This window comes from Nitrospira sp. M1, assembly GCF_965152605.1.
Genome location: NZ_OZ224217.1, coordinates 824,557 through 882,227, shown reverse-complemented (window position 1 = coordinate 882,227; position 57,671 = coordinate 824,557). Strand labels below are relative to the sequence as shown.

The window sequence follows — 57,671 nt, the reverse complement described above, 5'->3', positions numbered from 1 at the left end:
AAATTTTCCAAGACATTGGTACCGACCGCAGTCTGGACAGCGCACATGCTGCTCTTCTAATACCACTTTTTCTTTCCCCCCGCACTGGGAATTGAAAAATAGATTTATAGAGGATGCCAACTACTTCGATTACTTTACCAGTTGACCTATTATTCTTTCGTTTTTTTATGAAAATTAGGATATATACTTTATTTTATTTGTCAATATAATATTTCTTTTCCCAAAGTGATTAATCATATCCCAGCCTGATCAAATTACAATAATCGACACCTTGTACTTCATACCGGTAACCATTGACTAGCTGCGCGATCGTTGTTTTCGCGGGAACAATTCGGTGTGAATTTTTTTGAGACGGGCTTCTTCGACATGCGTGTAGATTTGCGTGGTCGCGATGCTGGCGTGACCTAACATCATTTGCACTGATCGAAGATCGGCGCCATGATCTAACAGATGCGTCGCGAATGAGTGGCGGAGCATATGCGGAGAAATGGACTTCGTAATACCTGCTCGCTTGGCACGAGCTTGCAGCATTTTCCAAAACCCTTGCCTGGTGAACGGCTGTCCCCTTCGCGTTGGGAAGAGGGCTTGCGATGTGCGTTTTTTCAATAGCTGTGGCCGGGCCTGATTCAGATATTCGGTGAGCCTGTGATTCGCTTTTTCGCCAAGCGGCACCACACGTTGCTTATCCCGCTTCCCTGTGGCTAAGACATAGCCGACGTCTCGGTTGACATGGGATAGCTCTAAATGAATCAATTCTGACACTCGCAGCCCCGTGGCATACAACAATTCCACCATCGCCGCATCGCGTAGATCTTCTGAACTTCGTTGCAACGGTAAATCCAGAAGTTGCGTCACCTCTACCTCATTCAACACCTTAGGCAATCGCGACCATTGTTTTGGCGATCGTACCAATGGAGCCAATAACGCAGGCTTGGTCCCTTCGACTCCGAGGAACCGATAGAAACCACGAACGGCAGCTAAACAACGGGCAATAGACGATGCCGCCAGTTGCTGCCCTCTCAGGTCTCGACGAAATTCCTGAAAGACGTCTTTTGAGACATCGACAAATTGCGTGATCTTTTTCGACGTCAGAAAATTCTTTAACTTTTGTAAATCGCGTCGGTAGGCCGCTAACGTATTGGAGGCCAACCCACCCTCGATACGCAACGAGGTGAGATACTCCTCAATCACAATATCCATCGAATGATCTAGCTCAGTTTCGCTGTTCACGGTTTGCATGCTACTCATATATTAGCGCTTACCTTGTTCTTTTGGTACACTGATCGTAAAGAGAGTTGCAACACGCGTAACGACATCGATATCGTGTTTCGCTGGCTGATAACTCATACCTAGCCATTCACTCTGTAGACTACACAGAACAAACCACACAAATTCTCTCCTTATTCATGCGCGTCACCGTTCTTCTCCTTTCGAACCTTATTCTTTTCAGTGCAATCTGGCATCCATGCTTGGTGAGTGCCAAATCATATGATACGCCTGCGCCTATTTTGGTGGCTCAACAACAGGGCTACTCCGACCAAACGCTTCTTGATAAAGCCAAAACCAACTTTGAAATCCAAGAGTTCGATGAGGCCCTGTCCACGCTGGAATCATTGATTGACCGACAACCTCCTCCTTCTATCCTACAAGAAGCTTATTTCCTGCAAGCTGCAATTTTACGAACGACCAATCAAGAGCAAAGCGCCGCGTCGATCATGGAGCAATTGCTCGATGAATTTCCGATGTCACCGTTGGCCAATGAAACCCGCCTTCTACTTGGACAACTCTATCTGACCCTCGAACAGCCCGAACGCGCGCTGACCGTTCTGCAGCAAGTCTTCAATTTTGCAGCGAGTCCGGCCATTCGACAAGAAGCCCTGAGTCAATTGCGAGAAGCGCATATCTCCCAAGACCAGCATGTCGAGGCTATTAAGGCGACATTAGAAGAGATCGCCTTGGTTGATTTCGAGCAACGCGCAGCACTCAAGACGATCGTTCAAGACCTGATCCTCCAATCCATGGATGAAGCGTCTCTCCAAAATCTTATCGAGGCCTATTCTGATCGCTACCCAGGCGATCTCGCCACCATCCGACTCATCGAATTACACACATCCCATGGCGATGAAGTCTTGGCTGAACGTGACATTCGAACGTTTCTCCAACATTTCCCGGATCACCCGTACGCCCAAACCGCCATGGCGCTCCTGCAGTCCTTCATGCATAAAATCAAAATCAATACGCATGTCATCGCGGCGTTTCTTCCATCTTCTGGACCGCTCAAAACCTTTGGCACAGACTCATTGAATGGCATTCGGCTGGCCCTAGAAGACGGCAAACAACAATTAGGGTTATCGTCCGTCGGCCTTGTCGTGAAAGACACCGCGGCAACCATCAATCCCTTGCGCTCCGAACTTGAACAGGTACTGAATGACTTCAGACCAATAGCCGCCATCGGCCCATTACTCTCTCGAGAAATCCAGAGCATCGCCTATTTGGCTGATGACTATGAAGTCCCGATGGTCACACCATCAGCAACCCTGCTCGATGTCCGCCGATTTGGATCCTATTGGTTTAGCACCGCCTTGACCGCAACCTTGCAAGTTCGCCAACTGGTGGACTATGCCATGAACCAACTTGGGCATACACGATTCTGCATTATCGCGCCAGAAACGGCCTATGGACGTGAGATGAGTCAGCTCTTCACTCAAGCCGTCGAGTACTTCGGGGGTGAATTGATTGCCGTGGAACAGTATTCCGAACAACAGACCGATGTCGCGGAACAGATCATTCGGTTAAAAGACACGGATCTCGCGCTATATGGAACTCTAGAAGAAGAGGAAAAAATATCTAAGAAGAAGAAGAGATCTAAGAAAAAAAAGACGATGATCTATACGCCGGGATTCGATGCCATTTTTGTCCCAGGCAAGCCGGTTAACCTTGCGCTCATCTCGTCCCAATTGGCCTTTTACGACATCAATACTCCGCTCTTAGGCGCAAACAGTTGGCATAATCCGGAAATCTTTCGTTGGGCCAGACATGGGATTGATCATGGCATTTTCACTGACGGGTTTTTTCTCAATAGTCCCGATCCATCGGTCCATGCCTTTATCGAACGATACCGCACTCGTTTCGGGTCTGACCCTTCATTGTTTGCAGTGCAAGCCTACGATGCGACCTGGCTAGTCCTTGACGCCATTCGTAATGGCGCAACAACGGGCACCGATGTTCGAAAGCAATTCCTTCTCCGCCATGATCTCCCAACGCTCAACAGTTTTGCCTCATTTGGTTCCACTGGTGTCCTCAATCGAAAGATCTATATACTTCAAGTTGACAAAGGTCGATTCGTTCAAATTAATTAGATAGATGGATGATCTTGCACCCATTATTCATGCCATTTCGTACCGGGCATTACCACTCATCTTTGCGATTGTTCTGCATGAGTTCGCCCATGGCTGGGTCGCCCATTTTTTTGGCGACCCCACAGCACAATTAGCGGGAAGACTGACCCTCAATCCTCTGGCTCATATTGATACATGGGGATCCATCATCGTCCCACTGATGTGCTTTTTAATGCCGGGTGGATTTTTAATTGGATGGGCCAAGCCCGTGCCTATTGATGCCCGGCGATTGCACAACCCCCGTCGCGACATGGCATTCGTCGCCGCCGCAGGGCCAGCCATGAATCTTGTGTTGGCCATTGGGAGCGCACTCCTGTTGAGCTTGATTTTTGTGATTGACCCTACCATTGCAGAAAATTGGCCACCTCAGCCGGGCTTGGAATCGCGAAGCGATCTGCTAGGCATGGTGTTGCTGCCCTTGGCAGCCATGAGTCTCTTTTCAATCTTGATTAATGTGGTGCTGATGGTGTTTAACTTACTTCCCGTGCCACCACTCGATGGGGGAAGAATTATGACGAGTCTTCTTCCGCCAGCATCGGCCATGACCCTCAGCCGTATTGAACCCTATGGTATGTTTGTGATTCTTGGCATTATTATGGTCGAACCGCAAGTCCATATTATCAGTACGATCATCGGATCCGTCTTTCAGGTGCTCGCGGCTACCGTGCTTCCAAGCCAAATTCTGTAATTACAAAGGAGTCTTTTTGTGTCGAACCGAGTCTTAAGTGGAATGCAGCCAAGCGGACATCTTCATCTCGGAAACCTTCTCGGAGCACTCGACAATTGGAAAGCGCTTCAAGACCAATATCAATGCTTCTTCTTTGTGGCTGATTGGCACGCCCTTTCAACCAACTATGCCGATACCAGCCGGATCAAAGAGTATACCCAAAGTCTGCTGATTGATTGGCTGGCTGCCGGGATTGATCCAACCCGTTCAACCGTCTTTATCCAATCCTCGGTCCCTGATCATGCGATCCTTCATCTTCTACTATCCATGATCGTACCCGTGCCATGGCTCGAACGGAATCCAACCTATAAAGAGAAACAAGAAGAAATCACAGAAAAAGATCTGACAACCTATGGGTTTCTGGGATATCCCGTACTCCAGGCAGCAGATATCCTCTTGTATAAACCTGACTTCGTTCCCGTTGGGAAAGACCAACTACCACATTTAGAACTTACGCGAGAATTGGCCAGACGCTTTAATAATTTATACCAATCAGTATTTCCAGAGCCAAAAGAACATCTCACGAAATTTCCCAAGGTAACCGGTACCGATGGCCGCAAGATGAGTAAAAGTTATCACAACACCATTAACTTGTCGGACTCAGAACCTGAGATTCGCAAAAAACTGAAAACCATGGTGACGGATCCAGCCAGAGTTCGACGAACAGACAAAGGCAATCCTGATGTCTGCCCTGTGTATGATTTCCACAAAATTCTTTCCTCCCAGGCAGTACAGGAACAAGTCAATCAGGACTGTAGAACGGCTGCCATAGGCTGTATAGATTGTAAAAAACTCGTCGCGGATGTCATGGTCGAACGATTGGCTCCATCCTGGGAAACCCGTGCCGGGTTGCTAGCAAAACCCGATTACCTTGAAAACATTATTCAGGAAGGGCAGCAAAAGGCCTCAATCGTGGCTCACGAAACCATGAAGGATGTGAAAGAAGCGATGAAAATTTAAAGGAACGGTATAATTCATGCGCCCAATACGTTCCATTTGAATATGCAGCAAGATTTTTCAAATTCATTCCTTGCACTTCTTGACTTAAGTCACAGGGGTCAGTACCATCCAGACACATTAATTATTCACTCAAAATTAGAAGAAAAACCTAAACTTATCAATCAATTATGGCTATTCGAGTTGCAATCAACGGCTTTGGCCGTATCGGTCGGAATTTTTTTCGTGCTAGCATCGGTCATCCAGATATTCAAGTAGTCGCCATCAACGACCTTACCGACGCCTCCACTCTCGCTCACCTCCTCACCTACGATTCCGTGCATGGCCGGTTTCACGGACAGGTTGAAGCGCAGCCTGGGCGTCTTGTTGTCAATGAGCACTCCATAGAAATTTTCGATAAGCGCGATCCCAAAGAACTGCCGTGGAAGCAGCTCGACATTGATGTCGTCATTGAATCAACTGGCCGCTTTACGGATCGTCAAGGTGCGAGTCAACACCTTTCAGCCGGGGCCAAACGTGTCATTATTTCAGCACCGGCCAAAGATGCTGACTTGACCATCGTTCTCGGCGTCAACGACTCCACGTACAATCCCAAAGAACATACCATTCTTTCCAATGCCTCATGTACCACCAATTGCCTTGCCCCCGTCTCAAAAGTTCTGCTTGAGCAATTCGGAATTCGTCATGGGTTTATGACAACGATCCATTCATATACTAACGACCAACAACTTCTCGATCTGCCTCATAAAGATTTACGGCGAGCACGAGCTGCTGGCCTTTCCATGATTCCGACATCTACCGGCGCCGCAAAAGCACTCCATCTTGTACTACCTGAATTACAAGGGAAAATGGATGGCATTGCCATTCGGGTTCCGACACCCAACGTTTCCATGATTGACCTCTCGGTCGAAGTAGAAACGGACTGCGATGCCACCGCCGTGAATGCAGCCTTTCAACAAGGAGCCCAGGGCTCGCTCCGGAACATTCTGGATTATTCAGATGCACCCATTGTGTCATCAGATTTGAATGGAAGTCCATTTTCCGCCACACTCGACTCACCCATGACTACCGTGATGGACAAACGATTCGTGAAAGTCTTTGCCTGGTATGACAACGAGTGGGGCTACTCATGTCGCCTACGCGACCTTGTAAAGTTCTTAGCCCAACAGTCTTGATTGGGAACCTTCCGTCCCTGGTTCCTTACCCCGTTTGCGATAATATGTTTCGCATGAAAAAGGGGGAACGTCATGAACCTGACCAAACAAACCATCGACCACATCGATCTTCGGAATAAGCGCGTCATCATACGCGTTGACTTCAACGTTCCCCTCGACGATGCCGGACAAATTACCGATGACTCACGCATCCGCGCTGCCCTACCGACAATCAACCATGCGGTTGACGAAGGCGCAAGCGTGATCCTCTGCTCGCATCTAGGGCGACCCGATGGCAAACCTGATCCAAACTTAAGTTTAGCGCCTGTCGCCAAACGATTGCAGCGTCTTCTCGATAAGCCCGTCGTCTTTGCCCATGACTGCTTAGGAAACGAAGTGAAGGCGTTGGTTGACCAAATGAAGCCTGGAGACGTGCTACTTCTAGAAAACTTACGATTTCATGCTGAAGAAGAACAAAATGATGAAACGTTTGCGTCACAATTAGCTTCTCTCGGTGACGTGTATGTCAACGAAGCCTTTGGTACGGCGCATCGATCTCATGCGTCGACTGTTGGCATCACGAAGTTCATGAAGGTGTCTGCCGCTGGATATCTCATGAAGCGTGAAGTCGAAGCGCTGGAAGGCGTCGTTGAAAATCCAGTACGCCCTTTTGTGGCCATTCTTGGTGGCGCAAAGGTATCCGGAAAAATCGGCGTCATTGAAAACCTTGGGAAACGCGTAGACAAGGTCATTATCGGCGGCGGAATGGCCTTTACCTTCATTAAAGCTATGGGGCATGAAATTGGTCGATCTCTCGTTGAAAAAGATATGTTGGAATTTGCCAAGGGAATTCAGGAGCATGCCCTGAGCCGTGGAGTGAAGTTTTATTTGCCGGTGGACTGTGTGGTAGCGGCAAGCCTAGAACCGAGTGCTGAGACAAAAATTGTCCCAATTCAAGAAATTCCCGAGGGTTGGTATGGAATGGATATCGGCCCAGCATCGGTCAAACTTTTTAGCGAAGCCGTCGAAAACGCGAAAACAATTTTGTGGAACGGTCCCATGGGGGTCTTTGAGCGAGATGCATTTTCCCGCGGCACCCTTTCGATGGCGCATGCCGTCGCCAATGCGTATGCCAAGACTGTCGTGGGAGGTGGAGATACAGCTCTTGCGGTACATAGGGCTGGCGAATCCGACAGCATGGCCTTTATTTCAACCGGTGGAGGGGCGGCACTTCAACTCCTTGAAGGAAAACACATGCCCGGCTTAGCAGCGCTCCCCAATCGACCCTAGTTTCACTCCTTCTATTTTTTGTTCAAAATATTCTAGCTTTCTCATTGTCACCCCACAAATTATATGCAACGACCTCTTATTGCCGGTAATTGGAAAATGTACAAGACGGCCTCGGAAGCGCGAGGCTTTCTCCAGGATTTTCTTCAACTCTATCATGAGGAATACGCCGTAGATATCGTGATGGCGCCACCATTTACGGCACTTCAGTCTCTTCGTGATGGACTGCACACAACCGCTATTGCACTTGCAGCACAGAATGCATCATCTGAAGACGAAGGGGCATTAACCGGTGAAATTTCCCCGGCAATGATTAAAGACCTTGGATGCACCTATGTCATTCTTGGGCATTCTGAACGACGCCAACATTTTGGTGAAGAGAACGGCCTGATTAACAAGAAAGTTCACTTGGCGCTTACCCACCAATTGCAACCAATTCTCTGCGTTGGGGAATTGTTGGAAGAACGTGAATCAGGACAGACCAATACAGTCATTGAACAACAGCTTCTTGCAGGACTCCATGATGTAACGACTGAACACATGAAATATATAACAATTGCCTATGAACCAGTGTGGGCAATCGGAACGGGAAAAGCCGCGACCGTTGACCAGGCGACAGATGTCCATGCACATATTGGGTCGATAATCAAAAATACCTGGGGCGTGACACGTGACACCATTCGTATTCTGTATGGCGGCAGCGTCAATCCTGAAAATGCCGATAGCCTGTTTGAGTCTCCACAGATTAATGGAGCTCTAGTAGGAAAAGCTTGTCTCAATCCAGCCTCATTTGCTAAGATTATAGGCTCTGCGCAGCGCTCATCCATTTAACCACGAAATATCGGGATAGAATATGTATACCTTGACCGTTGTGATCCACCTCATTGTGTGCTTTCTGATGATTGCCGCTATTTTGTTGCAAGCTGGGAAAGGTGCAGAAATCGGAGCAGCATTCGGAGGATCAAGTCAAACGGTCTTTGGAAGTCGAGGCCCAGGAACATTCCTCAGCAAGGTGACCGTTGGAGCGGCAATTATCTTTATGCTCAGTTCATTAAGTCTTGCGCTTCTCTCAAAACAGGAAAACACCGCATCATCCGTGATTGACTTATCGACGCCTGCCAAAAATGACACGTCAGAAAAAGAAGTCGAGTCGACCCCTGCAGCATCAACTGAGGTTGATACAGAGCCAGCTCCCGCTTCGTCTGAGTCAACAACAGAACCCTCACCAGAAGCTGCAACAACACCAGCCACAACAGAATAAAAAAGCAAAACGGGCCCTGTGCGCTGCACAACGCAGGGACTACTCCCTACTTGTCTATACGAGGGGTGACGGAAACTCTATAGCCGTTTCAGTATACTCCGTCTGTACGACGTGTATTTTTGCGCTGTGTACATGATGTAAATTCGGCTGGAATTTATTTGGAATGACTATAGCGTTGTCCCGCACGGAGTTCGTCGTATTTTCCTGTTTGGAACGTACTTGGATTCGCTATAGCTGTTGGAGATTACACAACAGGGGTGAGCCAATTTGCATAGGCAGGATCTTTCCCTTCAACAATGCTGAAAAATCCTTTTTGTAGGGTACTCGTGATGGGGCCTGGCTTCCCTGAGCCAATGACCCGGTCATCCAGTTCACGAACCGGCGTGACTTCAGCAGCTGTACCCGTTAAAAATATTTCTTCAGCGACATACATGGCATCCCGCGTAAATCGCTCCTCAATAACCTGAATTTTTTTGTCCTTGGCCAATTGAATCATCGAGTTTCGCGTAATACCCTCTAAAATCGAAGTCAAGGGAGTCGTTCTCAGGATCCCTTTGCTGACAATAAACACATTTTCACCAGTTCCTTCGGCGACATACCCATCAGGGTCTAGAAGAATGGACTCTTCGTAGCCAGATTTTTTGGCTTCCCACTTCGCAAGAATGGAATTCACATAGTAGCCAGAGATCTTGGCACGCGTCATAGCGACATTGACATGATGACGTGTGAACGATGATATTTTTGCCCGAATGCCATTCGCGAGAGCATCCTCTCCAAGGTACGCTCCCCAAGGCCACGCGGCAATGGCCAATCGAACGGGGTTTTCGCCTGGATACACACCCATAGGGCCATAGCCCAAATACACAATCGGCCGGATATAACAGGACTTCAGGTCATTCACACGAACCGTCTCAATAATGGCATCAGTCACGTCTTTTCTTGAATAGGGAATGGTCATCATGGTGATATGCGCTGATTCAAAGAGACGGTCCACATGCTCTGGCAAGCGAAAAATTGCTGACTCCGTCAGACCTTGATAGCAACGAATTCCTTCAAATGCAGCCAAGCCATAGTGGAGAGAGTGCGTTAAGACATGAACAGATGCTTCGTTCCAATCTACAAACGTCCCATCCATCCAGATTTTTTGACTTGGAGTGTCCATACAGCTAAACCCTACAATTAAAACTCGCCACCGCTGTCCGTCTGGTATATAGCAGTGAGTTGATTGACTGTCAACGAACAGATCAGACGGTGTCGGGGCATTCTAAAATCTTGACACCTTTTTCAACTCCATGATAAAAACCAGTACAATAAGGGAGAATATGTATGTACGCTATTATTGAAACGGGTGGAAAACAATATCGGGCTGAGCCCGGTGTCGTGCTTCAAGTAGAAACTTTAGTAGGAGAAGTTGGAACTGTTGTTGAGCTTCCTGATGTTCGATGTATTCATAATGACAGTGGCGCAATATTCGGTTATCCAAAAATCGAGAATGCGGCTGTAAAAGCTGAGATTCTTCGTCATGGAAGAACTCGAACCATTCGCGTGTTCAAGAAAAAACGTCGAAAAAATTATCGACGAACCAAAGGGCACCGCCAAGGATTCACGCAAATTCGCATTGCTGAAATCGTAAATCCGTCTTAACGCATTTACCCCTAACGGAGAATTGACACATGGCACATAAAAAAGGAGGAGGCTCCTCTCGAAACGGTCGCGACAGTAACCCTCAATACCTGGGAGTCAAAGCATATGGGGGCGAGGCCGTGTGCGCTGGGAGCATCATTGTTCGACAACGTGGCACGAAATTTTACCCGGGGTTGAACGTTGGACTGGGAAAAGACTACACCCTCTTCGCAAAAGTTACTGGCACCGTGAAGTTTGAAGGTGGTAAAGACCGACGAAAAGTGAGCATTTACCCTCCTGCGTGATCAACACAGAGACTCTTCGCTTCGATTTCTCTGTCCATCACCCTGTTCATCCCTTCCATTCATTTCATTGCTGCGAAATACGTTTCTGAGCAATAAGGACAGCCATGTTTATTGATCAAGCCCGCATCGCCGTGAAGGCTGGTTCTGGAGGTGACGGAGCCTGCAGTTTTCGACGAGAGAAATTTGTGCCTCGAGGAGGCCCGGATGGGGGTGATGGTGGCCATGGTGGCAACATTATCTTTACGGCCTCAACACGCGTCTCAACATTGCTCGACTTTCGATATCTCCGTCATTACGAAGCACCTTCAGGGCAATATGGACAGGGGGCCAACAGGTCAGGAAGCGCGGGAGCAGACGTCATTATCCCTGTCCCGGTAGGTACGATTATTAAAGAAGAAGAAACGAAAACCATCCTTGCGGACCTCATCAGCGATCAACAGAGCGTCATTATCGCCCACGGAGGGAAAGGCGGTCGCGGGAACTCAAACTTTGCGACCCCAACCAATCGGGCCCCTCGGGAATTTGAAACTGGCATTCCAGGGGAAGAACGTTCATTAATTTTAGAATTAAAGCTGCTTGCAGATGTGGGACTCGTTGGATTTCCCAATGCCGGCAAGTCCACCCTAATTTCCTCAATTTCTTCTGCTCACCCGGAAATTGCCAGCTACCCATTCACCACTCTGCGTCCGCATCTTGGCGTCGTCAGCGTCACGGAAGACCAAAGTTTTGTGGTGGCAGACATTCCAGGACTAATTGAAGGCGCCCATGAGGGCAAAGGCTTAGGATTTCAATTTCTTCGGCACATTCAACGCACAGCATTCCTACTCTTTCTTATTGATATTTCGGAGTGGTCGGTCGATGATCCTGTGGCAAGCTTTCTCACACTGAAAAATGAACTCGAATCCTATGATACCGATTTAGCTCAACGTCCCTTTGCTGTCGTTGCCACAAAGATAGATAGTCAGGGCACTGGAGAGTTACGACACACCTTGCAGGCGTACTGTGAGGCACACGACTTTTCATTCTTCGCAATTTCTGCAGTCACTCGTGAAGGGCTTTCACCACTGCTCTCCTTCTTGGCACAACACGTCGCCAACGTGAGAAACACATGCGAGACCAGCTCCTAACACAAACCAAACGCCTCGTCGTCAAAATTGGAAGCAGCTTAGTGGCCTCTCGTGATGGAGGCCTTCGCGTCGCACAGATCGCATCCATCGTCAATGACCTCGCATACATTCACGCGAACAATCGACAAGTCGTCGTCGTCTCATCTGGCGCTATCGTCGCAGGCATTCAGCCTTTAGGCCTCAAAGCCTACCCCAAGTCGATTCCGCTGAAGCAAGCCGCGGCTGCCGTGGGACAGAGTCGACTCATTCGCGCCTATGAAAAGTCTTTTGAAAAAACAGGCGACAAGGTCGCGCAAATTCTGCTTACGCACCAAGATCTCGCAGATCGAAAACGCTTTCTCAATGCCCGCCATACGCTCACGTCTCTCTTAAAGTATGGCGTCATTCCGATTATCAATGAAAATGACTCCGTGTCTGTGGATGAAATCCGCTTTGGCGATAACGATAGTTTGGCCGGTCAAGTTGCACACCTGGTCGATGCCGACCTGTTAGTCATCCTCTCAGATGTCGACGGCCTCTACACCGCCGACCCTCGGCAACAACCTTCAGCAACTCTGATTCCCTTAGTGGAAAAATTTACCAAATCCATAGAACAAACCGCTGGTCTGTCGAGAAGCCAAGAAAGCCGAGGAGGCATGGTGACCAAGATTCAAGCGGCCAAACATGTTGCCCGATTTGGCGTCTCAACCTTGCTTCTGAATGGAGAAATGCAGGGATTGCTGCCCAAGGTGTTACAAGGAAAACCAGGAGGCACATTTTTCCTCCCTCACCTCAGCCCCCTCAACAGCCGAAAACAGTGGATTGCCTTTACCCTTCGTTCCAAAGGACAACTCCAATTAGACGAAGGAGCTGTTGAGGCCTTGCAACAACGTGGGAAAAGCCTCTTACCCTCAGGAATTCTTGAAGTCCAAGGCCAGTTTAATGCAGGGGACCCCGTCACCTGCACCGACAAGAAGCAAAAGGAATTTGCCAAAGGCTTAGTCAATTACTCATCCCAATTTCTTCGAGAAATCAAGGGACGCAATACGCGTGACATTCAAAAGCTGTTTGGAAAACGTGAATACGAAGAAGTCATCCACCGCGACAACATGGTTTTACTCTAGCAAGAGACGCGCAATGTTGAACGTTTCACACTTCATGGCACACATGTTCCCTGCCACCCCTTGCGCTTCACACTTCGCGTTTCACGGCTTCCCGAATTTCACATTTTGCCTTTTGCCTTTTGCCTTTTGCATTCTCTACTAATTTAGCCTATGCACATCGGACTCTTAGGGGGCTCCTTCAATCCTATTCATTCCTGTCATTTGCACATTGCGGAACATGCGCAAGCGGCATGCAAGATTGACCGTATCGTCTTTATTCCAACAGGAGATCCACCCCATAAAAAATCTACCTCATTGGCACCAGCACACCATCGACTCACCATGACTCAGATGGCGCTTGAATCCCATCCAACCTATTCGGTGTCGGATATTGAGATTCAATCCACCAAAGTATCCTATACCATTGACACACTGACAACACTTCAACACACACACCAAGACGTCACCCACTGGTCGTTCATTATCGGGCTTGATGCCTTTTTGGACCTGCATACGTGGAAAGAAGCCTCCCGCCTTTTACATCTATGTGATTTTATTGTCTGCTCAAGGCCAAATGCCGACTTCGCCAAAGTTTCATCAGTGACATGCTTACCACCAATCTCGCCTCATAACCTTCAGAGTCTTAAGAATGGGCAAATCCAAAGGCTTGAGGTCCCGCTCCCGACTTCAAGACAGCTCACATTTCTCTCATTGCCCCCTTGCGAAGCTTCGGCTTCGTTGATTCGGACTTACGTACAAGAAGGTCGTAGCGTTTCGCATTGGTTGCCGCCTTCTATAGAATCTTATATACTTGAGCATCATTTATTTCAGGTCTAATTTTTGTGAATTCTGATATTCCGCATTCCCAACAAAAAGCTCTTTGCATTGCTGAAGCAGCCTTAAGCAAAAAGGCCTCGGATGTATTGATCCTGGATGTGCAAGCGCTCACCTCTCTCGCCGACTATTTCATCCTGGCATCAGGGGAGTCCGAGCGTCAGGTCAAAGCCATTGCCAATTATATTACGCAAGAAATAGCCACAACCTATCACACAACGCCACTCATCGAAGGGGCCGGGACCTCGATGTGGATCTTGCTGGATTATGAAGATATCGTGGTGCATATCTTTAAAACGGACATTCGACAATACTATGCGCTGGAAAAAATGTGGTCGGATGCTCCTCGCATACCTATTCCCGATCTAGTGCGCGAAGAACAACCATCCCGTGCTTACCAAACTGCTGGAAAAACACCAACAGCCGCTGCCAGGTACGGCAGTTAACACTTTTTAATGAGAACGGGCCTGACAGTTTTTATAGCTGACATCAAGGGGACTCTCACATGACTGACTTCATAGATCTCACAGACCGCGCACTCGCAGACACCTGCTTGACCAAAACAGAGTCTCTTGCCTTGCTCCAAACCCCAGATGATCAACTCCTTGACCTGATTAACGCCGCCTACCGCATTCGACGCACTCACTTTGGCAACACAGTGCGATTACAAATGTTACTGAATGCAAAAAGTGGAGCCTGTCAAGAAGATTGTCATTATTGCTCTCAATCATCGGTTTCAACCGCAGAGATTGACCGCTACGCACTGGTCTCTCCCAAAGACATGCTTCAAGGTGCACGACGGGCTGCTGAAGCCAAAGCGCAACGCTTTTGTGTGGTCATCAGCGGTCGTTCCCCGTTAGATCGGGAAATTGCTCAAATTTCAACTGCGGTGAAACAAATTAAAGAAGAATTACCTATTCAAGTCTGTTGTTCGTTAGGATTGTTGAATGAAGGCCAAGCGAAAGAGCTAAAAGCGGCGGGAGTTGATCGCATTAACCATAATCTCAACACCAGCGAAGCGTATCATGCCTCGATTTGCACAACGCACACATTTGCCGATCGACTGAACACGCTTAAACACGCACGAGCCGCTGGACTGGAACTCTGCTCAGGCGGAATTATTGGCATGGGCGAATCCGATGAAGACCTCGTCGACTTAGCCTTTTCGCTTCGAGACCTTGATCCAGACTCGATCCCGCTCAACATGCTGCACCCGGTTCCCGGAACACCATTTGAAGGAAAACACCAGCTAACACCACGCCGGTGCCTCAAAATTCTCTGCATGTTTCGCTTCCTGCATCCCCGACGAGAGATTCGTGCCGCCGGAGGTCGGGAATGGAACCTTCGATCATTACAACCCTTGGCTCTCTATGTAGCCGACTCACTCTTTGTCGATGGGTACCTCACGACACCAGGTCAACCCGCGGCCGAAGTCCAAAACATGATTGAAGACCTTGGCTTTACCGTCGAAGTCACCTATCAGCCTCAAGTTGCGACAGCCTCCTAGTTCTGGCAGGAAAACTGAAATCTCACAAGGCCTCTCACACACTCCCTTATAGAGACGTCTGCACCACGATTTTTGCAAGCCGAGCTAAGGTGATAATTGTGACTCCTTCAATTCTCTGATCATAGAGATGTCCGAAGTCTTTTCTATCTCCTGTTACTAAGTATTGGCATCCGCAACGAATGGCGGTACAGAGAATAGGTTGGTCTTTACCGGATAGCTTGACGGGAAGATCGAACTGAACTGATGGAACCACCCGAACCTGATGTATTAACGCATTCAGGCTCTGCTCCCATGACTGACGTTTGACTTGGACGTTTCGTCTGGCTTCTTCAACAGCAAAGTCACTCGTCATAGCCTCCTCTCGTGCAATGAGGAGGTGTATCAAACGAGCAATGTTACTACCACCATTGCTAGCGGAGAACAACACATTGGCATCCAGAAAGACACGAATCATAATGATTCCCTGAACTATTTTTCAGGGGATAGTAGCTTGCCAATAGCCTTTTCATCACTGGCAAACTCATTGATTCGTTCTTCGGTATAGATTTCAACGGGTACGCTGAAAGCCGGACGTAGCAATAAGCCTTGCTCCGTATCCTCAATGATAAGTTCGTCATGAGCTTTGATGCCAAAGGCCGCTCGCATCTTGGCTGGAACGGTAAGTGCGCCACGCTCATTGATAGTAATCTTTGCCTGCATAAATTCAGTATAACGGTAATTCTGAAATACTGCCACTCATTATTGATTCACGAATAATGAAAACGAAAAAAGTTATTGAAAATCAATAGTTATCTATTCGTACCTCAATCCTTCTGCAATTGGCTGCCTTGCCGCCCAGCGGGCGGGAATGTATCCGGCTAGAAGGCCGGCTACAGCTGCGACACAGACCGCTTCAACAATGGTGAGTGACGGGACCATCAGTTGAATTGTCCAGCCAAATGATTGCTTATTAATCACTTTCACTAAGAGTACCGACAGGGCTAATCCACCCATGATTCCAAGAATAGCTCCTAAGACCGAAAGGTACCCTGACTCCCAAAATACTAGTCTTTGAATTTGCGTTGCACTGGCTCCCAGTGCACGTAACATTGCTATTTCTCGTTGTCGTTCAAGAATTGCCGTGATCAATGTGTTCACAATACCTAACACCGCCACACACAGCGCAATCAACTCCAAGACATAGGTCACCCGGAAGGTACGGTCAAAAATCTCCAATATTTCCGCTCTCAGCTCTCCATTGCTGATGGTGGTAACTGGTTGCCTCATTCCCAGGAGTTCTTCGATTCTATCGCGTGCCTGCGTTAATTCCGTTCCAGGCTCGAGGTAAACGGCAAAGACACTGGCCTCACGATCTAACCAGAGCTCCTGATACACACTCTGATCCATCACCACTTTCCCGCCATCTGTCGCATAGTCATAAAATCTTCCCAAGACGGCAAACTCTTTTAGACCTTGAGGCGTCGCAATCGTCATCACATCTCCACGTTGCACGCCCAGGCGTTCTCCCAATACCTCCGAGACAATGACGCCATGTTGATCGATCATGTGCTGTAAAATCGTGTCAGAATCACCCGATTCGAATAAATACTTGCTGCGTTCTGCATGCAGACCAATATCTCGAGAAACTAAGACAACTTGAACGCCCTCAGCTAATGCTGACACTTCACGATAGGGGTCAATAGCCGTGACGCCTGGAATAGCCCGCGCTTCTTGCAGCAGTTCGGACGAAAGACGTGCCGCTTCTTTATCTTGATCATTACCTTCCCACCACAGAGTCGGAGCCACAATCACGTCAGCCATCATGGTTTGGTCAATCCACAACTCTACGGTATACCGAAAACTCTGAATCATGGCTCCGACTCCAACCATAATCGCAAGCCCAATGACGAGCGCCGACAGCGTGACGCTACTTCTCCCCGGATTTCGAACGAGCTGCTCGGCAGCCAAGACACGAGGCACACTCCAATCACGAGAAGCACGAGTCATCTTGAGCAATGGCAAACTTCGAATGAGAAGCGGGCCCAATAATGTACACCCCAGTAACATGAGAAACACCGCCGCATATCCAAATACTGGAACGCCTCGAACCGGGTGCAAGACACTCAATAATCCAGCTAACACAAAAAATCCCAAAGCCATCCATGTCCAGAAACTTCCATGTCGCGTCGTCACTTCTTCATAATCTCCAGGAGCCAAGGCCCGAGTTGGCATCGTCCCGCTTGCTTCCCAACAAGGACGAAGCGCTCCGATTAGTGCCACCACAAGCCCAAGAGCTGCGCCTTCAAGAATCATGATTGAAGACAACGTCACGACATCAGCCGTCACCACACCATATAAGTCGGTCACACTTTGACGCACAAGAGAAGAGAGTACCTGTGCCATGATGAAACCAAGGCCGCAGCCGACAAGACCGCCGAACAAGCCAACGGCCATGGCTTCGAACCCAAAGACCAGACTAATCTGGATACGTGACATCCCGATGGCCCGCAAAATCCCAATTTCTCGACGGTGTTGCACCACTGAAAAAGACATCGCGTTGTAGACCAGAAACAGCCCAACCAGAAGACCAACCGTGCTCAACATCGTCAAATTGAACTGAAAAACCTTCACCATCGCATCGACCTGTTGCGTTCGCTGGCTGGTGCGAGCCAGCGTCGCAGTAGACGGAAGAACCCCCTTCAGCTCTTCCAACACGGTTGAAACATTAGCCCCCTTCGACAGGACAAGATTGACTTGAGTCAATCTGCCTTCATAACCGAATAACGCTTGCGCGGCTGCGATATCGAGCACAGCCATATCATCCAATCGTCGACGAGTGGGACTGGAAGGAGTGATGAAGCCGCGTACTTGCAAGTGAACATTCCGTTCTCCCGTAGAGACTTCCAGGCTATCACCGACTTTCCATCCCGTTTTTTGGCCTAATGCATGACCTATGAATATGGAATCCATAGATACGAGAAATTCCAGACTGGATTCTTCCTGCTCTACGTCCTCGACTTCAGAGAAACTCGCCCCATCCATCGAAATCAGCTCAAGCATGTCCAAGCCGAGAATCTGGATATCTTGAATCTGAGCCTTTTCCTTCTGCGCTGAAACGAAAACCTTGAGCACAGGGTGGACTGACTCTATAGCCGGATGCTTCCGAATCAGACGCAACAGACGTTCATCAAACTCACCGTCTCGCCCAGAAATCTGAATCGAGGCTTCGCCAACAACCGTCTCCACCGAGGCCTCGAACGATTGAAACACTTCGCCATTCACTAAGCGGATCGCCAGCCAGGCGGAGACACCGATGGCTACCCCGACAATGGTCAAACTCGTGCGGATGGGACGTTGCCTAAGATGTGCGTAAACAAGTAAGAATATGGCTTTAAACACTGCATGCATGGAGTGTTGTCTCAGGATATAAGCTTATGGTAAATTAACTAGACAAAGATGCGTGAGTTTACGTGGTCAAATAGAACCGAAACCCAGCCCTCTAGACGGGATCGAGATGTGAATGCTTCAACAAACCAGAACGATGAGCAATCCCTAACCACCAGGCAGAAAGAAATTCTCCGGCTAGTCGCACAGGGGTACACGAATCGTGAGATAGGGGAGCGGCTCGATATTAGCGTTCGAACCGTCGAGGTTCATCGATTTAATCTTATGCGCCGTCTTCGTGTTCGAAATGTGGCCCAACTTCTTCGTCAAGCTCTCGCGCTTCGCCTGATTCCCAAAGGGTCAATGGTCAAATAACCACACCAGTCATTAGACTTCCAGGTTACAATTCTTTCAGCTTTCCACGACATTCAGCCACCGAATTATAGCCTTTTTTACGAAGCCAGTCTGTCAATTCCCGTTCAAGACGTTCAAAGACCTTCACGTTTTCATCCACCAGAGCCGTGCCAATTTGCACAGCAGACGCCCCACATAAGAGATGTTCAAACACATCCTGCCCTGTTTCAACTCCCCCCGTGCCAATAATCTGTATGGTCTCCCCGACTAACTTGTAAAATGCTCGCACATTGGCTAAGGCAACAGGCTTAATAATTCGACCGCCCACTCCTCCGAATCCGCCCTTTGGCTTAATCACCACAGTTTCTGTTTCCACATCAAGCACAAGACCATTGCCTACAGAATTAATGGCTGAAATAAACGATACGCCGACACGAGTCAGGACTTCAGCCATGGCTTCATGATGGACCGGATCGAAATATGGAGGAAGTTTGACACCGATGGGAGGAACGGCAAGATCACGAATCTTCAGGAGCAATTCTTCGGAAGCTTGAAAATCATAACCGATCTGAGGCTTACCGGGAATATTGGGACACGACAAGTTAATTTCCATAAGATCAGGCTTCGCGTCATTGATCGCCTTAACCGCTTCAAGAAAGTCTGAAGGTTTAAGACCGGCAATACTCGCCACAATGGGCTTCTTATAGTGACGAAGACCTGGAATCAATTCGGCATAGGCTTGGTAGCCAAGATTGGGAAGGCCCATGGAGTTAATAGACCCTCCAGGAAAGGACACATAACGAGGCTCAGGATTACCGCTTCGCTCTTGTGGGGTCATCGACTTCGTCACAATGGCCCCGGCTTGTGACTCTCCTAATTGATGCAGATCGTGTTTCGTCACACATCGAGCGCCGGATGCATTCATCAGACACGTCGGAAAATGCACCCCAGCTATCGTTGTTGAAAGATCCATAAAATTAGGAGAACTGTCCATCACGTAACGTCAGCTGAAAATCTGCGGCAGCCGCGGCCGCTTCTGAATGGGTAGCCAGAATCACCGTTTGACCGAATTCTTGAGAGCAGCGCTTGAGGAGCGAGACAATTTCCATACCATTCTGCGAATCTAAATTCCCAGTCGGTTCATCCGCCAAAATAAGGTGAGGGGCATGAACAAATGCCCGAGCAATGGCAACCCGCTGCTGCTCACCTCCCGACAATTCACTCGAACGATGCTGAGCTCGCTCTTGAAGCCCAACAATTTCTAGCATATTTTCAGCAGATTGGCGAATAATGCGAGAAGACTTCCCTTGTAACCTGAGAGGAAGAGCCACATTTTCCATTGCAGTGAGGCCTGGTACAAGATGAAAGGCTTGAAACACAATTCCCAGCCACTCTCTCCGCACAGTTGTCCATTCTTGATCCCCAAAGTCACGGGTGGATTGTCCCTTGAGAAGGATATCGCCGGATGTCGGGACATCTAATCCTGCAATCAGGTTTAAGACCGTACTCTTTCCACTCCCGCTCGGCCCCATGATCGACCAAAACTGTCCAGCAGCTATTTCAAGACACACATCAGACAGGGCCCTGATGACAGAAGCGCCACGAACATAATTCTTCACAACATGTTGAAATGTCACCACAACATACGCCTGCTTTCTAGTAAGCTACTGACTGTTTCTCTAGCGAAAAAGCCATGACCTTCTCTGCTAACATATCAGCTTAACCTCGTATATCACAGGAAAACACATCCCCACAATGAAACGGGCAATGTCTTATATATGTTTATCTATTGGCCAAGATACGCCGAATCATTGCCAATGCGTACACACTTCCTCATGAGCAACATCCAGGAACTGGCTCGAACACTCTCGCATGCACTCCTGCCTGTGAACTGCGCAAGCTGCGGTGCCCCCCTCTGGGGAGACCCAATTCCATTTCTTTGTCAACAATGCTGGGACACAATTCAGCCTATTACTGGCCCCAAATGCCCTCGATGCAACCTTCCCTTTGCCTCACCCTTCGCCTTACGGCACAGTCCTCAGCATTGTTGCAGTACATGTCGAATCCGTCCTCCGGCATTTTCTCAAGCCTGGACACTTTACCCCTATCAATCACCTCTCAAAGAAGCGATTGGACTCTTCAAATATCATGGGAAAATTTCTTTGGCCAATCCGATTGCTTACCTGATAACCAACACCTTGAAAACGATCCCGCCGATAGATCTCATTATGCCCGTTCCTATGCATGGCACTCGACTACGAGAACGCGAATACAATCAATCATTATTGCTTGCACACCGGCTCAGTGCCCACTTTGATATCCCCTTGAATTACATGGCGTTAATTCGAACACGTGCGACGATACCTCAAACCGCCCTTTCACGACATGACCGTCTCAAAAACCTCCGTCGATCCTTTGCGGTAATATCCCCTCGATCGATCAAAGAGAAAACCATACTGTTGGTTGACGATGTCTTTACGACTGGAACGACCGTCAACGAATGCGCAAAAACCCTTCGAAAAGCGGGATCAGGGAATGTATATGTTGTGACATTGGCACGAATACTCTAAATTGATTGCGCGTACTTCTAAGGGCTAAAAAAGTAATACTTCTCATCGTAAGTGAGCAGATGTCCTCAAGCAAAACTACTTGACATTTTTATTTCATACGATATGCTATACCCTAAGTAGGAATGGCAAAACTATTATTACCTAGAGGGTCGTTTGAATGTTTGCCGGACAATACCCATGTAAGCTCGATGAGAAGGGACGCTTTCTGGTCCCCAGTCCTATTCGCGAGGAATTAGAGGCACAAGGTCAGGGTGGCGTTGTCTTCTTAAAAGGACAAGAGCTCCCCCTCTCTGCCTATTCTCCAAGTGAATGGCAAAAAGTCCTCGAACGAGCCAAAGAAACCTGCGACGACGATCAAAGTCGCTTGTTCATGCACTACCTCGTGGCTGAGGCAGCCTCTTCAGATATGGATAAAGCGGGTCGCATTTTAATTCCTGGACGTCTCAGAAAGACCATTCCTCTAGAAGATGACATGGAAATTGTGATTGTCGGGATGTATCACCGCCTTGAAATTTGGAATCCTTCAGATTGGCGACGATTCGTCATGAAGAATGCAGAGAAGTTTGAAGAGGTTCAAAGCAAACTGTTGGGGCTTCTGTAACCGAGATATCCAGACTTGTACGTGTAGGCATACGCGAACCAAGACTCAAAGTCGTTCCATCTACTCTCACCCTTCTGTGTCACGCCCCATATACATTCATAGCTTAAAAGATTTTGACAGAAAAACTTCAGTGTCACGCCATAGACCCTCGAAAGGCACAACGTCACGCCTGTCGGCACGGTCATTCTCCGCAGTTCCTGACACCTCACTCATCTGTCGTATAACACCTCGAGAACTCACCCTTACCCTCCCCATTCCCCCAAGTATCAATCAGCAGTACGCAACGGTGAATGGACGACGGATTCTCTCATCAAAAAGTCGACAATATAAAACTCTTGTAGCTCAACAAATTCTCTCTACGTTGACATTTTCTCCAAACCGCACAGCTCTCCAGCATAACCTCAACACCCATTCGCTTATTCTTTCTGTCCGATTTTATTTCACGACTGCCCTGAGACGAGACCTGGATGGAGGACTCAAGATCTCCCAAGATGCTATCTGTAATGCCCTGGGAATTAATGACAATCGCATTACCGAAATTCACTTATATAAATCGGTGGATGCTGCTTCGCCTCGCATAGAATGTACCCTCTCCATACACCAACCCACGCCTCTCCCTCGACAAAAGTCGAAAACGCCAAGCACCAGGAAAAAGAATTGACCGTCCCCACACAGGGATCGTCCGTCCTGGAAAGACGAACGCATTCAATTTCAGCTTAGGACTATCAGGATCTTCAAGATAGGTATTGGGGAGAAGTACATGGAGGGAGTGTTGAATAATGCTGATATCGAGCTGCAATATTCCTCGAGCACGTGTTGGATGTCAGAAGCCTCGGGTCGGTTCAAAAAAGTCCGTCCAGCAAGGCCACAGCCATTTTGACGCGCGGAGCGTACTGGTTATACGTGAGCACGGCAAAATGGCGAGAACGCCGCTGGCGGCTTTTTTCAACAGACCCATGGAGAGACGGACGATGCAGGAAGGGGGAAAGACTATTTGGCGTTCTGACGAAGCCAGCCTCGCTCAACGGCGCGTAAGATTCGAGAGATAATCTGTTCGGTGGATTTGGCGCTTGCGTGCATAAATTCTGGAAAATGGACTCCAACCCTGCCTGCACGTTGATGCCTGACAATGCCAGGAACCCAGACACTATCTTCCATACAACAAAGCTTCACAGAAACTTTTTCATCAACGTGAAGAGACGGCACCTGACCTTTGGGGAACTCGAGCAAGACTCCATTGAGACTCAGGTTCACAGCCTTACTCGTCCAGGCCTTACTTTTACTACAACGCAATTCGGAATCGAGGTTCAGGCCGTGAACCACACGAGCCCGAAATCCTTCACGTCGCTCTTTGGATGTTGTCGTCATCGTACGATTTGGAGAATAAGGAATTATATGACGTAACAGTTGCTCCGATCACATGCATTTATGCAGAGACCGTAGAAATCGATGAAACCGCTTCGTCTTCTGATTCAAACACTGGAATCCATTCTGAAATCTCGGTTAGGTCAAGAATGTCTCGCACAAACCCCTGTTGAGCCACAATGCTCAACTTGCCGTGTATACGTTGAAAACGCCGTTGTGCGAGCACCAACCATCCCAGAGCCGCGCTATCAATGAACGAGACTTCGGTCATATTTAAAATGATAAAACGAAGACCGTCATTGACGGCCATATCGATTCTCCACTTAAAATCCTGCCGTGCATTTTGATCGAAACTCCCGACAAATTTTTCAATGATGACCTGATCGTTGACTTTCTTTTCAGATATGACCATTTCCAATCCCGTCTGTTGAGGATACTCGTGGATGATCTTCCTTATATCGGTTTCTGGTGAACCCGACTTAAGCCCTGCAGAGGCCATCTACGGAAAAAATCAAACGGATACAAGTCGGATTCAAAGGGATGGGGTCACGAACGGAATGAAGACACTACGGAACCAACATGTTGAATTGAATATTATCGAGATATTGTTGAGGTGCCTGATCTTGGGAAAGACTTCTATACGGGCGTTGAATACGAATACGGACCTCATGCATTCCCGCATCAAGATGAACCATGCCTTGCAATCGCTCACGTTGCGTCGTCGCGGTTGGGATAGGGCCAAAATCATGGCTGGCAATGACCTCGCCATCGACTAACAGATCAACGACTCCCCCAGCCAAATTCCGGCGATCCTTCGGAGAAGAATAGGACGAAGCAATATCGGCAGTGAACACCATACGCCCCCCTGCTACATGAAAATTCGTATAAATTCCTCCACCGGCAAGAGACGGACCGCCAGCTTGATATTGTTGTTGTCCCACCTTAAACACAATGCTCTTGGATACATGCCCATCACCCTTGATATCGAAGTCGACACACCGAGGAAAAGCCTCACCACCTAACGACCCATTCGGAGTTTCAAACACTGTCCACCCGGAAAGGTCACCCAACTCAAAGTCACCATTGGCAATCAGAAACGCCTGAGCCTCTAAAGGAATAACGAGGAGGAGGCAACAGAACGCCTTCAGACATCTTATGGCCAAAACGGTCGCTGACGATATTCTCATGCCCCTCATCTTTCTGTGAGTGCTTCAGTGGCCATCAACATTACCCTGCACAAAAAAGCGGGCACATTATCAAAAACGAACACCATCACGTTCATCTGAATGTACGGTAAAAAACCCATGCATCCTCGGCTAGGTGTCTTGAAATATAAAATAGAAGGAGGAGCGACAGCAACGTTAATCCGAGGAGAGGTATTGAATGGATGTCACTTGTGCATCCAGATACAATTCAAGTCCGGCACCTTCTTCAAGATGATCAAAGCCTTGATTGATTTTCCCGCCAATCGCTGTGAGATAAAATGTTTTCCCCCAATTATTCACTTGACTTGGAATGGTAACCGACTGCATCACACTCATCAGGATATCATCTTTGCCATCCTCTCCCGTTCGCGATCCGCCAGAATCGCTATCATAAAACGTGAAGAGGATATTCATTTTCACAGCAGTATCGGCATCATTATTCCATTGCGTCCACACTTCAAATGTCCGGAGGTAATTATTGTGAAACGGTCCCATTTCATGCAGTGCAAGAGGAACGGGAAACGCTTGCCGATTCAAAAAGACAGGGCCTGCCCACACCATACTCGTCGAAGTACAGAGATACAGAACACAACACAAAAACCACAGTATGACTCGTGAGACCAACACCATCGACTCCCCTCGTGATGACTTCCAATATCACTTGTTTGTCGGTCACTTCAAGTGAGTCTTTGAATGACGAAAATGAACCATCACCAGCTACGGACATTGAAGAAAAACGCAACAAAAATTGCTCAAAAAACATAGATCGGCTCCATCGATGTTTGTCGTTGTTATGACTCGTTCGTGCCCATGGCGAACGGCAGACGCAACGACACGTCCACACAACAAGGAGAACACAGGTGGCCCATATCCCTCAGGAAATCATTTGAAACAGAAACCGATTGAGGAGTAAAATATGAATACCCTACACAGGAACGCGCTTCCTCACAGGGTGCAGCTCTCGAAGAGTCGGGTCTTTGGAGTTGCGGTTGCTCAGCGATCTACATACCCTACGACTCATCGCTGAGCAACCAGTCTTCATACTACGAGTGGGGCAGAATTGCCAAGCCCGTTTTACATAACGTGGCCTCCACTTTTGTCAAAGAGAAAATCTGCCCCACCCTTGCCTCCTGCCCATCAACTCAAGACTGACTCCACGAATCTCAACAAACACACTCGATTACACTGAAAGTATGGGGAAAGGCTATAGCCGTTCCAGTTAGGCCGAATCAGTTACATGTCGATCCACTGAATTCTGCTTGACCCTTCGTTATTGAACCGTCAATTGTATACAGGGCATCCAGGCGGGCATAACTTTCCTCTATGTTTGTGCTGTGTACATGATGTAAATCCAGTTGGAAGTTATTTGGTTTCGCTATAGAGTTACGTTCAGACCCAAGATTGACCAACTGAAGAGTGACGACAAGTTATAGCCGTTTCAGTTATGCCGAATCAGTGACACGTCGACCAACTGAATGCTGCCTGACCCTTCGTGCGTGAACCGTCAATTGTCTGCAGGGCATCTAGGCGGGCATAACCTTCCTCATGTTCGCATTGTACCGCGCGGAGTTCGTGATATTCTCCTGATTGAAACTTATTTGGATTCGCTATATTTCACAAAACATTGTGAACACAACCTCGTCTTATACCCTGCGAGAAACCACAAGATATTCTAATGTTGGCGTAGCTCAATACGCACGAAGTTATTCACGGATACGGCATTGAGCATTCTGGATAGAAGGACAGGGAATCGAGCCAAAGGAACAAAAGACACAACAATCCCCCTGGTTTGTCTTCAGCATTGCGTGGCAACCCGTACATGTATAATAAATTTGGCAAGCGTCGGGAGTCATGCTCTCGGTCTTTTGGGTCGCGCAATGCGGACAAGTCAAAATTGATTCAAGTGCGATAGGTCGGGACTCGCTCATATCCAATGACTATTGGCTAAGAGAAAAAACAATACATTCACTACTGGCTCAACCATGCATCGAGTCTTTTGCTAGTTCACCTACCCCAGATCCCACGACTTCTGGCTGGTCTTGAATAAAGTAGCCCTGCGTTCGATTCGCAAAGGCTACCAACGAGAGCATCACGGGTACTTCCACCAAGACGCCAACCACCGTGGCCAGTGCGGCCCCGGAGTGCAAGCCAAATAAACTAATAGCCACGGCCACAGCCAGTTCAAAAAAGTTTGAGGTCCCGATGAGTGAGGCCGGCGCGGCAATATTATGAGGCACATTCCACAAATACGACCATCCGTACGCCACAAAGAATATTCCGTAGCTTTGTATAAGCAGCGGCACGGCGATGAGTCCGATGATAAACGGTTGAGCAAGAATGGTTTGAGCCTGAAACCCGAATAGCACCACCACCGTCATGAGTAAACCAATGATCGAATACGGCTCCAGATGACTGGTAAATCGTGCCAAAGCCTCACCGTTTCGATCTGCCTTGATCAGTGTGCGACGGGTGAGAAGTCCAGCCACCAAGGGAATCACGACATACAGGATCACAGACAACACCAACGTCTCCCAAGGCACCACAACGTCGCTAATGCCCAGCAGCATGGCCACGATTGGCGCAAAAGCAAAGACCATAATAAGATCGTTAAGAGACACCTGCACCAGCGTATATCCGGCGTCTCCACGCGTCAGCTGACTCCACACAAACACCATAGCCGTACAGGGAGCCACCCCCAGTAAGATCATTCCCGCAATGTATTCTTTGGCCGATTGCGGATCCACGAAACCAGCAAATACATGTTCAAAGAACAGAATGCCCAAGGCGGCCATTGTAAAAGGCTTCAACAGCCAGTTTACAACCAAGGTAATACACAGGCCTCGCGGCCTGCGCCGAAGATCTTTCAGGCTTGAAAAATCCACTTGCGTCATCATGGGATAAATCATGACCCAGATAAGCACCGCCATAATGAAGTTGACGTTGGCATATTCAAGGTCGGCCACTACCTGAAAGACTGCTGGAAACACAGAGCCCAACCCGATGCCGGCCAGAATACACAGTCCAACCCAGAGGCTTAAATAACGGCCAAAGATCCCGAGCGGAGATGGCTCACTCATGACAAAACCTCTCGTTCAATTCGCGTGTGTAATAATCGAAACGCCTCGTCGAAGGCCGTAGTAATTTCTTCGTCGGTACCCGTGGCGCGGGCCGGATCAGGAATACTCCAATGCCGTTTTTGCGGACTCCCGGGAAACAGCGGGCAAGACTCTCCGGCAGCCTGATCACAGACCGTCACCACCAGATCAACATTTATACTGGAACATTCATCCCATGATTTACTGCGCGGATCTCCGCACTCGATATTGTGTCGTTTCAATGTTTCAAGAGCTTTGGGATTCACCACTCCCGTCGGGTGACTTCCAGCACTCAAAGCGAGGAATCGTGGACTCCCTATTGAATTAAGGATGGCCTCAGCCATAATGCTCCGCGCCGAATTTCCCGTGCAAAGAAACAGAACCGTCGTCGGTTTCATTGCCATCACCCGCAGCACTCGGTCGTGACCTGCATAGATTGATCGCTCTCAGGTCGTTCAACCTTTACAGGAGTACAACATGCGCTCTCGGACTTAGCGGAATTCACGGAAAACAATTCGGCATCCTCCATCGTTCGATACGCCTCCCATGGCAAACCCGCCGGATCTTGCACCCAGCTTTTATCCGAACGCGCATAGCAACACACCGTTTCACCTTCCTTCAATGCCGCCATGCCAGCCCGAGACAGACGCTCACGCAATTCGGTTAACTCATGTTCCTCATCGACTTGAATGCCAAGGTGATCCACGCCTTCCGTCCCCACACGAGTGGAAATGGCAAAGTTGACACGGGGATCATCCAACACCCACTTCGCGTAATCGGGTTTGGCTTTTGTGGGGGTAGCGCCAAACAAGGCGTTGTAGAATTGAATAGATTCATCCAAATTTTGAACACCGATATGTAGATGAAGACGTTTCATGACGTTTTCTCCTTTATTGACGGTTCACAACAATTGGTCAGTTCTATAATGCTGCACCCTTTTTTCTTACTGTCACGCAGACTGGCAAATTCAGCACGGCAACAATCTTCCACCATGTACTTGATGAGATTGGTAAAGAACTCAAAATTCGCGCGGTAAATAATCGATCGGCCTTTTCGACGGGACAAAATCAGCTTGGCATGGCTCATGTGGGATAAATGAAACGACAGCGTGTTATGCGGAATATCCAACGCATCACGTAGAGTTCCGGCGGCCGCTCCCTCCTGGCCGTACTCAACTAAAAGCCGAAACACGCGCAACCGCGTTTCCTGTGAAAGAGCATCAAAGGCTATGACCGCTTCATAAATTTCCATATTTCCAGTATAATGGACATATTATGGTCAAGTCAAACATTAGTCGTAAAACTACCGTCATCCACATACATGGAGGAGACAGCTCAACCATTCCGCTTAACGTGGAAGCTTATAATGCAAACCTCTCAATCATTCAGGTCTTTGAAAAGAGTAAAGGAAGACAACATAGAACTGGCGCGCCCGGAAGAACTAAATTCGAACTCGTTGTTCGAAACTCTCGAAGAATGGAACCAGATACTTCAGGACAGATCCTTAAAATCCACTCTCACTCCTTAAGCGCAAATGGATAGTTCTCGTTGAGAACTTTCTTCTTGACCAAATAGTTCTCAATGGGTACCATATAAATATACAGGAAATTAATGATTACCATTATCGAAACGGCACAATTTATTAAAAAGTCAAAGCAAATCATGACCCAAGCAGAAAAGGATGATTTGCTTAACACAATTGCGAGAAGCCCCAAAGCGGGTGAAGTTATTCCGAAGACCGGCGGCGTAAGAAAGCTTCGTGTAGCCAGGGAAGGACAAGGCAAAAGCGGTTCTTTTCGGTTGATTTATTATTACTACGATAAGAAAAACCCTGTATTTCTTTTCACGGTGTACGGAAAAAACGAAAAGGCCAATATCACGGATGCAGAAAAACACGCCTATTATAAAGGCATCCAAATATTGAAAAAGGAGATGAAGCCATGACAAAAGCTGGTGATGAAATTATGGCAGGAATCAATGACGCCATTGACTATATGCGCGGTGACAAAACCAAAGGCCGCGCTCACTACATTATCGCAGCCGACATCGACGTGAAAGCCATACGTGAAAAGACCCGTTTAACACAAGAGCGTTTTGCTGAAACTTATGGATTTAGTCTTTCCACACTAAAGAAATGGGAATCAGGCAACCGGCATCCGGAAGGTCCGGCTAAAGCCTATCTCATGGTGATTAACGAACGGCCCAATGTTGTGAAAAAAGCCTTGGAAAGTATTACAGCAGCGTAAGTGAAGCTGTGGAATGAGGCTCATAAAGTTACTCTATTTTTTCGAACTCCCTTTTCGCCTTTATTCATAGAGCTTTTCGAAGATTTCGTTGCTCAAAAGTATGTTTAGGTGTTCAACCGTTTAATGTCAGCTTACTCCCGTAAATTCAAATGTTTAGAAATGCTGGCGCGCCCGGAGGGAGTCGAACCCCCAACCTCCTGATCCGTAGTCAGGTGCTCTATCCATTGAGCTACGGGCGCGTTGTGGCTATTGTCATTGAGTCAGATGAGTCAGTCAAACAAAAAAACTTTGGGCCGTAGTTAGCCTTCAAGCAGGATTATAAGACAACCTACAAATTAATCAGTATTTGACCAGTCCTGACATCAAGCTAGCCAACCTTATACAGACCCCTCAATTGGCCCGTCAACTCTAAAGTTCATATCACAACTCCTTCTTCTACGTGTATTCTTCATTTTCGTCATACACTAGACACCCTTTTTCCTTGTAATATAGACAGTCTAGGAACTTACCCATGGCCTATTCTTGCAGGATTTCATCAGATGAAGAGCTGAGATCATCAAAAACAGCACCATTAGGTCTTTTGGGGAATAGTGCATGAGTCCTCCGGTCCTGTGTACTGAACACAGAACAACTTTTCAAGGAGGGTCTCATGACTATCACCGAACATATCTATCAAGACCGACTAGAGGTACGGTTCAAGGGTACGTTGGATCACACGGTTGGCGCTGCCTGTGAACGGGCGATTCGCCATGCTCATGCCCTGGGTACGAAACAACTACAATTGAATCTGGCCGCAGTCACGGCAGTAGAAAACGTCAGCATCGGCACGCTCTGCTTTGCCCTTCACACTGTGCGGCAACTTGGCATCGAAGGCACAATCCTTCATGCCCCCGACTCGGTACGAACCATTCTATCCGAGTTCGACACCGCCGCCGCCTCATAAGCACGGCATTGGGCCCATATTGCGCCTGACCCAACTCCCAATGGAGGCCTCTGCGTTTTCAATCCAGACACCGAGGATTTGAGAATGAAAGAAAACGTCCCCCTCGCAGCTTAACGACGAGCACAACACCGCCTCTCCCACTATAGGGACGTCACAGTCTTCTGGCGTGATTGCCGTTTCTTTAAACTTCCAACAGTTATAGCGAATCCAAATACGTTCCAGCTGAGGTCGATCAATGATAGCCGTTCCAGTTATGCCGAATCAGTTATAGCCGTTCCGATATACTCCGTCTGTACGACGTGTGATTTTGCGCTGTGTACATATTGTACATTCGGCTGGAATGTTATTTGGGTTCGCTATAAATGTCGATCCACTGAATACTGGTTATAGCCGTTTCAATTATAGCGTAACCGTATAACTCTAAACCGAATTGATATCATGTACAAAGCGCAACCACACATGTCGTAGGAGCAAAAGGTGAAAGGTACGGCTATAACTTCCGCTGGTGGAAACGTTGTACCGCGCTGAGTTCGTTGTATTTTCCTGTTTGGAACGTATTTGGATTCGCTATAACCCTTCGTTATTGAACCGCCAATCGTATACAGGGCATACAGGCGGGCATAACTTTCCTTTATGTTTGCGCTGTGTACATTTTGTAAATTCGGTTGGAAGTTATTTGGTTTCGCTATAACCTCGCGCGATGACTCACTTCAAACATGTGGAAGTTATGTGAAACGGCTATAAGGCACGTTTTGCCGCAGGTGGAGAGAGAATTTGGAATGGAAAGTTTTTGGGGATTCGCGGTAGCCGAAAGAAATCCGACAATGCAATTAGGACGAACTGGAGGTGAGGAGGGCGTGCTCAGCGGTCGCAACCACGCGTTGAATATCATCTTCGCTGCCGAGATTTATCTGAAAGAAAGAGGAAAATTCGGGAATAACTTCTGCAATTTCGGTCAACATCGCAATGAACCCTTGAGGCTCGATCTTAAAATATTGCTGGATGAGCGAGAGTAATTCCTGCGACGCCGTGTCCTTGGACGGATCACACCATAGGTCGGCTAAACGACCTGACAACATCACGCAGCGTACCGTTAGACGGACCTCTTCCGCCACATCGGCGACATCAGGATCATGACTGCCACGCACAGCCGCTTTCATCATGTCGGGCAATTCCCACGTATCGGCCAGCCAGCCCCCCACTTCGCTATGATCACTACCAAAGCGCTCTCGCTCTAACCGCTGCAACTCCGCATGGTCCGATCCGGCCAACTTGTATATTTGCCCATAATCGCCGACAAAGACCTCGCTCAACACCAACATGCCCAAGTCTTGCAACAACGCCGCGAGGAAAATTTCTTCGTAGTTGGCGGCATGCGCCCACTTCCCTAATACCCGCGCCGCGACACTGGAAACGATAGACCGATGCCAATAGCGCGTATGATCGAACGCAGTGCCATCATTTTTTTTCAAATCCCGATACAACGAAAAACAAAACGCGAGCGTCGCAATGGAGTTCATGCCCAGAAGTGTCACGGCTTGCGTGACTGTCGTCACCTTATGACGGGAACCACCATAGAAACTCGAGTTGGCCACATTGAGGAGCTTTGCGACAAACGACGGATCTTGACGAATAATATCGGCCATCTTTTGACAGTCTGCGCCTTCCTCCCGACACATCTGAAGAACCTGGAGCGGAAGGCTGGGAATGGCTGGGAGCGTCTTACAATTTTTGATTCGTTGAAGAAGGTGTTGATCCATGAGAAAGAAAGACCCTTAATGAATCACTACGAAAACTCGCATGACGAGGGAAATATCATGATGATGAACACACCTATTCATCGGTCAAACTCGTGCCAACTTGAGCCGTGTTCACCTCATCACTTCCTGTCCGTTTTACGCCATTGCGGAGCATAGTATTCCTCGTTTCTATACCGGGACCAAAGAATTTCCAGCTATGACTGAGACACAATCACACAACAGTTCACACCCTCCAGCATGCATCGTCAATATCTAAATCAGCATTGTACCTGAGGGTTCCAACACTCAATGCCCTGCGTGGCGACGATTACTGGAGAATGTCGACGTTCAATAAGTACGTTCGGGAAGGTCTGCAGTAAAAAAACGAAGGGAAAAGAATCAGACAGCTATGTTGGTCGCCCAAATAAGGTCGAGGCTGAGGCATCTTCAACAAGAATAGACAGCAATTTCCCTGGTTGAGTTGATTGTGATGATTTATTCCAGACCACGGTCACATTACTTTCAGTATGCCCCACCCATTGTTGACTGGACTTTTTCGCATCACCTTCAACCAACACGTGGACAGTCTGACCGATCAGTTTACGATTGTTCTGTATGGATAGATCCTTTTGTGCATCGATTAACTGGGCTACCCGTTCCGTTTTGGTCGCCTCCGGAACATCATCAGGAAATTTCCTTGCCGCAATGGTGTTTTTCCGTTCTGAATATTTAAACACGTAGGCCGCGTGATAGCCGACCTCTTCCATCAGACGGACGGTTTCTTGAAATTCATCATCCGTCTCTCCGCAAAATCCGCAAATGATATCGGTGGTCAACGGAATATCCCCACGACGTCGAATCGCTTCAACCAATTGAAGATATTCCTTTCGCGTATAGCCGCGACCCATAGCGTCTAATACTCGATCGTTCCCTGATTGAAGCGGTAGATGAATTTGGCTGCATACATTCGGGTGTTGAGCCACCGTATCCAACAGGGCCGGAGGAAAATCTTTTGGATGCGGAGACATAAACCGTACCCGTTCAATACCAGGAATGTCGGCAACCGCGGTCACCAACTTAGCAAAATCCCAATTGTCAAACTGAAATGAATTGACATTTTGGCCCAACAACGTAATTTGCTTGAACCCACGATCTGCGAGACCTTGCGCTTCGAAAAGAATTCCTTCTGGATCGCGAGAACGTTCGCGCCCTCGCGTGTACGGCACAACGCAAAACGTACAAAAATTATCACATCCACGCATCACGGCTATCCACGCATTGACCCCGCTCACACGCTCAGGGATGATGTGGTCGTACGTCTCGTATTCAGAGAGATCAACAGACAAACCGCGAGCTTGCGTTTCGATGGCTGTTGTCAGCAAGGTCGGTAGCTGACGGTAGCCATCCGGACCAACCAACACATCGATAAACGGCTGACTGTCCAACAACTCCTTTTTAAGATTCTGCGCCATGCAGCCCAAGACACCGATCACAACGCCTCGTTCTTTCTTATGCGATTTCAGCTTCCCTAAATGTCCATACACACGATTATGCGCATTTTCACGAATGGCACAGGTATTTAAAAGAATCACATCAGCCTGGTCACTCTGATCCGTAAAGCCGAACCCTTGGGTTTTCAGCATGGCCCGGACCAGTTCCGAATCATACTCATTCATTTGACAGCCAAAGGTTTCCATGTAGACCTGATACGATTTCGGACGTGCGACCTGGACAGGGGAATGGGTCGATGACGGCTGAATTAATTCTTGATGGATCATGGGGGTAATTCCTGGTTACACGCTCTCAGAAGTCATGAGCAAAGGGCTCGCTTGTAGAGGCTCAACAGATTCGGATGTTCCCTCACTGAGATGGCCAAGCGCAAGCCCGTCCGTCACACCGGAAATCACCACATCACGAATTTCATTAGAGAGATCGTCTGTGGACTGAACGCCAACCTTGATGTACTGGTCGGTGAGTCCTGTCCACATGCCCGCTGCATTTCGAGATTCAAACAACACGGCAACCGACTGTCCCACATATTGCTGGTAAAAAGCGAACCGCTTACGCTGAGAAAGTTTCGCCAGCTCCTGACTCCGTTGCTTAATAATGTGAGGTGGAACATGATGGGGAAGTTTCGTCGCAGCCGTCCCAGGGCGATTTGAAAAACTAAACACATGCAAATACGAAAAAGGAAGTGCATTGATGATGGAGTGGGTGTTGGCAAACTCCTGCTCGCCTTCTCCAGGAAATCCCACCATTACGTCAGTACCGATGCAAAGGTGAGGAATGGTGCGTTCCGCTTTTTCTATAAATTGGACGTAATCCCGTACCGTATAGCGACGATTCATCGCTTTGAGTATCGTGTCGTCTCCACTTTGTAGGGGCACGTGCAAGAACCGACACAGCTTGTTGGATGTTGCCATATAGTCTAGAAGTTGATCAGGAATAGTCGTCGGTTCAATTGAAGAGATACGAATGCGATCAATCCCCGGAACGGATTCGAGACGCTGAAGCAGCATCAGCAAATCCACTCCCGCATCCTGATACTGCCCAAGATTGACCCCCGTCAAGACTAATTCTCTATGACCACGCTCGGCCAAAGCATGCGCCTCTCGCACAGCATCATCTGCCTGGCGACTCCGCTCTCGCCCGCGGGCAAATGGAATCAGGCAAAAGGAACACATAAACTGACACCCATCTTGCAGTTTAAGATTGGCGCGGGTCGTCGAATAATCTCCCGTCCCTTCAATCGTGAAGTTCTCATGATCGATTTTTCGGGTATGCAGTAACTCCGGCTGCACACGCTTGTCAGTCGACGAGAGAGCAGCAAGATAGTCCGGTAGCTGCATTTTGTATTGCGTCCCTAAAACCAGATCAATCCCATCGATAGACTGCAGGGTCTCCGCACCCGTTTGGGCATAACACCCTGTGACCGCAACGAATGCATGGGGAGATTTCCGTAAGACCCGGCGAACGACACGGCGACATTCCGTTTCCGCCCCTTCCGTCACAGAGCAGGTATTGACGACCAACACGTCGGTCATTTCACCAAATTTCACAGGCTGAAACCCTAGACGATCGAATCGGTCAGTCAGAATTGCCGTTTCAGCTTGATTCAATCGGCACCCCACCGTGTAAAACGCGACGCGCCGGGCTTTTGGGCTCTGCAGTTCCATAGCAACTGATTATAGTTTAGCCATCGTGCGACAACAAGAACATGCCTGAGAATTAGCGTGACACTTTACGAGACGACTCATGCGCTTCATGTAAAAGAGTCCCGCGCAATACGCGAGGGAGAACGACCACAGGGCTATACACGCCACGGCTGTCGATCTTGCAATTGAACGTTCATGCATTGCGTGCTAAGATTCATAGTAAGACGTGTGATTGACCTTTCATAGAGGGTTGCTCTTTGAAACCCATCGTCTCAACATTGCTTCTACTGATTGTCCTTCTTGCCATCTCTTCCGCTACTCATGCGGTCGCCACACCTTCCCTGCCGACAGAACCAGACGAGGATAGCCGACTTGAGGAAATCTACGATCATGAGGCCAGGATGGTCATGTTTCTCTATTCCCTTAAAGGTAACGGGAAAGTCGATTATGTAACAGGGCGAAAAGTCTTGGACAATCAACGAAGCGTCTATGGCAATCCAGTCTATTACCTAGAACCCTACCCTCAGTTTTATTGGTGGAACCACGCCATGTGGAACGATCCGGAACGGGACGGGGTAAATGGAAACGAAACCCTGTATGCGGAAAACACCGAATTTGATACGAGTCGTTATAAGCCCTGCCTCTTTAATGGTCAACCCTGTTGAATCAAGACCGACACATCCTCGTCTTGCCTTAAAACTATCTATTAGAGTATCGTTGGCTTTCAAACACTGACACCTTCATTTCCCACAGACATTTGTCCATGAGTCATACGGCTCTTCAGCCCCCTTCTTCGCTCAGCGCCTCCTCAAACGACCGTGATACGTACATCGACATTCGCACGACAGAGACGGACATGACATCTCGGACATGCTCAGGTCTGATCCACCCCGTTCTCTGTACATGCTTTATGATCGCAACATGGAAACACGAAGCATGAGCACCATTGCGCGAAGCGCGCTATTCGGACGCTCACTCCTCGCACGTTTCTTGGCGTTCAAACTTCTCCCAGGCCAAACAGTTGCCCTGGCAGCCTTGGCCCTCATTCTCATTGGCACACTCCTACTCTTACTCCCTTTCTCCACCAATCCCGGCATTGAGCTGGGGTTTCTTGATGCCATGTTCACAGCCACGTCTGCTGTGTGCGTGACCGGGCTGATTGTCATGGATACACCACACGATTTCTCCACCTTCGGGCAACTCGTCATTTTACTATTGATTCAGATTGGGGGATTGGGGTACGCCCTGATGGCGACGCTCATTCTCCTTATTCTCGGACATCGCATTGGCTTGCGAGATCGCATGATGCTCACGGAAACGTTGAGCACCATCGACATGGAAGGCTCCATTCGCTATGTCAAAATGGTCGCCATCATTACCTTCACTCTTGAAGGCATTGGGACGCTTCTTCTGACCGCCATTTTTGCTCAGGAGATGCCGTTTGGATCAGCCCTGTATAACGGACTATTTCACGCCATCTCGTCGTTCAACAATGCAGGCTTTTCTCTTTTCCCCAATAGCTTTGAGAACTATCAAGCCCATATTTCCCTGAATCTGATCGTTACGACATTAGTCATTTTAGGAAGTATTGGCTTTCTTGTATTTGAAGATCTCGTCGATAATATGACCGGCCGACGGTTTCGTTTCCAAACTCATACCAAACTCGTGGCGATCACCACCGCGATTTTGATCGTGACAGGGACGATTGGCATCGCCATACTGGAATGGAGCAATACCGCCACCTTTCATTCCCTCAATGCCGGAGAACGTATTCTGGCCTCATACTTCCAAGCCGTGTCACGGACCGCCGGCTTTACCTCGCTCCCAATCAATGAAATGCAGGATGCCACGTTGTACTTTCTGCTCCTTTTAATGGCGATAGGCGGGTCGCCGAGCAGTATGGCGGGAGGCATCAAAACGACGACTATTGCCATCGTGTGCCTGACTATTTGGGCAGTGCTCCGTCGCAAAAACGATGTAGAAATTTTTCATCGACGCATTCCCCAAGACCTGACGATTCGCTCGCTGTGCCTTGCCCTTATTGCCCTCGCCATGATCACGACAATCACCTTGGTCCTGACCTTTACTGAACACCAGCGCTTTCTCGGGTTAATGTTTGAAGTGACTTCTGCATTAGGCATTGTGGGCATGTCACTCGGCGATGGGGCCAATCACAGCCTTTCAGCTTCCCTCACGGACTTCGGGAAAATCATGATTATCATATCCATGCTCCTCGGACGATTTGGGCCATTGATGATTGGGCTCTTTGCCGTGAAAACAGTGGTCCATACCCGCTATCGACTGCCCCAATCCCGGATCGTCATCGGGTAGTGACTCGCGTACCCTTCACGTGATCTTCCGTTGTAAAACCAGCACAAATGCTACCAGCGTCGGAACAGGAGCAATAAAAAACGGGACAATCCAGACCCAGACATTTTTGCCACGAACTCGCGCCTGATCAAACATCCAGACAAACACCCAGACCATCAATAACACATAATTCAGCGCCATCCATCGCGTCGTGCGAGTCTGTAACTGGCTTCCATCGCCTCCGCTTGTCGAAACCCAAAACACCACCTCCAACAAGCCAAATACCACCACTAATCCGATAACGAGGCGTTTACTCCACACATACATATGTTCACTCCTTTTCTCTCCGACCGACAACGGTCACCCATTCCTATTGTTGACACTATCTTCTATTGACCTGCTTTGTACCTTTAAGATGCACAACACGATAACGTATTCCTCATGACTCTTGAAAACCCTTTCTCCTCTGGAGAAATTGCCATACACAATCGAAAAAATGTGAAAACCGACTCACTATAGCGAAACCAAATAACTTCCAACCGAATGTACATCATGTACACAGCGCAACAACACACGTCGTACAGATGGAAGTCAATTGGAACGGCTATAGTGACGTCAATTTTTCCTGAAACTGGAAGACTACGTCGAATACTATCTCCACTACCTGTTGATAACTTGTCAAGAAATTTGAGCAAATACTTAAAATACAAGAGCTTTTCACTACACACAAGATATTCACGTTTATCCACACAAACCACAGAGAAAACACAATATTTAGTGTTGACATTTTTCACTTACCGCTATACATTGGGTATCTTATACCTTATGTTGAATATGACTTACCGAACGTCATCGACTATTTTTTGGGCAATTCTTAACGCAAGACTGTTGTGTTCTTCTGAATTCATTTATACCAGCCAAGTTTCAACAACATCATCCTGCTTTCATACAGAGTCATAGTCCTGCTCAACGCATTCTTATTTAGAAAATCGTTGAGCCTCTGCATGAATGTCGTCTTGCTGTCTTCTTTTGAGGTGTAAGAAGGTCGAGAATAGCCCATTCTCCTCATAAATGTTGGGGTAAAACAGGTAGCTTCACGTCTTAGTGAACTGGAAAGGAGAAGCCTTGTGAAAATTGATCGCCGATTCACACATGCCGGAAAAAGCCCCTATGAGACGATCCCGTTTTCTACACGCTCGTCAGAAATTCGAAATCCTGACGGATCTGTGGTTTTTCAACTGGAGGATATGCAGGCGCCAAGTCACTGGACACAACTGGCCGTTGACATTTTAGCCCAGAAATACTTTCGAAAAGCCGGTGTTCCTCAGGTTGATGATGCAGGAAATCCTATCTATGACGAAAGCGGCAATCCCGTCACCGGAGGAGAACGCGACGCTCGTCAAGTGTTCCACCGCCTTGCTGGTTGCTGGACGCAATGGGGTGAAACCCATCAGTACTTTGACTCACCCGAAGACGCCAAAACGTTTTATGATGAACTTTGCTATATGCTGGCCCAACAAATGGCTGCGCCAAATTCTCCCCAATGGTTTAACACAGGACTACACTTTGCGTATGGACTCTCAGGTCCGGCACAAGGCCATTATTATGTCGACCCCAAAACCCAACGCGTCAAACAAGCCAAAGACGCATATGAGCGTCCGCAGGTTCACGCCTGCTTTATTCAATCAATCTCCGATGATTTGGTGAATGAAGGCGGCATCATGGACCTTTGGGTCCGAGAAGCTCGGCTCTTTAAATATGGGTCAGGCACCGGCACCAACTTTTCGAAGTTACGCGGAGATTCCGAACCGCTTTCTGGTGGTGGACGATCATCCGGACTGATGTCTTTCCTGAAAATTGGGGACCGAGCTGCCGGGGCCATTAAATCAGGAGGAACCACTCGACGAGCGGCCAAAATGGTCTGCCTGGATCTTGATCACCCGGACATTGAAGAGTTTATTGACTGGAAAGTCATTGAAGAGCAAAAAGTCGCTGCTATGGTGACCGGGTCAAAAATCTGCGCTCAACGCCTCAATGCCGTTCTTTCGGCCTGTCATCTCACCAAAACTGACGGGTCGTCCCACGTTGAAACGGATGTGCAGATGAACCCTGGCTTGAAAGAGGCTATTCAAGCGGCTCGCGATGCTATGGTGCCGGAAGCCTATACCCAACGCATGTTTTCCTATGCCAAACAAGGATTCACACACTTCGTGTTTCATGAATATGACACCAATTGGGACAGTAAGGCCTATCAAACCGTGTCGGGCCAAAACTCGAATAACAGCATCCGGGTCCCTAACGGTTTTTTTGAAGCCATGAAGCAGGATAGCGAATGGACCCTCACACAACGAACCAATGGCGCCACAAGCAAAGTCATTCCAGCCCGCGAGCTGTGGGATCGTATCTCTTGGGCGGCCTGGACCTGCGCAGATCCCGGCATTCAATACGATACGACCATCAATGAATGGCATACCTGCCCGCAGGATGGCCGAATCAATGCATCGAATCCCTGCAGCGAGTATATGTTCCTCGACGATACAGCCTGTAATTTAGCCTCTCTGAACTTAGGCCGCTTTACGTCTCAAGAGGGAGAGTTTGATTTAGACGGCTTCCGTCATGCCGTACGGCTTTGGACGACTGTTCTAGAAATCAGCGTACTCATGGCTGGATTTCCCAGTCGAGCTATTGCGGAGAAAAGCTTCGTCTATCGTACGCTTGGACTTGGTTACGCCAACCTTGGGTCGGTCCTCATGCGACTGGGAATTCCTTATGACTCTCCCAAAGCCTTGGCCATCTGCGGGGCCATCACCGCTATTATGACCGGAGAATCCTATGCGACTTCCGCGGAAATAGCCGCAGAGCTTGGACCATTTAAAGCGTATCCCCGAAACCGAGAGTCGATGCTTCGAGTCATCAGAAATCACCGGCGTGCCGCATACAACACAACGAAAGAAGATGAATACGAGGGACTGTCAATTCTTCCCCATGGCATCGATAGCGAACAATGTCCGGACAATCTTCTGCATGCTGCTCGAAAAGCCTGGGATCGCGCACTCGATCTCGGCCAAAAACATGGATTTCGCAATGCACAATCCACCGTCATCGCCCCAACTGGCACAATCGGATTGGTCATGGACTGCGATACGACCGGTATTGAACCCGACTTTGCCATCGTCAAGTTTAAAAAGCTGGCAGGCGGAGGGTATTTCAAAATTATCAATCAAAGTCTCCCTCCTGCGTTACAGACACTGGGCTACACGCAATCAGAAATCCAGGACATTATCTCATATGTCTCAGGAACCCGTACGCTGAAAGGGTCTCCCTTCATTAACCACGAAAGCCTCCAATCGAAGGGATTTAATCGCGCAGCGATTGATCGTGTTGAGGCCGCGCTCGACGGGGCCTTCGACATTCAATTCGTTTTCAACAAATGGAACTTAGGCGAGGAGTTTTGCCGAGACACCTTGGGACTCACAGACAAGCAACTGAGTGATCCGCAATTCAATATGTTGAAGACGCTTGGATTTACACAAGAAGAAATTTTAGCAGCCACGGACTACTGCTGCGGGACGATGACCGTCGAAGGCGCTCCACACCTCAAGGATGAACATTTACCGGTATTCGATTGTGCCAACCGATGTGGACGGACCGGACAACGATACATTGCCACACATGCGCACATTCGCATGATGGCCAGCTCGCAACCGTTTATTAGCGGCGCCATCAGTAAAACCATCAATATGCCAGCAGACTCTTCAGTCGACAATGTGAAGGATGCCTACCTCATGGGATGGCAATCGATGTTGAAGGCGGTGGCCCTCTACCGAGATGGCTCTAAACTCAGCCAACCCTTGAACGCTTCGGTCGACTCAGGAAAATCAAGTGGACGGACCGACCATGTGATGGCCACGGCACAACATGCCGCGACACAAGTCTTGGTCCGATACCTTGCCAAACGCCGCCCCTTGCCAACCCGCCGAGGCGGATACACGCAAAAAGCCGTTGTGGGTGGGCACAAGATTTACCTGAGAACCGGTGATTATAAAGACGGCACATTAGGTGAAATCTTCCTGGATATGCATAAGGAAGGTGCGGCGTTTCGAAGCCTGATGAACTGCTTTGCCATCGCCATTTCATTAGGATTACAACACGGGGTCCCACTCGAAGAGTTTGTCGATGCCTTTCTCTTTACACGCTTTGAACCAAATGGCCCAGTCAAACTCAATGATCGCATCAAAATGTCCACGTCGATTATCGACTATATTTTCCGTGAATTAGCCATTACCTACTTGGACCGCCATGACCTCGAACAAGTAGCCCCAGATGACTTGCGGGCCGACTCAGTCAGACATGACGCCGATGATGACGATGACGGCCAGGACTTTGTTGATCCGAAGGCGTTAGCGTCCACGTCGATCAATCCGGGAGTCTTTCCTGCAAGGCGTCAAGCTCGAAACGGAGGCAATCAACAGAACAAAGGCAATGGGGGCAGCATTGCTCATAAGGTCGAAGTGAAACGAGAGACCATGACGTACACCGAAGTCCAGATCGCGCGACTCAAAGGCTACGAAGGCGATCCCTGTCAGGAATGCAAGCAGTTTAAAATGGTGCGAAATGGCATGTGCCTGAAATGCGATAACTGCGGCGCAACCAATGGGTGTTCATAATAAGCCCCATAAATATCATTTAACGTAACAATGGCAGGGATTATAAAAATGAACCAAGAACCTTTCAAAATTAGATGCCGAGCTTGTCGGAATACTGTGATTGAGAGTGCTCATGAGGGAAGAGGGCAACTCGTCACAAGATATAAAAAGATCCAGAAGGTGAAAGGGATTATCTATGTTCAATGCAATCGCTGTAGTGCATGGATCAGTATCCCAAACGGTTTGATCTGATAATCGGGTAATAGTTTTCCGCAGAGGCATCGTCATATCGACGGAGAGGCCGCGGTTATTCTGGGGGATTAGTCCTCCAAAATAGCGCGGCCTTTTTATTTTCATTAACCATAAATTGAAGGGATAAAATTATGACAAAAATAAAAGGAAACAATGATGGCCCTGGAGGACGTAATGAAACTTATGATGTTGGGAATAGAAAAAATGTAAAACGAACTGAAATTCTAAAAGAAATAAAACAAGGCAAGCATCAAGGTGTGCACATCGTTAAGGTAAATGGTCGAGAGTATGCTCGAGATAATCCGGATAGTTCCACAAAAGATAATATTAATAGAAATAAATAGTATGAAATAACACCCTGAAGAAATGGGGAATTCTCATTTGTCTTAAGCAAAAGTTTATTACAGTAGATAGGTAAATGGATTTTATGGAACGAAACTATTTTTCTTCAAACTACCAAAACTTTGAATGGCCGATATCTGAAGAAAGTGCACAAAAAGGTTTTCGAAATGCTCAGTTAGGAGCTTTGCATGCTATTGCTTCGCATTTCACAAATCGCGTGGATCCTGCAATTATAACGATGCCAACTGGTTCGGGTAAGACTGCCGTACTGATAGCATCAACATTCCTTTTGCGACCTAAAAGAGTATTAGTCATTACACCCAGTAGATTAGTTCGTGAACAAATATCAGAGCAGTTTGAAACACTAGAAGTTCTAAAAAAAATTAATGCTGTTCCTGAAACAATTGAAATTCCTAGTGTTTATAGTACTCGTGAGCGTATAACTTCCGTGGAGTTTTGGGACAGTATGAGGGCTTACGATGTTGTTGTTGGCACGCTACCAAGTATCAGCCCCAGTTTTGATGAAATACCCGAGCCTCTTGAAGATCTATTTGATCTTGTTTTAATCGATGAGGCGCATCATAGCCCAGCGAAAACGTGGCAAGGCATAATAGATTCGTTTCCCGATGCTAAAAAAATCCTTCTCACGGCTACACCCTTCAGGCGCGACAATAAGGAAATAAAAGGAAGATTAATTTATACGTACTCTTTGTCCAAAGCTTATCAAGATGGCATTTTTGGTGAAATTCATTACGTACCAGTGAATCTTAACAAAAGTGGGGCTACATCAGATGTGGCTATTGCTAAAGAGGCTAATCGACAATTTAAAAAGGACAAGCGCGAAGGGTTTGAACATCGAATAATGGTTCGTACCGACAGCAAGAAAAGAGCTACAGAACTTCTTGAAATCTATGAGGAGAATACAGACCTAAAGCTAAAGATGATTAAGGGGGAGCATTCTTTAAAGCATGTCAAAGCAGTGGTAAAAAGCCTTTCTGAAGGAGCCCTGGATGGAATTATATGTGTCGATATGCTTGGAGAAGGTTTTGATTTCCCGAGTTTGAAGATAGCTGCCATTCATAGTCCGCATAAATCTCTTTCAGTAACATTACAGTTTGTTGGTAGATTTGCTCGTACAAGTGGCGTTAATTTAGGTGCCGCCAAGTTTATTGCTGTGCCATCTGAAATAAAGATTGAATCAGAAAGATTGTATCGATCTGAATCAGTATGGCAGGAAATGATAGCGAATTTAAGTTCTATGAGAGTTGAACGTGAGTCAACCGTTAGAGAAGCTTTAGATACCTTCGAAAGTACTGGAGAGTATGAGGATGAAAATTTTAGTGATATTTCTCTTTACTCAATAGAGCCTTATCATCATATAAAAATTTATAGCGTCCAGGGAGATGTAGATATAAAAGGCGATATCGAATGGCCAAGAGATATTGAGGTTATATATGAGCGTGTTAGCGACAGTTTGGAAACCACAATATATCTTACCAAGGAAATTAAAAGGTCAGCGTTTAGTAAGGATGACCGATTTAATAACGTAAATCATGATGCATTTATTATTTATCATGATGTCGAGGCTAGTTTAATATTCCTATGTTTTACAAGGAGAACCGAAGGTTTTTACGAAATAGTCATGCAAGGAATAACCGATGGTGCATATAAAATTTTGCCGTTGAATATGATTAATAGAGCATTGAACGGATTGAAAAACCATGAATTCTTCAATGTTGGGATGAGAAATCGATCGAAATCCAGTACGAGTGAGTCATATCGAATAATATCAGGTTCTGGAGCGGATAAAGCAATACAACCTTCGGACGCCCGTCTTTATCATCGAGGACATAGTTTTGGTAGCGCAGAAGAAAACGGTGCCGAAATTACTATTGGGATAAGCAGTTCTTCAAAGGTATGGAGTAATAAGTCCAGTCAAATCCCAGAATTGATACAATGGTGTCGATCTATAGCAGGAAAAATCTGTAGCAATAACAATGAAAGCACACAATGTGGCTTGGATATTCTTTCAGTAGGCGAGGAGTTGGAATCTATTCCAGAAGACGTAATGTATTGTGATTGGGATAAGGGAATATATAAAGGAACCTACCAAGTGGAATATATTACTGAAGATGGAGAAATAAAAATTTGTCAATTACTAGATTGTGACTTGACGATTGATTACTCCTCAGTAAGTGATACTGAAATACCGTTTTTTGTCAGTATTGAAGATCAAAAATTTGCATATAAATATTCAATTTCTGGAGGGCCATTATTTTCTAATGACAACGGGAGAGAAGCAAAGGTAAGAAAAATGGGGAGCGTTGATGATCTGTCCAACTTTCTTTGTGAATACCCTCTTGTTTTTTTCACTGGGTCACTTTCATCCTTTCATGGAATGAGTTATATGAAAGCACCTGATACTGTCGTTTTAAACTATAGAGTTGATTTGATTGAATCCGTTGACTGGATGTCACATGGCGTTGACGTTACCAATGAGTGCAATCCTTCTTCAGATAGTGGAATATCCATCCAAGATTTTCTGGCAAAACAGTTGAGCGAAGATGATAGGAACGATGTCATCTATTTTGATCATGGTACAGGTGAAATTGCAGACTTTATTGCTGTAGAGAGGATTGATAGCGGTATTTTGGTGAAATTCTATCACTGTAAGAAGTCAGGGGGTGTTTTGCCAGGAGACAGGGTAGAAGATGTTTATGAAGTCTGCGGCCAATCGGTTAAGTGCACCATTTATACGCGGCCATCAAAGTTATTTGAGCGAATTTCTTATAGATTTAATGAACGAAAGGGAATGAGTACTTTTTTGAAAGGAGATCTAGAGAGTCTACGTCAATTTATATGTGATGAGCCTCCAGCTAGAATATCCTTTAGGATTATTGCAGTACAGCCGGGGATATCACCTACCTCAATCTCTGAAAAATTAGGAAACATATTAGGATCTGTTGATGATTATTTGATTCGTGAAAGGCACGATCATTTCTATGTAATTGGTTCCTAATTTTGAGTTTCATCCATCGGTTAGGATTTTTTCTTTAACAATATCCCCAGCCCATCCTCCAAGAAACTCCTACCTCCAGAAGACATTGTCCAATACCACGAAAGTTGTCCACTGCATTTCACACGTTTTCCACACTGAGATGGGATTGACATCGTTTCATCGAGTGAATATAAAGATCAAATGGGTATCAGAGTGATTGCTCCCCTCTTGCTCTGTTACATAGCCCTCCCATATCACCAGAGGTACAGACTTTTTGAAATGCCTTCTACGTAGGCACTCCTTTAGCGGTTTGGCTTCAATGTGCCCTAGAGTCCGACAGACATCAATGCATTCTACAAACTATCGAAGCAGACCATTCTTCAAAGAAATTACCGTAAGAATATGACGACATCTCTTCTCACATTTCGGAGGAAAGTCTCATGAAGACCACAGGAGTTGTACCTGAACGGTCAGAGGTGGCAAAAGATTGGCATGCGCGAGGCTTTACCTGTGGGCTGTGGATTGACCATGCCGGCCGAACCTGGAACGGCACACAAAATACAACAGAAGAATTATTTATGCTTCTATCAGGCAAACTTGAATTGGAAATACAGGGGAAGCGTATTCAGCCGGAAATAGGAGAAGAAGTTCACATTCCAGCAAATATTCAACACACGATTAGAAATATTGGTGGGAAAACCGCTCGATGGCTCTATGGCCAGAAACGCAACACAAGCGTGACCAACAACTATAGCCAATCCAAGTAGTTGCGACGACCTTCTTGGACACGCGAGCAGCCACGTCGTCCAGAGCGGGAATCTACAGAGAACAATACACTACTGCTTACTGGCCGACGTTGCCTCTGCGGCATTCTTTGCACACCGGAAGCCAATCGTCAGATCGGTGAATTCTGGTTCAGCTTTCGACCGTGCCGTCACTCGAATATTTCTCGGCTCATCTTCCCACGACCCACCACGCAACACCTTTCGAGTTCCTGATTCAGGCCCCTGTGGGTTTTTCTCCGGGCTATCTTCATAGTAGTAACGATCATACCAATCTGATACCCATTCGGCCGCATTCCCAGACATGTGGTAGAGCCCATAGGGGCTTTTCCCGCCTGTCTTGAGCCCATGACGTACGCTCATCCCTTTAACCCCGCTTCGTACCGAAGCCAGAGTCAATGTATAGCTGACCCATCCGGTAATGCCGAGATTATACCGAGCAATATCGACAAACGGCTGCATATGCCCCCAAGGATACCGACGGCCATCGGTCCCACGCGCAGCCTTCTCCCACTCGGCCTCAGTCGGCAATCGCTTTCCCGCCCATTCGCAGTATTTATTGGCCGCTTCCCATGTCACACCGACGGCAGGACGATCAGCCGCTTCATTAAAAGCCAATCCGTCATCCCAAAGTGGCGGAGGCTCAAGTTTCATGTTGTCATCCAAAAATTTCTGATAGTCAGACATCGTCACTTCAAACCGATCGATAAAATAGTCATCTAACCAGACTTGATGCTCTGGCTGTTCGTTGCCATGGTGATCATTATCACCCATTGTAAACTCTCCCGCTGGGATCAGAATCATCGACCCGAATTTTTCCTCGACGTCTGACCCGCTGTCTTCTGACTCAGCCCATGCCGGAATTGCAAGAAAATTTGATGAGAAAAACAACACACCCGCCACGACGAACATTGGAAAGAATTTCATGGTGTCCCCTACAAAATGGCAAGTAATATGATTATAGCGAATCCAAATAACTTCCAGCCGAATGTACATCATGTACACAGCACAACAACACACGTCGTACAGACGGAAGTATATTGGAACGGCTATAGATAAATCTTACCAATCTTCTTCTAGAATTAGAAAGCCGCTAGAAGAATGCCTCCTCTAGCGGCTTGCAGTGGCGTCCCCAACGGGATTTGAACCCGTGTTACCAGCGTGAAAGGCTGGTGTCCTAGGCCAGGCTAGACGATGGGGACAAGATAAATTGTTGTTAACAACGGTTTCGTGTATAGAAGTTGTGCGAAGAATACAGAACGTGGTGAAGAAACCCACAAATTAGGCTCAGTATGCTCGACTCACGCCATTCAAGAAACATCTCTCAAAAACAGCACATCCACACAAGAGGCGCATTGTACCAACGCAAAAAATGCGAGTCAAACACCGTCGACTCTCACACTCGTTCTTTAAAAAACTGGGCTAACGGTTGAACGGCTCTTATCAAAGATTATAGGGAATCTCAATTGTTGGTATAGAACATTCCTCGACTCGATAACAAGCCGGTGCATTCTTCATACATATCCACCCGTGAGAACTCCGCCATTCACCTGATAGATCTATGGCAGGTGGCCAAAACAAGCCGACCGAACCTGGCTCACACGGTGCCATGACCAACGATAACCAGGGAACATGTATTGCGTTGGTGGCTTATAAATGGCGATGGAGTGGACCTGTAAGCCGGATTCTGTTCCGATTGAGTGTGACCTCAATACGGTAGTGATCATTTCTCTGGGACTGAGATTGCTCTAAGCCTCTAGCGACCTACCCGGGAACCTAGATCGGGCCAACCTTTAGCAACCTATCACTCTTCCGGTTTCCATCGCTGGAACTAAAAAGTGACAGACTGAATCGTTCCCCTATTTGGTCTTGCTCCAGGTGACGCTTGCCCTGCCACCTGTGTTACCACAGGCGCGGTAGGCTCTTACCCCACCGTTTCACCCTTACCTGAAAAGATCATCGAAAAGACAACCTCTTCATCGGCGGTTTGTTTTCTGTGGCGCCGGTGTCGGATCACTCCGCCTGGGTATTACCCAGCACCCTGCCCTCTGGAGTCCGGACTTTCCTCTTACCCCTAAGAGTAAGCGATCACCCAGTCCACTCCCTTCACGCCACGTCCATCATAGGGTGCTCGGGGAATGGAATGCAAGGCTCACCCTTCAGGTCGCGAAAACTATGGACAATGAAAAAATAGTACGCGATGACACGAGAAACAACAACGGGTAGGCAGCTCTCTCATACTTGAAAGCGATTCCGTCACCTGACAAAAACCATTCACCGAAGTTCCTACATATTCTGAGCCTCAGGAGCAGAAGCTTGAGTATCAAGCATCGTTTCTGGTGTTGGCTCCCAATACAAGATTCGATAGCAGTACGAACAGTTTAATAATTCATCGGCACGCTTCACTTCAGCAACAAGTTGGGGCGGTAATTGCAACCGGCATCCTGAGCATGCGCCATCCTTCACTTTCGCAATCGCAAATCCCTTCCGCAGGGATTTGAGCTTCATATAGCGAGCTAACAGCCCACGGTCCACCTGAACGGTTAATTCGCCATGCTGTCGCTCAAGTGTCGACAATTCCTGTTCGAGGGAGAGACTTTCTGATTCCAATTTTTCTTTAGCTTTGGCAAATGCGTGTTCGACTTCTCCCATACGCGCCTGAAGTTCTTTTTGCTCATTTTCGTTTTGCTCAACCTGGACCAGGACTTCAAGCACCGATTCTTCAAGAGCGTCTTTCTTTTTTCTTGCCAGCTCAATTTCGAATAAATGTGCTTGATACTCTTTATTGGTTTTTAAATCATTCAATCGACCACGAATTTTTTGGATGTGCTCTTCCTGAAGCGAAAGTTCCTGTTCACCATCACGCCGTTGCCTGATTAACGTCTCTCCTGCATGTTGAAGAACTTCGAGTTGCTTACTGACCTCCAACAATGGCGCTTTCGCGATGTGAACCAGGTCTGGGAGTTTTTTCTTATGGTCGAGAATTTCAAAAATACGAAGATCATACCGTTGGAGTTCAATGAGAAATTGCAGTTGAGAATTCAATGGGACCTCTGATGAAAAGACATAAAAATAATCGAGACCTAGATTCAGTCGAGGACTCAAGGAGCGTGTAAGACTATTGTAACATGGTGGGCCCACTAGGACTTGAACCTAGGACCAGCTGATTATGAGTCAGCCGCTCTAACCACCTGAGCTATGGGCCCAAGATGACACCCATCATGCCCACCACTTTAAACGACAAGAGGAGATCTCAGCAACTTTTTTCTCTTCTCGTGTAAAAATTTTACACAGTTTGTTACGTTGAGGACCCTGCGTTGGACAAAGGCTCCTCTAGCACTGTCTTTTTCATGGCACTAAATTCATCCATACACACGATAATGATCTTGGTGATCTGTTGCGAGGTTCTCATGACTAATGTTCACATCATGCTCCGGTCTAAGCAGAAAAGATACGAGCACATTGCACACACACCATGTCACGATTCAGCCAGTCCGCGAAACGATCTTTATTCACATAAATGTAATTACCTAAAAATTAACCCTATAACATTTCCTTGTGATGTCCAATATGAACCAAGACAGCCAGCTCCCGCCTGTGCCCACCCAAGCCTCTCGCAAGACTCGTGTAACTCAACAGACAGGTAGACCTCGACGGTCAGGATTCTCCAGGCCCGGCCATCGGCAACGTGGTAGTTAATGCGGCTTTTTTCCCGCGAAGCTCATTAATTTGCTCCATTAATCCTTGAATATCCTCAGACCGCTGTCCTTGCTCTGCAACCCGAAGCTGCGAAATCAGCTCATTTAACGTGTATTGAATGTGTTGACGCTCCAACGTGGCTAAACATTCTTGAAAGTGACTGACATGATCATCAAAATGCGCGTCACGTAACGTCAGCTGTGTGACGATCGGACCGAATTCATCGTCTTGGAGCGCTTCTGCACACAACGATTCCATATCAATCTGTCCATCTGCATTGATATGTTCAAAAATCAATTCCATCGTCTTTCGATACTCCGGGACCCGAAACATCTCAATGCGGAGTTGTTGAATATGTTGAAAGGTCAGCACGCCTTGTAAGGCTAGGACAACAATGTCTCGTTCTTCTGGGCTACCCTTCGGTAAACTCCGAGGTAATGCGGGTTTGGTCGGAGAATCTTTGGTTCGCTCTGAAGACCGGGTGGGTTTCGCTCGCAACATGGGATACCGGTCCATCAATGTTTGCTCACGAATCCCCAGTCTCTCTGAAACCAGCTGAATGCGCTCTTCTTTTTCGATAGGGTTATTGGTTTTTTGAAGGATGCGGAGGATTTCATCAACACATCGCACCCGCTCTTCGATAGATGCCCCTTTGTGATCTTTCAGCGACGCTTGGATGGCAAAATCCAAGAGCGTCGGAGCACGTGCTTCAAGCTGCAACAACGCCTCACTCCCCTGTGATCGAATATAGGTATCAGGATCATCTCCAGGCGAAAGCTCCATCACCTTCACCGTCAACCCTGTATTCAGAAACAGATCAAGGGTTCGAAGAGCCGCACGAACACCAGCGGCATCTCCATCAAAAAACAATAACACAGTTTTCACGATACGCCGAATGGTGTGTACGTGATCTGCGGTCAGCGCTGTACCGAGTGGCGCAGCCACATGTTGAACCCCGGCTTGATAAAGGGCCAATACATCAAAATAGCCTTCAACCAGCACCAATCGATTTAATCGACTCGCCGCTTCCCGTGTTTTATGAAAGCCATACAATGTTTGACCTTTGGCAAATAATGGGGTTTCCGGCGAATTGAGATACTTGGGCATGTGTTCATCCGTGAGCCCTCGCCCACCAAAGGCAATCACCTGCCCTCGATGATTCGAAATCGGGAACATAATTCTGTCACGAAAACGATCATACCCTTGTCCTCCGCTTTTCCCCTCATACGAACGCTCTTCTTTTTTAATAACCAATCCAGACTGAAACATGTCGTCTCGACTTACTCCCACCTTCTCCAGTTTGTCGAGCAGCCCGCTCCAGCCGGCTGGAGCGTAGCCCACACCAAACGTCTCGAGCGTCTCCTCAGACATGCCCCGCTGCTCAAGATAATGACGGGCAACCTTCCCTCGTTCCTTGTCCATCAAATTGGCGTGAAACCATTCGGCAGCCACGGCATGAATGTGTTGATAGCGTTCTCGCCTCGAGTGCGCCTGATCGTCTCGTCCCCCTCTGGAATCAAGAACCAGCGGCACACCGCCAAGCTTAGCCAGTTCCTGGACGGCCTCCATAAATCCAAGGCCTTCGCGTTTTATCAAAAATGTAAACGCATCACCGCCAACACCGCATCCAAAGCAGTGAAACATCTGACGACTCGGGCTCACGGAAAATGATGGACTCTTTTCAGAATGAAAGGGGCACAGGCCTTTATAGTTTTGACCTGTTTTCGTGAGGGTTACATAGCGGGAAATCACATCGATTAAATCAATGCGATCACGAATTTGCTGGAGCGTTTCTGGAGGAACACCTTTCCCAACCACGATTCGACTTTCCTCACACTGTACGAATTTACGTTCTTCTCACATAGGGCAGCAGCAGGGTCAACATTGACTCCTTCTCAAAAGTTTTTGACTGGCAAGACAACGCGATAACTGGTTAAACAGTCATTAGCCTGGAGGCCAAGTAAACCTTCTACCACCCAGCACATGAAAATGAAGGTGGAACACGGTTTGACCAGCTTCTTTTCCAATATTGGTCACAACCCGATAGCCATTTTCCGCTAAACCTTTTTCTTGAGCGACACGGGAACATGCCATCATCAGATGACCAAACAGACTCTGATCTCCTTCTTGGATCTTAGACAAAGACATGATATGTCGCTTCGGAATCACTAACACATGCACCGGCGCCTGAGGGTTAAGATCCTCAAAGGCCAGACAGTCATCGTCTTCATAAACCTTTGTCGAAGGAATTGATCCATCGACTATTCGACAAAAAATACAGTCACTCATGACTTCGCATCCGTTTCAACTCTCAGGCCAGATTTCCCAAAGCGCTTCCCAAGCTCCTGGAAAATCTCTTTTGGCGGAATTTCAGCCTCTCCGAGCATCACAAGGGTATGGAACCATAAATCGGCAACCTCATAGACAATCTCATCTCGATCCCTATTCTTGGCAGCCAAGGCCACTTCACCTGATTCTTCGATGACTTTTTTCAGGATACGATCGAGTCCTCCGTCGAGTAGTTTGGAAACATAGGAACCGACTTGAGGCTCCTGTTTACGTGACAACACCATGTCATAGAGTCGTTCGAGAATACCGCCCCAAGCCGCATTGGTCGGCCCACCCTCACTCGCTCCGTCATGCCCAGGATCTATCTCTGAATAAAAACAGGCTCGATTTCCGGTGTGACATGTTGGGCCCACGGGCTCAGCTTTGACCAATATTGTATCATCATCACAATCCAGAAAAAGTTGTTTAAGAATCAGCTCATGTCCTGATGTTTCACCTTTTTTCCAAAGCTGCTGTCGAGATCGGCTCCAAAAATGTACCCGCTGTGTATCCTTCGTGGCATTCAGCGCCTCTTCGTTCATGAACCCGACCATCAAGACCGTTCCATCAAGCCAATCTTGAACAACAGCCGGCACCAAACCGTTCTCTCCAAATTGTACCAGCCTGGCCGATTGTGTATTCTTCATATCGATGGTACCGAACAGGCTTCTATCATCCTGACCGGAATCCCCTGCTGTGCTAAATAGGCCTTCGCCTCTGCAATGGAGTACGTTTTGAAATGAAAAATTGAAGCGGCTAATACTGCATCGGCTTTGCCAATAGCCAACGCGTCATGCAGGTGCTGAAGAGTGCCTGCGCCCCCCGAAGCAATGACCGGGATCGACACGGCTTCTGAAACAGCAGCGGTTAAGGATAGGTCATATCCATCTTTCTGCCCATCTTGATCCATGCTGGTTAATAATATTTCTCCCGCGCCATCGTTCGCCATTCGTTTCGCCCACTCAACCACGTCGAGTCCCGTTGCACGGCGACCTCCATGGGTAAAAACTTCCCACGTCTCTTGAGCCTGCATGTGACCAGAACCCTTATTTGACTTCGCATCAATCGCAACCACGATACATTGTGCCCCGAATCGTCTTGCCGCCGCTTTGACAAGTTCTGGATCTTGTACGGCGGACGTGTTGATACTGACTTTATCAGCTCCCGCCACAAGAAGGCGACGGACATCTTCGACCTTTCGAATACCCCCGCCAACCGTCAGGGGCATAAACGCCTGTTCGGCCGTACGCGCAACCACATCAAGAAGGGTGTCACGGTTTTCATGCGAAGCGGTGATATCCAAAAAACAGAGTTCATCAGCCCCGGCCTTATCATATTCTTTGGCGACGGCAACCGGATCTCCCGCGTCACGAAGGTCGACAAAGGACACGCCTTTCACGACACGACCATCCTTCACATCCAAACATGGAATAATGCGCTTGGCTAGCACCGTGCTCCTTCAGAAGCCGATCGCGAAGCCGCTTGCAGTGCAGAAGCTAACTCAATCGTCCCTTCATAGAGTGCTTTACCGATAATCACACCGGCAACGTGAGGTTGAATATTCTTTATCGCATGAATATCTGAAATGTTCGTGACGCCGCCTGAAGCAATTAATGGCAATGAGGTTAACGACGTCATATGTTGAAGCGCCTCAAGGTTCGGACCATCCAACATGCCATCGCGTGAAATATCTGTAAAGATAATCCCACCGAGCGGGTACTGAGAGAGTGACGGCACCACATCATCAGGCTTTTTCCCCGAACCATCAATCCATCCTCGAAGCGCAATCTCTCCCTGTTTGATGTCAATGCCCACGAGGATTTTTGATGGAAACTCCTCACAACTTCTCGCAAGGAGTTCAGGCTGTTCAAGCGCAGCCGTTCCGAGCACAACACGATCGACGCCTATCGACATATACCGACGGATGGATTCTAACGAGCGAATGCCCCCACCAACCTGAATCGGGATCGTCACATGCTTCACGATGGCTTCAATATCCGACACATGCTTGGGTGCGCCTTCGACAGCGCCATCGAGATCTACAACATGGAGACATTCAGCTCCCAAGGACTGCCATTCCTTCGCCATGGCTGGAGGATCTTCAGAATACCGAGTCTCCTGTGCCATATCACCTTGTCGCAAACGCACACACCGTCCACCCTTGAGATCAATTGCCGGAAAAATTTTCATAAATGATCCATGCTTCTCTCTATCACTCTTGCCTAACGTACCAGATGACCGCTTGCCAATTATTCGTCACCACCGACAGGAAATTGTTTCATCATGTTCTGCACACCATACTGTGCCAGTTCCGAAGCCGTGACAAAGGCCCCTCTCCGTTCAATAAACCCTAGAAGATCTTCATTCATTGGTTTTTGTTCTTCATAATATTCTCCAGTCCAATGAATTCTTCCACTACGTGGATCCACAAGATGCACCTCAAACCCCACGACGGCAGGTGTGGCCCCAATCTTTGTACCAACACGTTCCCGATAGGTTCGGACAAGACCCATCACCACGGCATCAACCTCCAAACGCGTTCCGATTGCTTTCACCGTTTCTTTCCAATTGGCCGTTAACTCCTGTGAACTATATGAAGTCAGCGCCGTATTCACATTAAGTGATGGAATAAGACGAACGCCCGCACGATGTTCAAGCGACTCATACACCATCTTCGTAATGCGTTGGGCCGCGAGAATAGAAACCTTGCGTGGCTCGGCACTCGTGAGCAACCCTCGTTCTGATTGCGCAGACGGGAGCTGAAATTGAGAACGAATCTCTGGAGGGTTCACCAGGCCTTGAGACGGACGAGACACATACTGCTGCGGAGTCGATAGGGTTTGAAAGGGAAGAACGGCAAGCGTGCGAATCGTCACCGGTTGAAAGTTCGGAGATGAGTGTACCGTCACTTTTGGTGGGACACAGGCTCCCAAACCAAGCAGACTACTCAGCAAGAGAACCATGCACGCGCCAGACAGGACCTGCCTTCGCTTATATAATTGAGAAGCGCATTTTCTCATCAGTGCCAATTTCCAAAATTACGAAAGAGTTGTAGCCCGATCTTCTGGCTTTTTTCAGGGTGAAATTGCGCAGCAAAAATATTGTCTTTCCACACACTCGACACAAAGGGAAATCCATAGTCAGTCGTCGTGCAAATGACCTGTTGATCTTCCGGTTCGACGTAATATGAATGCACAAAATACATATGACTCTCCGGAGCCATATGTTCAAGTAACGGTGAAGATTGCTGAATGTTAATCGTGTTCCAACCCATATGCGGAATCTTCAACTCTGCCGTCTCGAGGGAATCAGAAGGAAATCGCTTGACGACTCCTGGGAAAATTCCCAAGCCTTGATGCATGCCATACTCTTCGCTCTCGCTGAACAGTAATTGAAGACCCAAGCAAATACCCAGAAAAGGTTTTCCGCTAGCAATAGCCTGACGAATCGGCGTCTCTAACTCGTAATATCTAAGATTATCCATGCAGTTCCCAAAGGCTCCCACCCCGGGAAGTACCACATGGCTGGCATCTGAAATTTTTGATGGATCGCGCGTGACCACGGCCTGATGCCCAACAGCTTCACACGCCTTTTGGACGCTACGAAGATTCCCCATATCATAGTCAATAATCGCAATCATTGTGATGTCATGCGTGATCGAGTTGGGAGAGTCGGATCCACATGTTATAACGTGCCTTTCGTCGACAGGACGCCAACAACCCGTTGATCGCGACTGACTGCTTGAGCCAAGGCCTTCGCGAGCGCTTTAAAAATCGCCTCCATCTTGTGATGAGGATTTCGCCCATACATCAAATTAATGTGCAAATTGAGCCCGCCCTGACTGACAAAGGCTTGAAAAAAATCTTCAAAGAGTCCTAGGTCTAGCGTTTTTATCATGTGAGACGGGAGATCAACATTATAGACCAAATAGGGCCGTCCGCTCAGATCAACCGTCACTTGAGCCAAGGTTTCATCCAATGGGACACTCGCCCATCCAAAACGCACAATGCCTTCTTTTCCCCCTAGTGCCGAGTTCAGGAGAGAGCCAAGCACGATCCCAATGTCTTCAATCGTATGGTGATCATCAATATCTGTATCTCCCTTGGCCTTGACGGTCAGGTCGAAAAACCCGTGCTTGGCCAAGAGCGTCAGCATATGATCAAGAAACGGAATCGTCGTGTGAATATTGCTTGTTCCTGTCCCATCAAGCGTCCAGGATGCGTGAATCGATGTTTCCGCAGTGGTTCGTTTCGTTGACGCACTTCGACAATCTTTTGCCTTACTCATAACCAGCGACTCTCCATAGATTTTCCATGCGCATCAAGCCCTTCCATATGGGACAGACGCACGACGTGTTTGTGAACAGCCTTGAGTTCCTTCCGGGAATAGGTCACCAGATTACTTTTTTTCACATAAT

58 protein-coding genes, 3 tRNA genes and 1 other RNA gene (1 of these 62 running past the window's edge) are annotated in these 57,671 nt (G+C 47.8%); 27 read left to right on the top strand and 35 right to left on the bottom strand.

Annotated features, from left to right (window positions below; translation table 11 throughout):
* Window positions 1-297: 297 nt before the first annotated feature.
* On the bottom strand, window positions 298-1,248 hold the full coding sequence (gene xerD / locus ACWHX8_RS04300; RefSeq protein WP_447970728.1) for a site-specific tyrosine recombinase XerD: 951 nt from the start codon (window positions 1,246-1,248) through the stop codon (window positions 298-300).
* 224 nt (window positions 1,249-1,472) lie between these two features.
* Here xerD and ACWHX8_RS04295 point away from each other — a divergent pair, with 224 nt between their 5' ends.
* The 7 genes from ACWHX8_RS04295 (at window position 1,473) to secG (ending at window position 8,784) form a co-directional block, all read left to right on the top strand.
* Window positions 1,473-3,359 (top strand): penicillin-binding protein activator, encoded by a 1,887-nt coding sequence (locus ACWHX8_RS04295; protein WP_447970727.1) that lies wholly within the window; start codon window positions 1,473-1,475, stop codon window positions 3,357-3,359.
* Window positions 3,360-3,363: 4 nt separating this feature from the next.
* The gene (locus ACWHX8_RS04290; RefSeq protein WP_447970726.1) at window positions 3,364-4,086 is read left to right on the top strand and encodes a site-2 protease family protein; all 723 of its coding nucleotides are present in this window, start codon (window positions 3,364-3,366) and stop codon (window positions 4,084-4,086) included.
* Between the two features lie 42 nt (window positions 4,087-4,128).
* Window positions 4,129-5,085, top strand: coding sequence for a tryptophan--tRNA ligase (gene trpS, locus ACWHX8_RS04285; protein ID WP_447971861.1), 957 nt, complete (start codon window positions 4,129-4,131; stop codon window positions 5,083-5,085).
* A gap of 167 nt (window positions 5,086-5,252) precedes the next feature.
* On the top strand, window positions 5,253-6,257 hold the full coding sequence (gene gap, locus ACWHX8_RS04280) for a type I glyceraldehyde-3-phosphate dehydrogenase (RefSeq protein WP_447970725.1): 1,005 nt from the start codon (window positions 5,253-5,255) through the stop codon (window positions 6,255-6,257).
* Between the two features lie 78 nt (window positions 6,258-6,335).
* Window positions 6,336-7,526, top strand: coding sequence for a phosphoglycerate kinase (locus ACWHX8_RS04275; protein WP_447971860.1), 1,191 nt, complete (start codon window positions 6,336-6,338; stop codon window positions 7,524-7,526).
* 63 nt (window positions 7,527-7,589) lie between these two features.
* Window positions 7,590-8,354, top strand: a complete 765-nt coding sequence (tpiA, locus tag ACWHX8_RS04270) for a triose-phosphate isomerase (RefSeq protein ID WP_447970724.1) — start codon at window positions 7,590-7,592, stop codon at window positions 8,352-8,354.
* Between the two features lie 22 nt (window positions 8,355-8,376).
* Window positions 8,377-8,784: a preprotein translocase subunit SecG gene (gene secG / locus ACWHX8_RS04265; RefSeq protein WP_447970723.1), complete on the top strand. Its 408-nt coding sequence runs from the start codon at window positions 8,377-8,379 to the stop codon at window positions 8,782-8,784.
* Between the two features lie 244 nt (window positions 8,785-9,028).
* Here the strand turns inward: secG and ACWHX8_RS04260 are convergent, their stop codons facing one another.
* Window positions 9,029-9,946 carry a branched-chain amino acid transaminase gene (locus tag ACWHX8_RS04260; protein WP_447970722.1) on the bottom strand — a complete coding sequence of 306 codons (918 nt, stop codon included), beginning with the start codon at window positions 9,944-9,946 and terminating at the stop codon, window positions 9,029-9,031.
* Between the two features lie 164 nt (window positions 9,947-10,110).
* Here ACWHX8_RS04260 and rplU point away from each other — a divergent pair, with 164 nt between their 5' ends.
* The 7 genes from rplU to bioB all read left to right on the top strand — a co-directional run bounded on the left by rplU (window position 10,111) and on the right by bioB (window position 15,262).
* Window positions 10,111-10,428, top strand: coding sequence for a 50S ribosomal protein L21 (rplU, locus tag ACWHX8_RS04255; RefSeq protein WP_447970721.1), 318 nt, complete (start codon window positions 10,111-10,113; stop codon window positions 10,426-10,428).
* A gap of 29 nt (window positions 10,429-10,457) precedes the next feature.
* On the top strand, window positions 10,458-10,712 hold the full coding sequence (gene rpmA, locus ACWHX8_RS04250; RefSeq protein WP_447970720.1) for a 50S ribosomal protein L27: 255 nt from the start codon (window positions 10,458-10,460) through the stop codon (window positions 10,710-10,712).
* Between the two features lie 104 nt (window positions 10,713-10,816).
* A complete protein-coding gene (obgE, locus tag ACWHX8_RS04245) occupies window positions 10,817-11,839 on the top strand; it encodes a GTPase ObgE (RefSeq protein ID WP_447970719.1) in 1,023 nt (340 codons plus the stop codon).
* On the top strand, window positions 11,821-12,942 hold the full coding sequence (proB, locus tag ACWHX8_RS04240; RefSeq protein WP_447970718.1) for a glutamate 5-kinase: 1,122 nt from the start codon (window positions 11,821-11,823) through the stop codon (window positions 12,940-12,942). The genes obgE and proB overlap by 19 nt, the downstream gene beginning before the upstream one ends.
* 150 nt (window positions 12,943-13,092) lie before the next feature.
* Entirely contained in the window at window positions 13,093-13,758 is a 666-nt protein-coding gene (gene nadD, locus ACWHX8_RS04235; RefSeq protein ID WP_447970717.1) for a nicotinate-nucleotide adenylyltransferase, read from the top strand.
* Between the two features lie 5 nt (window positions 13,759-13,763).
* The gene (rsfS, locus tag ACWHX8_RS04230; protein WP_447970716.1) at window positions 13,764-14,201 is read left to right on the top strand and encodes a ribosome silencing factor; all 438 of its coding nucleotides are present in this window, start codon (window positions 13,764-13,766) and stop codon (window positions 14,199-14,201) included.
* 59 nt (window positions 14,202-14,260) lie between these two features.
* Window positions 14,261-15,262 carry a biotin synthase BioB gene (gene bioB / locus ACWHX8_RS04225; protein ID WP_447970715.1) on the top strand — a complete coding sequence of 334 codons (1,002 nt, stop codon included), beginning with the start codon at window positions 14,261-14,263 and terminating at the stop codon, window positions 15,260-15,262.
* A gap of 46 nt (window positions 15,263-15,308) precedes the next feature.
* Here bioB and ACWHX8_RS04220 read toward each other — a convergent pair whose 3' ends face one another.
* Genes ACWHX8_RS04220 through ACWHX8_RS04210 form a run of 3 tightly spaced genes read right to left on the bottom strand, consistent with a single transcriptional unit; the run spans window position 15,309 to window position 18,649 of the window.
* Window positions 15,309-15,716 carry a PIN domain-containing protein gene (locus tag ACWHX8_RS04220; protein WP_447970714.1) on the bottom strand — a complete coding sequence of 136 codons (408 nt, stop codon included), beginning with the start codon at window positions 15,714-15,716 and terminating at the stop codon, window positions 15,309-15,311.
* 14 nt (window positions 15,717-15,730) lie between these two features.
* On the bottom strand, window positions 15,731-15,997 hold the full coding sequence (locus tag ACWHX8_RS04215) for an AbrB/MazE/SpoVT family DNA-binding domain-containing protein (protein ID WP_447970713.1): 267 nt from the start codon (window positions 15,995-15,997) through the stop codon (window positions 15,731-15,733).
* 57 nt (window positions 15,998-16,054) lie between these two features.
* Window positions 16,055-18,649, bottom strand: coding sequence for an FtsX-like permease family protein (locus ACWHX8_RS04210; RefSeq protein WP_447970712.1), 2,595 nt, complete (start codon window positions 18,647-18,649; stop codon window positions 16,055-16,057).
* A 108-nt stretch (window positions 18,650-18,757) separates the two neighbouring features.
* Here ACWHX8_RS04210 and ACWHX8_RS04205 point away from each other — a divergent pair, with 108 nt between their 5' ends.
* Window positions 18,758-19,000, top strand: coding sequence for a LuxR C-terminal-related transcriptional regulator (locus tag ACWHX8_RS04205; RefSeq protein WP_447970711.1), 243 nt, complete (start codon window positions 18,758-18,760; stop codon window positions 18,998-19,000).
* 25 nt (window positions 19,001-19,025) lie between these two features.
* Here the strand turns inward: ACWHX8_RS04205 and ACWHX8_RS04200 are convergent, their stop codons facing one another.
* Both ACWHX8_RS04200 and ACWHX8_RS04195 read right to left on the bottom strand, forming a co-directional pair.
* A complete protein-coding gene (locus ACWHX8_RS04200) occupies window positions 19,026-19,952 on the bottom strand; it encodes a dihydroorotate oxidase (protein WP_447971859.1) in 927 nt (308 codons plus the stop codon).
* Window positions 19,953-19,956: 4 nt separating this feature from the next.
* Complete coding sequence (locus tag ACWHX8_RS04195) at window positions 19,957-20,619, bottom strand: ABC transporter ATP-binding protein (protein WP_447970710.1); 663 nt, start codon at window positions 20,617-20,619, stop codon at window positions 19,957-19,959.
* Window positions 20,620-20,814: 195 nt separating this feature from the next.
* Here ACWHX8_RS04195 and ACWHX8_RS04190 point away from each other — a divergent pair, with 195 nt between their 5' ends.
* From ACWHX8_RS04190 to ACWHX8_RS04180, 3 genes are all read left to right on the top strand, one after another.
* On the top strand, window positions 20,815-21,549 hold the full coding sequence (locus ACWHX8_RS04190) for a double zinc ribbon domain-containing protein (protein ID WP_447970709.1): 735 nt from the start codon (window positions 20,815-20,817) through the stop codon (window positions 21,547-21,549).
* 157 nt (window positions 21,550-21,706) lie between these two features.
* Entirely contained in the window at window positions 21,707-22,150 is a 444-nt protein-coding gene (locus ACWHX8_RS04185) for a division/cell wall cluster transcriptional repressor MraZ (RefSeq protein WP_447970708.1), read from the top strand.
* Window positions 22,101-22,811, top strand: coding sequence for a RusA family crossover junction endodeoxyribonuclease (locus tag ACWHX8_RS04180; RefSeq protein ID WP_447970707.1), 711 nt, complete (start codon window positions 22,101-22,103; stop codon window positions 22,809-22,811). The genes ACWHX8_RS04185 and ACWHX8_RS04180 overlap by 50 nt, the downstream gene beginning before the upstream one ends.
* 329 nt (window positions 22,812-23,140) lie before the next feature.
* Here the strand turns inward: ACWHX8_RS04180 and ACWHX8_RS04175 are convergent, their stop codons facing one another.
* The 9 genes from ACWHX8_RS04175 to ACWHX8_RS04135 form a co-directional block, all read right to left on the bottom strand.
* Window positions 23,141-23,518, bottom strand: coding sequence for a PilZ domain-containing protein (locus ACWHX8_RS04175; RefSeq protein ID WP_447970706.1), 378 nt, complete (start codon window positions 23,516-23,518; stop codon window positions 23,141-23,143).
* Window positions 23,519-23,576: 58 nt separating this feature from the next.
* Entirely contained in the window at window positions 23,577-24,014 is a 438-nt protein-coding gene (locus ACWHX8_RS04170) for an STAS domain-containing protein (RefSeq protein WP_447970705.1), read from the bottom strand.
* A 67-nt stretch (window positions 24,015-24,081) separates the two neighbouring features.
* Window positions 24,082-24,702 carry a hypothetical protein gene (locus tag ACWHX8_RS04165; RefSeq protein WP_447970704.1) on the bottom strand — a complete coding sequence of 207 codons (621 nt, stop codon included), beginning with the start codon at window positions 24,700-24,702 and terminating at the stop codon, window positions 24,082-24,084.
* A 174-nt stretch (window positions 24,703-24,876) separates the two neighbouring features.
* Window positions 24,877-25,350 carry a hypothetical protein gene (locus ACWHX8_RS04160; protein WP_447970703.1) on the bottom strand — a complete coding sequence of 158 codons (474 nt, stop codon included), beginning with the start codon at window positions 25,348-25,350 and terminating at the stop codon, window positions 24,877-24,879.
* Window positions 25,351-26,423: 1,073 nt separating this feature from the next.
* Window positions 26,424-26,648 (bottom strand): GDCCVxC domain-containing (seleno)protein, encoded by a 225-nt coding sequence (locus ACWHX8_RS04155; protein ID WP_447970702.1) that lies wholly within the window; start codon window positions 26,646-26,648, stop codon window positions 26,424-26,426.
* Window positions 26,649-26,696: 48 nt separating this feature from the next.
* Complete coding sequence (gene arsB / locus ACWHX8_RS04150) at window positions 26,697-27,797, bottom strand: ACR3 family arsenite efflux transporter (RefSeq protein ID WP_447970701.1); 1,101 nt, start codon at window positions 27,795-27,797, stop codon at window positions 26,697-26,699.
* Window positions 27,794-28,213, bottom strand: a complete 420-nt coding sequence (locus ACWHX8_RS04145; protein WP_447970700.1) for an arsenate reductase ArsC — start codon at window positions 28,211-28,213, stop codon at window positions 27,794-27,796. The genes arsB and ACWHX8_RS04145 overlap by 4 nt, the downstream gene beginning before the upstream one ends.
* Before the next feature lie 5 nt (window positions 28,214-28,218).
* Window positions 28,219-28,692: an ArsI/CadI family heavy metal resistance metalloenzyme gene (locus tag ACWHX8_RS04140; protein WP_447970699.1), complete on the bottom strand. Its 474-nt coding sequence runs from the start codon at window positions 28,690-28,692 to the stop codon at window positions 28,219-28,221.
* Window positions 28,689-29,066, bottom strand: coding sequence for an ArsR/SmtB family transcription factor (locus tag ACWHX8_RS04135; RefSeq protein ID WP_447970698.1), 378 nt, complete (start codon window positions 29,064-29,066; stop codon window positions 28,689-28,691). The genes ACWHX8_RS04140 and ACWHX8_RS04135 overlap by 4 nt, the downstream gene beginning before the upstream one ends.
* 359 nt (window positions 29,067-29,425) lie before the next feature.
* On the opposite strand from ACWHX8_RS04135, the gene ACWHX8_RS04130 reads away from it, so the two are divergent.
* Together ACWHX8_RS04130 and ACWHX8_RS04125 are read left to right on the top strand one after the other, a co-directional pair.
* Complete coding sequence (locus ACWHX8_RS04130; RefSeq protein ID WP_447969882.1) at window positions 29,426-29,758, top strand: type II toxin-antitoxin system RelE/ParE family toxin; 333 nt, start codon at window positions 29,426-29,428, stop codon at window positions 29,756-29,758.
* A complete protein-coding gene (locus ACWHX8_RS04125) occupies window positions 29,755-30,060 on the top strand; it encodes a helix-turn-helix domain-containing protein (RefSeq protein WP_447970697.1) in 306 nt (101 codons plus the stop codon). Before ACWHX8_RS04130 ends, ACWHX8_RS04125 begins: the two co-directional genes overlap by 4 nt.
* A 163-nt stretch (window positions 30,061-30,223) precedes the next feature.
* Here ACWHX8_RS04125 and ACWHX8_RS04120 read toward each other — a convergent pair.
* Window positions 30,224-30,299 (bottom strand) — tRNA-Arg (locus tag ACWHX8_RS04120).
* 410 nt (window positions 30,300-30,709) lie between these two features.
* Between ACWHX8_RS04120 and ACWHX8_RS04115 the strand changes: the two genes are divergently transcribed.
* Complete coding sequence (locus tag ACWHX8_RS04115) at window positions 30,710-31,003, top strand: STAS domain-containing protein (protein ID WP_447970696.1); 294 nt, start codon at window positions 30,710-30,712, stop codon at window positions 31,001-31,003.
* Between the two features lie 830 nt (window positions 31,004-31,833).
* Here the strand turns inward: ACWHX8_RS04115 and ACWHX8_RS04110 are convergent.
* The 3 genes from ACWHX8_RS04110 to mtaB form a co-directional block, all read right to left on the bottom strand.
* A complete protein-coding gene (locus tag ACWHX8_RS04110) occupies window positions 31,834-32,763 on the bottom strand; it encodes an HDOD domain-containing protein (RefSeq protein ID WP_447970695.1) in 930 nt (309 codons plus the stop codon).
* Between the two features lie 386 nt (window positions 32,764-33,149).
* Complete coding sequence (gene miaB, locus ACWHX8_RS04105; RefSeq protein ID WP_447970694.1) at window positions 33,150-34,520, bottom strand: tRNA (N6-isopentenyl adenosine(37)-C2)-methylthiotransferase MiaB; 1,371 nt, start codon at window positions 34,518-34,520, stop codon at window positions 33,150-33,152.
* A 15-nt stretch (window positions 34,521-34,535) separates the two neighbouring features.
* Complete coding sequence (gene mtaB / locus ACWHX8_RS04100) at window positions 34,536-35,918, bottom strand: tRNA (N(6)-L-threonylcarbamoyladenosine(37)-C(2))-methylthiotransferase MtaB (RefSeq protein ID WP_447970693.1); 1,383 nt, start codon at window positions 35,916-35,918, stop codon at window positions 34,536-34,538.
* Window positions 35,919-36,154: 236 nt separating this feature from the next.
* Between mtaB and ACWHX8_RS04095 the strand changes: the two genes are divergently transcribed.
* Window positions 36,155-36,562 (top strand): hypothetical protein, encoded by a 408-nt coding sequence (locus tag ACWHX8_RS04095; protein WP_447970692.1) that lies wholly within the window; start codon window positions 36,155-36,157, stop codon window positions 36,560-36,562.
* A gap of 271 nt (window positions 36,563-36,833) precedes the next feature.
* Entirely contained in the window at window positions 36,834-38,228 is a 1,395-nt protein-coding gene (locus tag ACWHX8_RS04090) for a TrkH family potassium uptake protein (RefSeq protein WP_447970691.1), read from the top strand.
* A gap of 15 nt (window positions 38,229-38,243) precedes the next feature.
* Here ACWHX8_RS04090 and ACWHX8_RS04085 read toward each other — a convergent pair whose 3' ends face one another.
* Complete coding sequence (locus ACWHX8_RS04085; RefSeq protein ID WP_447970690.1) at window positions 38,244-38,534, bottom strand: hypothetical protein; 291 nt, start codon at window positions 38,532-38,534, stop codon at window positions 38,244-38,246.
* A gap of 800 nt (window positions 38,535-39,334) precedes the next feature.
* Here ACWHX8_RS04085 and ACWHX8_RS04080 point away from each other — a divergent pair.
* The 4 genes from ACWHX8_RS04080 (at window position 39,335) to ACWHX8_RS04065 (ending at window position 47,212) form a co-directional block, all read left to right on the top strand.
* Window positions 39,335-42,874 (top strand): vitamin B12-dependent ribonucleotide reductase, encoded by a 3,540-nt coding sequence (locus ACWHX8_RS04080; RefSeq protein WP_447970689.1) that lies wholly within the window; start codon window positions 39,335-39,337, stop codon window positions 42,872-42,874.
* Between the two features lie 362 nt (window positions 42,875-43,236).
* Window positions 43,237-43,449 carry a DUF3892 domain-containing protein gene (locus ACWHX8_RS04075; protein ID WP_447970688.1) on the top strand — a complete coding sequence of 71 codons (213 nt, stop codon included), beginning with the start codon at window positions 43,237-43,239 and terminating at the stop codon, window positions 43,447-43,449.
* 83 nt (window positions 43,450-43,532) lie between these two features.
* Complete coding sequence (locus tag ACWHX8_RS04070; RefSeq protein WP_447970687.1) at window positions 43,533-46,466, top strand: DEAD/DEAH box helicase; 2,934 nt, start codon at window positions 43,533-43,535, stop codon at window positions 46,464-46,466.
* A gap of 419 nt (window positions 46,467-46,885) precedes the next feature.
* The gene (locus tag ACWHX8_RS04065; RefSeq protein WP_447970686.1) at window positions 46,886-47,212 is read left to right on the top strand and encodes a cupin domain-containing protein; all 327 of its coding nucleotides are present in this window, start codon (window positions 46,886-46,888) and stop codon (window positions 47,210-47,212) included.
* A gap of 69 nt (window positions 47,213-47,281) precedes the next feature.
* Here ACWHX8_RS04065 and ACWHX8_RS04060 read toward each other — a convergent pair whose 3' ends face one another.
* From ACWHX8_RS04060 to hisD, 14 genes are all read right to left on the bottom strand, one after another.
* The gene (locus ACWHX8_RS04060) at window positions 47,282-48,154 is read right to left on the bottom strand and encodes a formylglycine-generating enzyme family protein (protein ID WP_447970685.1); all 873 of its coding nucleotides are present in this window, start codon (window positions 48,152-48,154) and stop codon (window positions 47,282-47,284) included.
* 197 nt (window positions 48,155-48,351) lie between these two features.
* A tRNA-Glu gene (locus tag ACWHX8_RS04055) sits at window positions 48,352-48,429 on the bottom strand.
* Window positions 48,430-48,887: 458 nt separating this feature from the next.
* Window positions 48,888-49,331: RNase P RNA component class A (gene rnpB / locus ACWHX8_RS04050), an RNA gene on the bottom strand.
* A gap of 182 nt (window positions 49,332-49,513) precedes the next feature.
* Window positions 49,514-50,272, bottom strand: a complete 759-nt coding sequence (locus ACWHX8_RS04045; RefSeq protein ID WP_447970684.1) for a zinc ribbon domain-containing protein — start codon at window positions 50,270-50,272, stop codon at window positions 49,514-49,516.
* 84 nt (window positions 50,273-50,356) lie between these two features.
* Window positions 50,357-50,433 (bottom strand) — tRNA-Ile (locus tag ACWHX8_RS04040).
* Between the two features lie 451 nt (window positions 50,434-50,884).
* Window positions 50,885-52,744, bottom strand: a complete 1,860-nt coding sequence (gene dnaG, locus ACWHX8_RS04035) for a DNA primase (protein ID WP_447970683.1) — start codon at window positions 52,742-52,744, stop codon at window positions 50,885-50,887.
* Window positions 52,745-52,870: 126 nt separating this feature from the next.
* The gene (locus ACWHX8_RS04030) at window positions 52,871-53,215 is read right to left on the bottom strand and encodes a histidine triad nucleotide-binding protein (protein WP_447970682.1); all 345 of its coding nucleotides are present in this window, start codon (window positions 53,213-53,215) and stop codon (window positions 52,871-52,873) included.
* Window positions 53,212-53,901 (bottom strand): bifunctional phosphoribosyl-AMP cyclohydrolase/phosphoribosyl-ATP diphosphatase HisIE, encoded by a 690-nt coding sequence (gene hisIE, locus ACWHX8_RS04025; protein ID WP_447970681.1) that lies wholly within the window; start codon window positions 53,899-53,901, stop codon window positions 53,212-53,214. Before hisIE ends, ACWHX8_RS04030 begins: the two co-directional genes overlap by 4 nt.
* Entirely contained in the window at window positions 53,898-54,704 is an 807-nt protein-coding gene (gene hisF / locus ACWHX8_RS04020) for an imidazole glycerol phosphate synthase subunit HisF (protein WP_447970680.1), read from the bottom strand. Before hisF ends, hisIE begins: the two co-directional genes overlap by 4 nt.
* The gene (gene hisA, locus ACWHX8_RS04015; RefSeq protein WP_447970679.1) at window positions 54,698-55,444 is read right to left on the bottom strand and encodes a 1-(5-phosphoribosyl)-5-[(5-phosphoribosylamino)methylideneamino]imidazole-4-carboxamide isomerase; all 747 of its coding nucleotides are present in this window, start codon (window positions 55,442-55,444) and stop codon (window positions 54,698-54,700) included. Before hisA ends, hisF begins: the two co-directional genes overlap by 7 nt.
* 59 nt (window positions 55,445-55,503) lie before the next feature.
* Window positions 55,504-56,217 (bottom strand): hypothetical protein, encoded by a 714-nt coding sequence (locus ACWHX8_RS04010; protein WP_447970678.1) that lies wholly within the window; start codon window positions 56,215-56,217, stop codon window positions 55,504-55,506.
* A 56-nt stretch (window positions 56,218-56,273) separates the two neighbouring features.
* Window positions 56,274-56,894, bottom strand: coding sequence for an imidazole glycerol phosphate synthase subunit HisH (gene hisH / locus ACWHX8_RS04005; RefSeq protein ID WP_447970677.1), 621 nt, complete (start codon window positions 56,892-56,894; stop codon window positions 56,274-56,276).
* A gap of 44 nt (window positions 56,895-56,938) precedes the next feature.
* Window positions 56,939-57,541 carry an imidazoleglycerol-phosphate dehydratase HisB gene (hisB, locus tag ACWHX8_RS04000; RefSeq protein ID WP_447970676.1) on the bottom strand — a complete coding sequence of 201 codons (603 nt, stop codon included), beginning with the start codon at window positions 57,539-57,541 and terminating at the stop codon, window positions 56,939-56,941.
* Window positions 57,538-57,671: the final stretch of a histidinol dehydrogenase gene (gene hisD, locus ACWHX8_RS03995; protein WP_447970675.1), read on the bottom strand. 1,150 nt of this gene lie beyond the right edge of the window; the window shows 134 of its 1,284 coding nt (coding positions 1,151-1,284); the start codon falls outside the window, past its right edge — the gene reads right to left on this strand; its stop codon occupies window positions 57,538-57,540. Before hisD ends, hisB begins: the two co-directional genes overlap by 4 nt.

Bases quoted from the DNA above. Each gene is read 5' to 3' on its own strand.
- secG (WP_447970723.1), top strand. From the start codon at position 8,377: ATGTATACCTTGACCGTTGTGATCCACCTCATTGTGTGCTTTCTGATG.
- ACWHX8_RS04115 (WP_447970696.1), top strand. From the start codon at position 30,710: ATGACTATCACCGAACATATCTATCAAGACCGACTAGAGGTACGGTTC.
- ACWHX8_RS04140 (WP_447970699.1), bottom strand. From the start codon at position 28,692: ATGAAACGTCTTCATCTACATATCGGTGTTCAAAATTTGGATGAATCT.
- ACWHX8_RS04175 (WP_447970706.1), bottom strand. From the start codon at position 23,518: ATGACGACAACATCCAAAGAGCGACGTGAAGGATTTCGGGCTCGTGTG.
- ACWHX8_RS04125 (WP_447970697.1), top strand. From the start codon at position 29,755: ATGACAAAAGCTGGTGATGAAATTATGGCAGGAATCAATGACGCCATT.
- ACWHX8_RS04220 (WP_447970714.1), bottom strand. From the start codon at position 15,716: ATGATTCGTGTCTTTCTGGATGCCAATGTGTTGTTCTCCGCTAGCAAT.
- gap (WP_447970725.1), top strand. From the start codon at position 5,253: ATGGCTATTCGAGTTGCAATCAACGGCTTTGGCCGTATCGGTCGGAAT.
- ACWHX8_RS04155 (WP_447970702.1), bottom strand. From the start codon at position 26,648: ATGAGCGAGTCCCGACCTATCGCACTTGAATCAATTTTGACTTGTCCG.
- proB (WP_447970718.1), top strand. From the start codon at position 11,821: ATGCGAGACCAGCTCCTAACACAAACCAAACGCCTCGTCGTCAAAATT.
- trpS (WP_447971861.1), top strand. From the start codon at position 4,129: ATGCAGCCAAGCGGACATCTTCATCTCGGAAACCTTCTCGGAGCACTC.
- rplU (WP_447970721.1), top strand. From the start codon at position 10,111: ATGTACGCTATTATTGAAACGGGTGGAAAACAATATCGGGCTGAGCCC.
- ACWHX8_RS04210 (WP_447970712.1), bottom strand. From the start codon at position 18,649: ATGCATGCAGTGTTTAAAGCCATATTCTTACTTGTTTACGCACATCTT.
- ACWHX8_RS04145 (WP_447970700.1), bottom strand. From the start codon at position 28,213: ATGAAACCGACGACGGTTCTGTTTCTTTGCACGGGAAATTCGGCGCGG.
- hisA (WP_447970679.1), bottom strand. From the start codon at position 55,444: ATGAAAATTTTTCCGGCAATTGATCTCAAGGGTGGACGGTGTGTGCGT.
- ACWHX8_RS04060 (WP_447970685.1), bottom strand. From the start codon at position 48,154: ATGAAATTCTTTCCAATGTTCGTCGTGGCGGGTGTGTTGTTTTTCTCA.
- hisB (WP_447970676.1), bottom strand. From the start codon at position 57,541: ATGAGTAAGGCAAAAGATTGTCGAAGTGCGTCAACGAAACGAACCACT.
- ACWHX8_RS04030 (WP_447970682.1), bottom strand. From the start codon at position 53,215: ATGAGTGACTGTATTTTTTGTCGAATAGTCGATGGATCAATTCCTTCG.
- ACWHX8_RS04170 (WP_447970705.1), bottom strand. From the start codon at position 24,014: ATGGCCTCTGCAGGGCTTAAGTCGGGTTCACCAGAAACCGATATAAGG.
- ACWHX8_RS04010 (WP_447970678.1), bottom strand. From the start codon at position 56,217: ATGGTTCTCTTGCTGAGTAGTCTGCTTGGTTTGGGAGCCTGTGTCCCA.
- tpiA (WP_447970724.1), top strand. From the start codon at position 7,590: ATGCAACGACCTCTTATTGCCGGTAATTGGAAAATGTACAAGACGGCC.
- ACWHX8_RS04200 (WP_447971859.1), bottom strand. From the start codon at position 19,952: ATGGATCTTTCAACAACGATAGCTGGGGTGCATTTTCCGACGTGTCTG.
- ACWHX8_RS04260 (WP_447970722.1), bottom strand. From the start codon at position 9,946: ATGGACACTCCAAGTCAAAAAATCTGGATGGATGGGACGTTTGTAGAT.
- xerD (WP_447970728.1), bottom strand. From the start codon at position 1,248: ATGAGTAGCATGCAAACCGTGAACAGCGAAACTGAGCTAGATCATTCG.
- arsB (WP_447970701.1), bottom strand. From the start codon at position 27,797: ATGAGTGAGCCATCTCCGCTCGGGATCTTTGGCCGTTATTTAAGCCTC.
- ACWHX8_RS04185 (WP_447970708.1), top strand. From the start codon at position 21,707: ATGTTTGCCGGACAATACCCATGTAAGCTCGATGAGAAGGGACGCTTT.
- ACWHX8_RS04085 (WP_447970690.1), bottom strand. From the start codon at position 38,534: ATGTATGTGTGGAGTAAACGCCTCGTTATCGGATTAGTGGTGGTATTT.
- ACWHX8_RS04065 (WP_447970686.1), top strand. From the start codon at position 46,886: ATGAAGACCACAGGAGTTGTACCTGAACGGTCAGAGGTGGCAAAAGAT.
- mtaB (WP_447970693.1), bottom strand. From the start codon at position 35,918: ATGGAACTGCAGAGCCCAAAAGCCCGGCGCGTCGCGTTTTACACGGTG.
- hisIE (WP_447970681.1), bottom strand. From the start codon at position 53,901: ATGAAGAATACACAATCGGCCAGGCTGGTACAATTTGGAGAGAACGGT.
- ACWHX8_RS04165 (WP_447970704.1), bottom strand. From the start codon at position 24,702: ATGAGAATATCGTCAGCGACCGTTTTGGCCATAAGATGTCTGAAGGCG.
- ACWHX8_RS04290 (WP_447970726.1), top strand. From the start codon at position 3,364: ATGGATGATCTTGCACCCATTATTCATGCCATTTCGTACCGGGCATTA.
- ACWHX8_RS04110 (WP_447970695.1), bottom strand. From the start codon at position 32,763: ATGGATCAACACCTTCTTCAACGAATCAAAAATTGTAAGACGCTCCCA.
- bioB (WP_447970715.1), top strand. From the start codon at position 14,261: ATGACTGACTTCATAGATCTCACAGACCGCGCACTCGCAGACACCTGC.
- obgE (WP_447970719.1), top strand. From the start codon at position 10,817: ATGTTTATTGATCAAGCCCGCATCGCCGTGAAGGCTGGTTCTGGAGGT.
- ACWHX8_RS04130 (WP_447969882.1), top strand. From the start codon at position 29,426: ATGATTACCATTATCGAAACGGCACAATTTATTAAAAAGTCAAAGCAA.
- ACWHX8_RS04070 (WP_447970687.1), top strand. From the start codon at position 43,533: ATGGAACGAAACTATTTTTCTTCAAACTACCAAAACTTTGAATGGCCG.
- miaB (WP_447970694.1), bottom strand. From the start codon at position 34,520: ATGATCCATCAAGAATTAATTCAGCCGTCATCGACCCATTCCCCTGTC.
- ACWHX8_RS04180 (WP_447970707.1), top strand. From the start codon at position 22,101: ATGCAGAGAAGTTTGAAGAGGTTCAAAGCAAACTGTTGGGGCTTCTGT.
- ACWHX8_RS04160 (WP_447970703.1), bottom strand. From the start codon at position 25,350: ATGGTGTTGGTCTCACGAGTCATACTGTGGTTTTTGTGTTGTGTTCTG.
- ACWHX8_RS04190 (WP_447970709.1), top strand. From the start codon at position 20,815: ATGAGCAACATCCAGGAACTGGCTCGAACACTCTCGCATGCACTCCTG.
- ACWHX8_RS04075 (WP_447970688.1), top strand. From the start codon at position 43,237: ATGACAAAAATAAAAGGAAACAATGATGGCCCTGGAGGACGTAATGAA.
- rpmA (WP_447970720.1), top strand. From the start codon at position 10,458: ATGGCACATAAAAAAGGAGGAGGCTCCTCTCGAAACGGTCGCGACAGT.
- hisH (WP_447970677.1), bottom strand. From the start codon at position 56,894: ATGATTGCGATTATTGACTATGATATGGGGAATCTTCGTAGCGTCCAA.
- nadD (WP_447970717.1), top strand. From the start codon at position 13,093: ATGCACATCGGACTCTTAGGGGGCTCCTTCAATCCTATTCATTCCTGT.
- ACWHX8_RS04135 (WP_447970698.1), bottom strand. From the start codon at position 29,066: ATGGAAATTTATGAAGCGGTCATAGCCTTTGATGCTCTTTCACAGGAA.
- ACWHX8_RS04090 (WP_447970691.1), top strand. From the start codon at position 36,834: ATGAGCACCATTGCGCGAAGCGCGCTATTCGGACGCTCACTCCTCGCA.